Source organism: Pirellula sp. SH-Sr6A, assembly GCF_001610875.1.
Lineage (GTDB): Bacteria > Planctomycetota > Planctomycetia > Pirellulales > Pirellulaceae > JBKCUI01.
This window is the reverse complement of the sequence record NZ_CP011272.1, coordinates 57,672-115,342: the sequence shown is the minus strand read 5'-3', so window position 1 is coordinate 115,342 and position 57,671 is coordinate 57,672. Positions and strand designations below refer to the sequence as shown.

The 57,671-nt window shown below is 53.6% G+C and carries 34 protein-coding genes (2 of these 34 cut by a window edge); 16 read left to right on the top strand and 18 right to left on the bottom strand.

Annotated features, from left to right (window positions below):
- The 7 genes from VN12_RS00400 to VN12_RS00370 all read left to right on the top strand — a co-directional run.
- On the top strand, positions 1 to 6,740 hold the final stretch of the coding sequence (locus VN12_RS00400) for a VCBS domain-containing protein (RefSeq protein WP_146674970.1). It extends 12,634 nt beyond the left edge of the window; only the last 6,740 of its 19,374 coding nucleotides appear in the window; the start codon falls outside the window, past its left edge; its stop codon occupies positions 6,738 to 6,740.
- A 24-nt stretch (positions 6,741 to 6,764) separates the two neighbouring features.
- Positions 6,765 to 7,493 (top strand): PEP-CTERM sorting domain-containing protein, encoded by a 729-nt coding sequence (locus tag VN12_RS00395; protein ID WP_146674969.1) that lies wholly within the window; start codon positions 6,765 to 6,767, stop codon positions 7,491 to 7,493.
- A gap of 925 nt (positions 7,494 to 8,418) precedes the next feature.
- Positions 8,419 to 8,811 carry a hypothetical protein gene (locus tag VN12_RS00390; RefSeq protein WP_205855158.1) on the top strand — a complete coding sequence of 131 codons (393 nt, stop codon included), beginning with the start codon at positions 8,419 to 8,421 and terminating at the stop codon, positions 8,809 to 8,811.
- Positions 8,754 to 9,209 carry a hypothetical protein gene (locus tag VN12_RS00385; RefSeq protein WP_409994293.1) on the top strand — a complete coding sequence of 152 codons (456 nt, stop codon included), beginning with the start codon at positions 8,754 to 8,756 and terminating at the stop codon, positions 9,207 to 9,209. Before VN12_RS00390 ends, VN12_RS00385 begins: the two co-directional genes overlap by 58 nt.
- A complete protein-coding gene (locus VN12_RS00380) occupies positions 9,199 to 9,960 on the top strand; it encodes a transposase (RefSeq protein WP_168164112.1) in 762 nt (253 codons plus the stop codon). Before VN12_RS00385 ends, VN12_RS00380 begins: the two co-directional genes overlap by 11 nt.
- 167 nt (positions 9,961 to 10,127) lie before the next feature.
- Complete coding sequence (locus VN12_RS00375) at positions 10,128 to 13,301, top strand: PSD1 and planctomycete cytochrome C domain-containing protein (RefSeq protein WP_168164111.1); 3,174 nt, start codon at positions 10,128 to 10,130, stop codon at positions 13,299 to 13,301.
- Between the two features lie 10 nt (positions 13,302 to 13,311).
- Positions 13,312 to 14,760, top strand: coding sequence for a DUF1501 domain-containing protein (locus tag VN12_RS00370; protein WP_205855157.1), 1,449 nt, complete (start codon positions 13,312 to 13,314; stop codon positions 14,758 to 14,760).
- An 80-nt stretch (positions 14,761 to 14,840) separates the two neighbouring features.
- Here VN12_RS00370 and VN12_RS00365 read toward each other — a convergent pair whose 3' ends face one another.
- The 6 genes from VN12_RS00365 to VN12_RS00340 form a co-directional block, all read right to left on the bottom strand.
- Positions 14,841 to 16,439 (bottom strand): protein adenylyltransferase SelO, encoded by a 1,599-nt coding sequence (locus tag VN12_RS00365; RefSeq protein ID WP_146674964.1) that lies wholly within the window; start codon positions 16,437 to 16,439, stop codon positions 14,841 to 14,843.
- Positions 16,436 to 16,804, bottom strand: a complete 369-nt coding sequence (locus tag VN12_RS00360) for a DMT family protein (protein ID WP_146674963.1) — start codon at positions 16,802 to 16,804, stop codon at positions 16,436 to 16,438. The genes VN12_RS00365 and VN12_RS00360 overlap by 4 nt, the downstream gene beginning before the upstream one ends.
- A 65-nt stretch (positions 16,805 to 16,869) precedes the next feature.
- On the bottom strand, positions 16,870 to 18,249 hold the full coding sequence (locus VN12_RS00355; RefSeq protein ID WP_146674962.1) for a PQQ-binding-like beta-propeller repeat protein: 1,380 nt from the start codon (positions 18,247 to 18,249) through the stop codon (positions 16,870 to 16,872).
- An 83-nt stretch (positions 18,250 to 18,332) separates the two neighbouring features.
- Positions 18,333 to 19,628, bottom strand: a complete 1,296-nt coding sequence (locus VN12_RS00350) for a class I SAM-dependent rRNA methyltransferase (protein WP_146674961.1) — start codon at positions 19,626 to 19,628, stop codon at positions 18,333 to 18,335.
- A gap of 69 nt (positions 19,629 to 19,697) precedes the next feature.
- Positions 19,698 to 20,669, bottom strand: coding sequence for an alpha/beta hydrolase (locus VN12_RS00345; protein ID WP_240491274.1), 972 nt, complete (start codon positions 20,667 to 20,669; stop codon positions 19,698 to 19,700).
- A 285-nt stretch (positions 20,670 to 20,954) separates the two neighbouring features.
- Positions 20,955 to 22,379, bottom strand: a complete 1,425-nt coding sequence (locus VN12_RS00340; RefSeq protein WP_146674960.1) for a class II fumarate hydratase — start codon at positions 22,377 to 22,379, stop codon at positions 20,955 to 20,957.
- A gap of 250 nt (positions 22,380 to 22,629) precedes the next feature.
- On the opposite strand from VN12_RS00340, the gene tkt reads away from it, so the two are divergent.
- Complete coding sequence (gene tkt, locus VN12_RS00335) at positions 22,630 to 24,684, top strand: transketolase (RefSeq protein ID WP_146674959.1); 2,055 nt, start codon at positions 22,630 to 22,632, stop codon at positions 24,682 to 24,684.
- Positions 24,685 to 24,813: 129 nt separating this feature from the next.
- Here tkt and VN12_RS00330 read toward each other — a convergent pair whose 3' ends face one another.
- Positions 24,814 to 26,370: a UxaA family hydrolase gene (locus tag VN12_RS00330; protein WP_146674958.1), complete on the bottom strand. Its 1,557-nt coding sequence runs from the start codon at positions 26,368 to 26,370 to the stop codon at positions 24,814 to 24,816.
- A 169-nt stretch (positions 26,371 to 26,539) separates the two neighbouring features.
- On the opposite strand from VN12_RS00330, the gene VN12_RS00325 reads away from it, so the two are divergent.
- Both VN12_RS00325 and VN12_RS00320 read left to right on the top strand, forming a co-directional pair.
- Positions 26,540 to 27,127 carry a DJ-1/PfpI family protein gene (locus VN12_RS00325; RefSeq protein WP_146674957.1) on the top strand — a complete coding sequence of 196 codons (588 nt, stop codon included), beginning with the start codon at positions 26,540 to 26,542 and terminating at the stop codon, positions 27,125 to 27,127.
- A 2-nt stretch (positions 27,128 to 27,129) separates the two neighbouring features.
- Positions 27,130 to 28,587: a RecQ family ATP-dependent DNA helicase gene (locus VN12_RS00320; protein WP_146674956.1), complete on the top strand. Its 1,458-nt coding sequence runs from the start codon at positions 27,130 to 27,132 to the stop codon at positions 28,585 to 28,587.
- A gap of 6 nt (positions 28,588 to 28,593) precedes the next feature.
- Here the strand turns inward: VN12_RS00320 and VN12_RS00315 are convergent, their stop codons facing one another.
- Together VN12_RS00315 and VN12_RS00310 are read right to left on the bottom strand one after the other, a co-directional pair.
- Positions 28,594 to 29,994 carry a DUF1501 domain-containing protein gene (locus VN12_RS00315; protein WP_146674955.1) on the bottom strand — a complete coding sequence of 467 codons (1,401 nt, stop codon included), beginning with the start codon at positions 29,992 to 29,994 and terminating at the stop codon, positions 28,594 to 28,596.
- Complete coding sequence (locus tag VN12_RS00310) at positions 29,984 to 32,770, bottom strand: PSD1 and planctomycete cytochrome C domain-containing protein (RefSeq protein ID WP_168164109.1); 2,787 nt, start codon at positions 32,768 to 32,770, stop codon at positions 29,984 to 29,986. The genes VN12_RS00315 and VN12_RS00310 overlap by 11 nt, the downstream gene beginning before the upstream one ends.
- Before the next feature lie 524 nt (positions 32,771 to 33,294).
- On the opposite strand from VN12_RS00310, the gene VN12_RS00305 reads away from it, so the two are divergent.
- Both VN12_RS00305 and VN12_RS00300 read left to right on the top strand, forming a co-directional pair.
- A complete protein-coding gene (locus VN12_RS00305) occupies positions 33,295 to 36,849 on the top strand; it encodes a hypothetical protein (protein WP_146674953.1) in 3,555 nt (1,184 codons plus the stop codon).
- Positions 36,850 to 36,917: 68 nt separating this feature from the next.
- Positions 36,918 to 43,508, top strand: coding sequence for a hypothetical protein (locus VN12_RS00300; RefSeq protein ID WP_146674952.1), 6,591 nt, complete (start codon positions 36,918 to 36,920; stop codon positions 43,506 to 43,508).
- Here the strand turns inward: VN12_RS00300 and tilS are convergent.
- Entirely contained in the window at positions 43,495 to 44,592 is a 1,098-nt protein-coding gene (tilS, locus tag VN12_RS00295) for a tRNA lysidine(34) synthetase TilS (protein ID WP_168164107.1), read from the bottom strand. The genes VN12_RS00300 and tilS overlap by 14 nt on opposite strands.
- The gene (locus VN12_RS00290; protein ID WP_146674950.1) at positions 44,582 to 45,862 is read right to left on the bottom strand and encodes a Gfo/Idh/MocA family protein; all 1,281 of its coding nucleotides are present in this window, start codon (positions 45,860 to 45,862) and stop codon (positions 44,582 to 44,584) included. The genes tilS and VN12_RS00290 overlap by 11 nt, the downstream gene beginning before the upstream one ends.
- A 273-nt stretch (positions 45,863 to 46,135) precedes the next feature.
- Between VN12_RS00290 and VN12_RS00285 the strand changes: the two genes are divergently transcribed.
- Together VN12_RS00285 and VN12_RS00280 are read left to right on the top strand one after the other, a co-directional pair.
- Entirely contained in the window at positions 46,136 to 47,344 is a 1,209-nt protein-coding gene (locus VN12_RS00285) for a sialidase family protein (protein ID WP_146674949.1), read from the top strand.
- 80 nt (positions 47,345 to 47,424) lie between these two features.
- Positions 47,425 to 48,999 (top strand): UbiA family prenyltransferase, encoded by a 1,575-nt coding sequence (locus VN12_RS00280; RefSeq protein WP_146674948.1) that lies wholly within the window; start codon positions 47,425 to 47,427, stop codon positions 48,997 to 48,999.
- Between the two features lie 17 nt (positions 49,000 to 49,016).
- Here VN12_RS00280 and hemA read toward each other — a convergent pair whose 3' ends face one another.
- From hemA to scpB, 4 genes are all read right to left on the bottom strand, one after another.
- On the bottom strand, positions 49,017 to 50,294 hold the full coding sequence (gene hemA, locus VN12_RS00275; protein WP_146674947.1) for a glutamyl-tRNA reductase: 1,278 nt from the start codon (positions 50,292 to 50,294) through the stop codon (positions 49,017 to 49,019).
- Positions 50,291 to 51,184 carry a hypothetical protein gene (locus VN12_RS00270; protein WP_146674946.1) on the bottom strand — a complete coding sequence of 298 codons (894 nt, stop codon included), beginning with the start codon at positions 51,182 to 51,184 and terminating at the stop codon, positions 50,291 to 50,293. The genes hemA and VN12_RS00270 overlap by 4 nt, the downstream gene beginning before the upstream one ends.
- Positions 51,185 to 51,394: 210 nt before the next feature.
- Positions 51,395 to 51,796, bottom strand: coding sequence for a hypothetical protein (locus VN12_RS26145; protein ID WP_205855156.1), 402 nt, complete (start codon positions 51,794 to 51,796; stop codon positions 51,395 to 51,397).
- Between the two features lie 180 nt (positions 51,797 to 51,976).
- On the bottom strand, positions 51,977 to 52,831 hold the full coding sequence (gene scpB, locus VN12_RS00260) for an SMC-Scp complex subunit ScpB (RefSeq protein ID WP_240491273.1): 855 nt from the start codon (positions 52,829 to 52,831) through the stop codon (positions 51,977 to 51,979).
- Positions 52,832 to 52,971: 140 nt separating this feature from the next.
- On the opposite strand from scpB, the gene VN12_RS00255 reads away from it, so the two are divergent.
- Positions 52,972 to 53,592 (top strand): hypothetical protein, encoded by a 621-nt coding sequence (locus tag VN12_RS00255; RefSeq protein WP_146674945.1) that lies wholly within the window; start codon positions 52,972 to 52,974, stop codon positions 53,590 to 53,592.
- Positions 53,593 to 53,621: 29 nt separating this feature from the next.
- Here the strand turns inward: VN12_RS00255 and VN12_RS00250 are convergent, their stop codons facing one another.
- A complete protein-coding gene (locus tag VN12_RS00250) occupies positions 53,622 to 54,791 on the bottom strand; it encodes a lactonase family protein (protein ID WP_146674944.1) in 1,170 nt (389 codons plus the stop codon).
- A 110-nt stretch (positions 54,792 to 54,901) separates the two neighbouring features.
- Between VN12_RS00250 and VN12_RS00245 the strand changes: the two genes are divergently transcribed.
- On the top strand, positions 54,902 to 56,425 hold the full coding sequence (locus VN12_RS00245) for a sulfatase family protein (protein WP_146674943.1): 1,524 nt from the start codon (positions 54,902 to 54,904) through the stop codon (positions 56,423 to 56,425).
- Here the strand turns inward: VN12_RS00245 and VN12_RS00240 are convergent.
- Complete coding sequence (locus VN12_RS00240; protein ID WP_146674942.1) at positions 56,422 to 56,610, bottom strand: hypothetical protein; 189 nt, start codon at positions 56,608 to 56,610, stop codon at positions 56,422 to 56,424. The genes VN12_RS00245 and VN12_RS00240 overlap by 4 nt on opposite strands.
- Positions 56,611 to 56,693: 83 nt before the next feature.
- Positions 56,694 to 57,671, bottom strand: partial view of a formylmethanofuran dehydrogenase subunit A gene (locus VN12_RS00235; RefSeq protein ID WP_168164106.1) — the 3' portion only. Its footprint extends 702 nt past the window's final position; 978 of the gene's 1,680 nt are visible here — the last part of the coding sequence; its start codon lies off the right edge, out of view — the gene reads right to left on this strand; the stop codon is at positions 56,694 to 56,696.

Here is a 57,671-nt window from a genome sequence, read left to right as displayed (position 1 = left end):
TTACCGTTACCGACGTTCCAACGGGCGCGACATCCAGCCAAACTGTAACGATTACCATTACTGGTACCAACGATGCGCCGACAGTGACCGCCACGACGGACGTCAGTGAGACGCTGTCCGAAGGCGATGCGGCCTTGTCGACCAGTGGTTCGTTCAATATTGAAGATGTCGATGTCACCGACGTGGTGACCGTTTCGAACATCACGGTCGCGGCCACAGGCACGACCACAGGAGCGCCTACGAATCTGTTGGGGCTGTTCACTGCAGAGCTCAATGCGACCATCATCGATGGTACAGCAACCACCGGTACAGTGGACTGGACGTTTAATGCTGCGGCCGGAGCGTTTGACTATCTAGCAGCGGGGCAGCAGATTGTTCTGACCTATACTGTCACCGTCTCCGATGACAATGTGCCTGCTGGTTCCGCCACGCAAGACATCGTCATCACGATCACTGGTACCAACGATGCGCCGGTGATTAGCATCGAGACGGGAAATGGTGCATCTGCGTTCTTGACAGAGGGCAACGCTGGTTTGACAGCGACAGACACGTTGACGGTGACGGAGTTGGATCGCAACAACATGATTACCACATCGGTAGTGAGCGTTGTTGAGAGTGGAACAGGTCCGACCACTGGCCGTCCGGCAAACGCCGCATTGCTAGGCATGTTCTCAGTGTCGCCAACGACACTGTTGAGTGATACGTCCTCAACCAGTGAGCAATTCACATGGGCGTTTAATAGTGTCAGCGAAGCGTTCAACTACCTAGCAGCAGGCGAGACGCTGATTTTGACGTACACGGTCCGCGCCAGTGACGGTACGGCATCGGATGACCAGGAAGTGGTCATCACGATCACTGGTACCAATGATGCAGCGGTCATCAATGGAGATTCAACTGGCACAGTAGTCGAAGCAAGTGGTGGTGGCGATTCTGCGGTTGATCTGGGAACGCCGACAGCTACTGGCGATTTGAGCGCTGCGGATGTGGATAGCTCAGAAGACTTTATTGGTGCTAGTGGTTCAGCGCTCTATGGAACTTATTCAATCGATGCGAATGGTGGTTGGAGCTACACGCTGAACAACAATCTTCCAGCGGTCAATCAACTGAACGTGGGGCAAATACTTAACGATTCATTCACGGTCACTACGGCTGATGGAACAAGTCAGGTTGTCAGCATCACGATTAATGGTAGGAACGATGCGGTTGCGGCTGGCAACGATGCTTACTTCACCGCACTCAACGCACCACTCGTCGTCAACGCGGTCAATGGCCTGCTCGCTAATGACAATGACGTGGACAATGTTTCCCGCACCGTCGTGAAGGTCAATGGTGCTGCAAATGTGGGAACTCCCGTTATATTGACTCGTGGAACAGTTACCGTCCAGGCGGATGGATCGCTGCTTTACGTTCCGAATCTAAATGCGTTTGGGTTCGATACCTTTAGTTACACAGTTTCTGACGACGGTTTGGAAACAACCGCTACGGTCACTATGGCTATCCTCAGCTCGAACCAATCTCCGATTGCGATTGGGGATTTTGCGTCGACGACGCGTGGTAATGAGGTGAGTGTAAACGTTCTCACGAATGACTTCGATCCTGACTTCGATACGATGTCGGTGATCGCGGTCAATGGCGTGATGTTGCCTGGTACCATACCAGCAACGAGCGGTGGTGGAACACTGTCGATCTCCGGTGGAACGATCACTTACATGCCTGCTTCAGGATTTACAGGTCTTGATGCATTCAGCTATCTCGTTACCGATGGACGCGGCGGATTCTCGGGTGCTCAGGTCCTGATCAATGTAACTGCACCTGCCAATACAGCTCCTGTGTTGACAGTGCCAACCAGTCCGGTTGCTGCAAGCGAGGGAACGGCTGTCGGGTTTACAGCATCGGCAGTCGATACCGATTCACCTGCTCAAACGCTGACATTCAATTTGGCAGGTGCTCCGCTTGGGGCGTCGATCAATCCAACAACCGGAGCGTTTAGCTGGATACCAGGCGAGACGGATGGTGGTACCAGCGTGACATTTGACGTCCTGGTAAGCGATGGCTTGGTCACGGTCAGCAAGCCTGTCACGATCCATGTTGCGGAATCAAATGTCGATCCTGTTGTCAGCGGTCCAACGAACTTGGGAACGATCGTGGAGGACAGTGCACCGATCTCGATCACTGCGGCGCAACTGCTAGCGTTGGCAAGCGATAGTGACTTGCCTCCTCAAACGCTAAGCATCACTGGATTGACGTTGGAGACGACTTCAGCCGGTACGTTGTCGGGTACCGGTCCATCGTGGACATTCACACCGGCCGCTAATTTTAGCGGAACGGTCAGCTTCAGCTTCACCGTAAGTGACGGGGTACTCGCCACGCCCGGGATAGCATCTGGAACTGCGACGTTGAACATCTTTGCAACGAGCGATCCTGATACGATTCAGCCTAATGCGTCATTGCATGTCAGTTCCACGAACGGCAATGGGCAGCTCACTGAGGGAACGGGTAATTCGGCATCCAACTTTGTTGTTGCGACGGACCCAGTGGATGCTCCTGGTCTGGAAATTGGCTTGAGAGCCGATTTACGATTACAAGGAGTAGCTCAACGCGATCCCGCCAACCCAACGAAGTTTTTCGTTCCAGCGGGAACAGCTCAAGGGACACCCAACGGTAACGATATTGTTGGTGACTTCGATGATAACTGGGCACGTTGGAACTACTGGATTTCGATCAACGCGGATACCAATCCATCTGGTACCGAAACGGGCAAGATCGGCGATTTCCAATACACCTTCGTTCTGCGAAATCAAACGACCAACACCATCCTCGGAAGTGGAACCCTGGAACAAGGTCTCATCGCGGCTGGACAAGCAGCGTTGATTCCTGTGATCAACAACTTGTCGCTCTATCAAGACAGCCTTAACTTCGAAGGTCTATTCGGGTCCGCATTCGATCCGAATGAATCGGCAACCTATACGATCGAAGTCATCGCAAGGAACCGTGTCAACGGCTCTGAAGTCCTGGCGAATAAGATCGAAGTGGTTGTGAACAAGGCACCTGTGGCTGTTCCCGATTCGCTGACCGGTACGGAGGACACTGCGGTTACCTTCATCGCATCCCAACTGCTCGGTAACGATTCAGATCCCGATGGAAATTCACTGAAAATCCTGTCCGTGAGTGATGCGACCGACGGAAGCGTTGTGCTCAATCCTGACGGAACAGTGACCTTCACGCCAAACGCGGACTTCTTCGGGACAGCGACGTTCAAATACGTTGCGACCGATAGCAAGCCAATTGATGGCTCGAGCGCTCCCGCTCTGGTCTCGATCGTGATTCCAAACGCAAACGATGCACCGTCCACCGTCAGCTTGGACAACGTCGTCGCGAGCCTACCGGAGAACTCCGATACTTCGTCTCGCGTCAAGATTGCCGATATCGTCGTCACCGACGATGGCTTGGGGACAAACGAGTTGAGTCTTGAAGGTGCTGATGCAGCGTACTTTGAGATCGTGGGCAATGCCCTTTATCTCAGGGCGGGAACTTCGCTCGACTTCGAGGTCAAGCCGACTTATTCAGGTAAGGTGAACGTACAAGATATTTCATTCACCAAGAAACGTTCGGCCGATTTCACGTTCTCGGTAACCAACTTAAACGAGCAACCGGTCGTGAGCGACCAATCGTTCAGTGTTGCCGAGAATAGTGCCAACGGCACGATTGTTGGGTCGATCGCATCGAGCGATGTGGATGCTGGTGATACGCGTACTACGGTTGTGACGGGTGGAACGGGAGCTGCGATCTTCGCAGTGAACCCTGTTACGGGCCAGATCACTGTGGTCAACAGCAGTGCCTTGGATTTTGAATCGGCAGCGAGCTACTCACTCAACGTTACCGTGACCGATGCGGGCGGATTGACCGATACGGCCGAGATTACAATTGACGTGACGAACGTCAATGAAGCCCCTGTGGTTTCGTCTACCACACCTGTGGTTCCGTTAGGAACGACGTTGGAAGACAACCCGTTCGTTATCACGAAGGCAGCGTTGCTGAGCAATGTGGTCGACGTGGATGGACCAGTTCTGAACGTATTGAACTTGGCTTCACCCAATGGAGTGGTCGTTAACAATGGAAACGATACTTGGACCTTTACCCCGGCCGCAGATTTCAACGGAACTGCAACCTTTACCTATCAAGTATCGGATACGATTGCTTCGGCCGTGGCCAACAGTGCGACCCTCACCGTTGATCCGGTGAACGATGCTCCGGTTGCGTTCGATCTGGATCTGACAGGACCGCTTGAGAATCCATTCCCAGCCAACTCGTCGATCACGTTGACGTTGGTAAGTGGCGCACCGGCCAATGCGTTGGAGTTTCCAATCTCCTTGTTGGCAACCGACGTGGATAGCACGTTGTCACCAGCATCGTTCCAGTTTGGAGCCACTGCGACGGTCACCGTCAACGGCGTACCACAAACAGTGCCAGTTGCTGATATCGGCTTTAGCTACACGCCTGCGACGGGAGCGATGGTATTCAATCCCACCGGCTCGGCGCTTCTTAAGACGCTCGGAGCAGGTCAGATCGCCTTTGTGAACATCAAGTTTGGGGTGACCGATAACTTCAACAACGATGGCACACCATTTGACGTAGGAAACTTTAGCTTCAAGGTACTCGGGGTTAACGACGCACCGACCATTACTAGCAATGGTGGTGGTGATTCGGCGTCGGTTAGCGTGAGCGAGAATTCGACTGCGGTTACAACGGTAGTGGCGACCGATAGTGATGTTCCTGCACAAAATCTGGTGTACAGCATTGCCGGAGGTGCGGACGCGATCAAGTTCACCATCCACCCAACGACAGGTGCATTGAGCATTGTCGCAGCTCCAAACTTCGAAATGCCAACCGATGTTGGTGCAGATAACGTTTACGACGTGATCGTGCAAGTTTCGGATGGGGCGTTGACCGACAGCCAATCGATTGCCGTCACAGTAACAAACTCGAACGACGCGCCGGTCGCGGTTAATGATTTCTTTGCCGCGAGCAATAACGCGACGATTGCGTTGAACGTGTTAGCAAACGATTTCGATGTCGATTCGCCAGCTCAGATCATCACCATCATCAATGTCAATGGTACTGCGGTCAACGATGGTTCCATCGTGCTCCTGGGATCGTTTGGGACATTGAACGTGGCTTCGGTCACAAGTCCACCCGCAACGAACTTCAACTTCAATCCTGCTGGTCCTAGCGGAACAACTATGTTCACGTACACCATTCAGGATAGTTCAGGTGCTACATCGACCGCGACGGTAACCTTGTCCATCGCCGGGGTTAACAACGCACCGACAGCGGGAGCGGACACGTTCAATGGATTCGAGGATTTGGCTGTCACCGGAAACGTGCTTGATAACGATTCGGATATCGATGGAAATACGCCGCTTACAGCGGTTCTACTAAGCCAGCCAGTCGCCGTGGTTGGTGGCAATCCAACGACAACGAGTGCAGGAACGGTTTCGATGCTGGCGGACGGAAGCTTTGTTTACACACCGGTGCCAGATTTCTTTGGTGTTGCTCGGTTCATGTATCGAGTCATCGACAGTCGCGGTGGAATAAACACTGCCACGGTCACCCTCAACATGGCCTCGACCAACGACGCTCCTGTTGGCGTGAACAAAACAATAGCTTTGAACAGGGCCCCTGGGGTAACTCCTGGTGCTTACACCCTGATTTTGTCTGACTTTGAGTTAACGGATCCAAAGGATTCGCCAGTCAATGTGCTCGATGCGGTTCGAATCGCTTCGCTTCCCACCACAGGACAGCTTCGATTGAACAATGTGGCTGTGACGGCAGGTCAGGTAGTGAGTGAGGCCGACATTGCTGCTGGAAAGTTGGAGTTCTTCCCAGCCATGAATGTCTTCGGAGCTGCGGCAAGCACGTTTAGTTTCCGCGTCATCGACAACGGCGGTACTTTGAATGGCGGTGTGAACGAGGATCTGACAGCAAAGACAATTACGTTCAGCGTAGCTTCCACGGACACGACAGCACCGCAAATTAGTGGTGTCTATGTGAATTCGGCCGCCTGGAATCCTGTATTTAGGGATTTTGCGGACGGAGGTTTTGATTCCAATGCTCGCGGATATGCTATTCCATTGGGATCATCCAACCAGCTCTTGACCCTACCTTGGGTCAACATCAATCAGATTCTTGTTCAGTTCACAGAAGACGTCGGAGCTAGTTTGTCCGTTAGCGACTTCAGTCTTCTCAGTTCGGTAGCTGGAATTCGAGCTGATGGAGCGACATCTTCGATACCGCAAGTTGTATCGGTTGCTTTCAATCCAACTACGTTCATTGCAACGTTGACGTTGAATCAATCACTTGATGCGTCGGTGATTAACCTTCAGGTTCTCGCAGCGGGCGTCACAGATTCAAGCGGAAATAGGCTTGATGGTGAGTGGAGTAACACGCTTAGTGCGATTTCAGGAAACGGTTTTGCAGGAGGTGATTTCAACTTCCAGTTCAATGTACTTCCTGGGAAGGCAGCACAGGTTATTCCAAATGAAACCTACAGCAATGCGGCGGTCAGTTTTGGTACTGACGGCTTGCTCGTAATCGGCGCGCAAGCAGGTTTCATTGAGGATGGATACGTCGAGTCTCCTTACTCAATTTTCGCCGATATAAATGGTTCTGGGGATTCGGTCGATTCTATTGATGTTGAATCGGTGGTCCGAAGAATCGCAAGTAGACTACTTCGCCCATAGGGTGGAGCTGACTGCGAATTAATTTTGCTCAAAAGTTTTTTAAGGAAGGTATTTATGAGAAGTCTACTTTTTAGCTTGGTCTTGGTAGGATGGCTCCAAAGCCAAGCTTTCGCCGAATTTACATTTCGCGTAGGGAATGGGACCGGTACTTCTAATCCTATTGAAGTGTTGCAGGGTGGTAGTGTGATAGTGCCTATTTACGGCTACTTTGACACTGCTGCTGAGGCGACGAACCTAACTGTTGGAGGATTTAGTGTCGCATTTGATTTGGGTGGAGACGGGAGATTCGTCAACACCAACGCGTTTGTGTTTCCTGATCCGCCGCCATCAACAACTTCGTTTTCCACTACAGGGGTAACGCTTGGAGGCGGATACTCTTCATTTATCGAAGGTAATCCGCCTTCAACGAATGCAAACTGGGACAGGCGATTGAGTGCGACTTTTGTGAGTCCGGCCAGTTTCACGACAACGCCTCAGCGTTTGTTTGATCTCAAGTTCAACGCAGGTAATTCCGTAGGAGTATTTGGAATTAACATTGTGCCAAATGCCCTTTCTCCGACGAACGCGACGCAGGTTTCCGTGAACACTGCGCCCTATGTTTTCCGTGTCGAGCAAGGTTCTTTCCAAATCACAGCAGTTCCAGAACCGTCTTCGATGGCGCTTTTGGGAATTGCCGGTCTTGGTGGATTTGCTTTGCGGCGAATGCGACGAAAAGGTTGCTGCAGTGTAGGGGAAAGCGGATCAGGAGTTTGATTGTTCTCTGACAACGCAATCCCCCCCTGTAGGTCGAATAAATTCGAATATGTTCACGAAAGGCCATCTCCTTTGGAGTGGGCCTTTCTTTTTTGGTAGAGTTGAATTGGCAACGATCGGGGCATTATGCCGAGGCCGTGAGCGGCACCGGCAGCTTGAACGCTGGGATTTCTGAAGTTATTGCTTCCATTGCCTTGCAGGCATTCGGCAACTGTCTTTCGCGTTAGCGAAACTCGCGATTGCGCCGTCGAACAATTGGGCCAATTGTTTTACGGTCCATCAATTGCTTCACTGTCGAACAATTGGCCTCAATTGTTCAGCAGAGCGAAGGTCCCGGCTACAGTACGACGCGTTCTTGGACTTGTATACGGAGGTTAAGGGCAGCAGACGGGTTCTTGATTTTCCCGACGGGTTCGGTTTCTTTCGCTTCGCGCGATTGCCGTTCAAGTAATTGGGACGTTCTCTCTTGCGCGAGCGAAACGCGACTTTGCACGGCCAAACAATTGGGCCAATTGTTTTACAGCTGAACAATTAGCGTACGACTATGTAGTCTTGTGTCGGGCAAGGGGGGGTGGAATATTTTTTCGATCGGTTGTCTTTTTGGGCGCAGCAGCCATCGGTTTCGCGTTGCGAAATGAGTTTCTAAGTGTGGGCCTTCGTCGGAGCCGATTTTCGGTCGCTCACCCCGGCGAAGTGAGTCTTCGAACGGAGCGAATGGCGACTGACAAGCGAGCGTAGGCGATGGGCCACACAGGGCCTTTGTTGGTGAGATTTGAGGTAGTAGCAGTTCTCTTCTTAGGTTCTTGCTAAGCCTTCGATCATGCTGAAACCACGATAGGATTTAAACGACTATTCGAGTCACCCCTGGTGAGTGTCCCCAGGGTCTTGAGTTATCAAAAAATGGTGAGTGTCCCCAGGGTTACCAGTGTTGGTGAGTGTCCCTCAAAAAGTGGTGAGTGTCCCCAGTGGATTGGGGGAGTGTCACGGGTATCTCGGGGGAGTGTCGATGGACTTTGGACGACGCAAATCGGTTCAGCAACCAGCCTTCTTTATCGCTACCCATGATCTTCCCCGCTCGGACGGGCATGTGTTCTATGCGAACCTCAATCGACTTCTCAATAAAGCTGGCTTCGATCCCTGGATCGAGAAGCTCTGTGCTCCGCATTACAACCAACCCTACGGACGCCCCGGTATTCCACCTGCGGTTTACTTCCGCTCGCTCTTGTTAGGCTATTTCGAAGGAACGAAACGCAATGCGGTATTGCTTGGCGATGCGCCGCTATCTCGTCGATTCGTCAGTTCCTTGGCCTCAAGTTAACCGACCACTCCCTGGATCATTCCTCCTTGACCGTTATTCGGAAACGCTTGCGCGACACAGCTCACGAATCGGTCTTCGAATGGGTATTGAGGCTTGCCAAGGAGAAGAGGCTTCTCGGAGGCAAGACCGTAGCTGTCGGCTCGACGACGCTCGAAGCCGATGCTGCTATGAATAGCATCATTCGTCGTGATGCCGGCGAAGACTGGCGATCGTATGTCATTTGCCTGATGCGAGCTGAATGCGTTATGAAGGACAACGAATTGCCTTCGGATGAAGTGATCCGGCGATTCGATAGGAAACGCCGAAGAAAAAAGTATCCACCAAGATTGAGTACGCGGACTCGATCCAGAAGCCAAAATCGCAAGGATGAAAGATGGAACAACCCTCTTGGCATATAGAGCTGAGCATGCAGTCGTATTCGATTCGGGAATGATCGTCGGCGCGGAGATCACTCCGGCCGATACGCCAGACACGCAATCGCTGGAGGAGAGCCTTCACAAGGCCCAAAGTCACCTGGAAGCTGCTGTCAGCGCAACCGAGATTCGCGATGTTGCCGCGGACAAAGGCTACCATGCGCCCAACACATTGAATGAGTTGGACGAACACACGAACTACCGAACGTACATCCCTGAGCCCAAGTTGCTTGGCGGACGCAATTGGAGCAAGGTCACTCGCAAGGAACGCAAAACGGTTCAGGCGAACCGACGAATAAAGAAAGGGAATAAGGGACGCAATCTTCAGAGGCTGGAAAGCGAGAAAGTGGAAAGAACTTTCGCGCTTGTGCTGAAGACCGGAGGAGGACGTCGATGTCGATTGCGTGGCACCGAGAATATCCAGAAACGGTACTGCCTGATGACAGTGGGTTACAACCTTGGGGGCGCCAAGCGCATGCTATTCGGAATCGGCACTTCGATGGGATTACAGGGAATGATGCGAGCGATTCTCGCCTTTATTGAGGACTTTAGAGCGCTTTCGGAACAGCTTCCACTCCGTTGGGGGCAATTCCAACCGAAGGCCCCAGCATCTCCGAACCCATTTTGGCTACCGGCTACTAGAAATCCAAAATCACCAGTGTCTCACCCAGCACCCGATATTTTCAACCGCCTGCTAGGCTGGAACGCCCGGTTGGATGGTCACATTCTGTATTAGGGGGCGTCGATATTAGGGGGCGTCGATTGATTGGGACGTATTAGTTCGGACCGGGACAGTAAATCACCTCGCTTCCACACGTGTCGCTTGCTAGAATGATCGGCGGCTGGACTTCCAGCTCCCACCCCTATCCCGCCGTCGATTTCACGACACCCACCGGTATGATTATGTCTACATGGATGGTTTCTCCATCACCTTCATCAATTTTCATCCGATGGCCTTCCATCTTAGGATTGCTGATCGCGATCGCTTTTTCTTTCCCAAGGAACGCCATTGCAGAAGAAGGGGGATCGAAACAGTACTTTGAATCGGATATTCGCCCGATCCTGCGAGAGTACTGCTTGGATTGCCACGGTGCGTCAGAAAACCCCGACGGGTCGCTGGATCTTCGATTGGTTCGATTCATGATCCAAGGCGGTGATTCTGGACCCGCCTTGAATTTGGATTCTCCCGAATCCAGTCTGCTATGGGAGCGAATCGCCAGCGACGAGATGCCACCCGGGGAAGGAAAAGTAAGCGCCGAAAAGAAAGAGCGAATTCGCCAGTGGCTCCAAGCGAAAGCACCGACACGAAGGCCCGAACCCGAGACGATCGGATACGGCATCCCTTTGACGGACGAAGAGCGATCTTACTGGGCGTATCAGCCCATTTCTTGGCCCCCCATGTCTCAATCTCGCGAATGGGTTAGCGCTCGCAACTCTCTCGACGCAATCATCCTTCAAAGCATGACCGATGGATTAGCATTGCAAGAGGATGCACCGAAGCCCGTCCAGATTCGTCGCGTCTACATGGACCTGTTAGGAGTGCCCCCGTCGGCGGACGATTGGGAGCGGTGGAACCATTGCCAAGATGTGGATTGGTACGAGCAACTAGTCGATGCACTCCTCGCAGACCCTCGCTATGGGGAGCGTTGGGGAAGGCATTGGCTGGATGCCGTTGGCTACGCTGATAGCGACGGCGCAACGATCGCCGATGCCGAACGGGCATGGGCGTGGCGGTACCGAGACTACGTTATCCACTCGTTGAACCAAGACAAACCATTTGATCTCTTCATGCGAGAGCAATTGGCCGGGGATGAAATAGCAGGTCCGCGTGCTGGCGACTGGACCGAATCCCAAAAAGAATGTCTGGTCGCAACAGGATTCTTGCGCATGGCAGCCGATGGCACAGGAAGTGGCGATAACACTACGGAAGGTCGAAACAAAACGATTTCCGATACCATCCAGATTTTGGGGAGCACACTTCTCAGCTCCAGTCTCCACTGCGCTCAGTGCCATGACCATCGTTACGATCCTATCTCGCAGCAAGATTATTTTGCATTGCGGGCCGTCCTGGAACCATCGTTGGATTGGAAGAATTGGAAGACGCCTTCGGAACGCCTGATTTCGTTGCAATCCGAGGCCGATAAGGCGCGTTCGCAAGAGATTGAAGCCGAAGCGGTGAAGTTGCTGGAGGACAAAGCAAAAAAGCAAGCGGAATTTATTAAGGATGCGCTTGATAAGGAGTTGGCGAAGTTTCCAGATGGAGAACGCGATGTTCTGCGCACTGCCTACGAAACGCCCGCCGATAAACGATCCGATGAGCAGAAGGAGCTTCTACGGAAGAACCCTAGCATCAATATCACCCCGGGCGTTCTCTACCAGTACTCCCCGATGGCCGCGGAGGAACTCAAAAAATTGGATGCCAAAGTCGCTGAGATCCGGGCGAAGAAACCAACGGAAGAGTTTGTTCACGCACTGGCCGAACCCCCAAACCATATGCCCAAAACGCAATTGTTTCATCGCGGAGATCCCAATCAACCAACGCGAGAGGTGAAGCCTGGAAAACTCTCTGTGCTCGTGTCTGAGGACCGCCCGTCATCTTTGCCAGATGATGATGACGTTTTGCCTACGACGGGGCGTCGATTAGCATTTGCTCATTGGCTAACCGATCGAGACAATCCCAACCCTCTGTTCCTTCGTTCGATGGTGAACCGGATTTGGATGCATCACTTTGGCCGTGGAATCGTTGAGACCCCAGGCGATTTTGGGCGGCTTGGTTCAGCCCCTACCCATCCCCAACTCTTGGATGCTATGGCTGTGATTTGGTTGGACCGGGACTGGAGCCTCAAAGGGCTTCATCGAGAGCTGCTCACGGCGAGCGTTTACAGGCAGAGTTCCGCAAGACATGAAACGGGAGATTCGCTCGATCCGGACAATCGAACCTACTGGCGCAAGCCGACGATACGTCTTGAGGCGGAAGCCATTCGAGACTCCATGCTAAGCATGTCGGGCACTCTTCATACCAACTTTTTTGGACGTCCGATTCCCTTGCAAGAAGACGAGACGGGACAAGTTCGCATCGATCCGAGTCAGAACCGCCGAAGCATCTACGCGAAATGGAGACGCACCCAACCGGTTGCCATGCTCCAAAGCTTCGATGCGCCCGTGATGGGAATCCATTGCGATGTGCGAACCTCTTCCACGGTGCCGACCCAATCGCTCATGCTGATCAATGGAGAGTTTGCCATCGAACAGGCTAGCAAGATTGCCTCGCGGGCTATCGAGCTCGCCCATCAAACTCGCCCCGAACACTTTGAGTCCTGGGATCTGCCAGCCCCCCCTAAACCCAATTGGTCCTACGGTACTGGTTCATGGAACGAGAAAACTCAGCTGCTCGAGGGGTTCGAAGCATTGGAGCATTTCAACGGTACACAGTGGCAAGGCTCGGCAAAGGTCCCTGATGAACGCACCGGTTGGTCCCTCTTGCATGCGTCGGGTGGCCATCCAGGAAACAAGCAATTCCCCGCCATTCGACGCTTTAATGTACCTGTCGACGGCACCCTTCACATCGATGGGAAAGTCGATCACCCAAGTGAAAATGGTGACGGAATCTCCGCAGTTATCCTGAAGAATGGGAGCCCGATTGGAAGCTGGAGTGCCAAGAAAGGATCGGCGCCCACCGCACTTACAGATGTTTCGGTGCGCCAAGGAGAGACTGTCGACTTCCTCGTTCGATGTGGGGAAAATGAAACCTCGGACTCCTTCCAATGGCCTGTCGTTCTCAACCTCAAGACGGAAGCCGGCCAGTCGCTCGTTTTCGACTCCGTGAAGCAGTTTGCTGGCCCCATGGAATCGCACGCCGAACTCCCCATCCAAATCCAATCCGCTTGGCGAATCGTCCTTCACCGAGACCCAGATCCACGCGAGTTGGCTTCGGTGAAGCGGTTTGCAATTAATCAACTATCACTGCTTCAGTCAGAACCCGAGCGGATCTCCAAAGGAAGTAGTGTTTCCAAGCAGTTGTTGACGAATGTTTGCCAGATGCTGCTTTGTTCGAACGAGTTCCTCTACATCGATTGAGATCATAAACATGGATGCATTACCGATAGGTTCGAGAAGGCTCTGGCTTAAGCACTCGGGGATGGGCATTGGTGCTATCGCGTTGCAGTGGATGTTGGCGTCGCAGGGAAGCCAAGGCGCTCCGCCTATCGTCAAAGCGAAGCCTCACAATGATTTGAAGCCCCGAACACCGCACTTCGAACCCAAAGCGAAAGCCATGATTTCGCTTTTTCAGCACGGCGGGCCATCGCACATGGATTTGACCGATCCTAAGCCCGAGTTGTCCAAATACAATGGGACCGATTACACAGGAGATATCCACTTCTCGTTTGTCAATCAAGCGAGCAAGAAGTTGTTGGGAAGTCCATTTTCCTTTCAACCTCGCGGCGAATGTGGAATGGAGTTATCGGAATTGCTCCCCCACACCTCGGAAATTGTCGATGACATCTGTCTGATTCGGAGTATGCACACCGGAGCGAATGGGCATGAGGTTTCGATCCGTTACTTCCACGGAGGCATTCCCGGTATTCTAGGACGACCGACACTGGGGTCATGGCTGACTTATGCACTCGGTAGCGAGTCGCAGGATCTGCCCGCTTACATGGTATTGTCCGATCCCGGAGGTCATCCGGTCGACGGGGTAACCAACTGGTCCAATGGCTTCATGCCCGCGATGTTCCAGGGATCGGTTCTTCGTCCAAAAGAACCCCGGATATTCAATTTGCAGCCGCCGCCCCATCTTGCAGGTGAAGTGCAACGACAGAATCTGGATCTGCTTCAGGAATTGAATCGTTTGCATTTGGAAAGTCACGCTGGGGAATCCGATTTGGAGTCGCGCATCGCCAGCTACGAATTGGCTGCCAAGATGCAGATCGCTGCCTCCGATGCGCTCGATATTTCCAAAGAGACAGAAGCGACATTGAAGCTATACGGCATCGATGAGCCAGCCACACGAGAATATGGCACGCGTTGTTTGTTGGCTCGACGATTGGTAGAACGGGGGGTGCGGTTCGTGCAACTGTTTCACGCCAATCAACCTTGGGATAATCATGACAATTTGAAAGCGGGGCTTACCTCGATTTGTAAGAAGACCGACAAACCAGTCGCGGGCTTGATCCAAGACCTCAAGCAGCGAGGCTTGCTCGATTCTACCCTCGTACATTGGGGAGGAGAGATCGGACGACTGCCCGTTACACAAGAACATGGTTCGCCGGAGAAGGCGGGGCGCGATCACAACGGGCAAGGTTTCAGCATCTGGATGGCAGGTGGCGGGATCCAAGGTGGAAAGGTTTACGGGGCAACAGACGAATTTGGCCACAAAGCAGTGGAGAACATTGTGACTCCTAACGACTTCCAAGCGACGGTCATGCACTTGTTCGGATTGAAATGGGAAGATGTTACCTATCCGTATAACAATCAAATGCAGATCATCACTGCGAAACGCCCCGCTAAAGTCGTAAGCGATATCCTCCGCACTTAAGATCGGTTGGCCTTTTCGACGACGAGGCCACCGGACAGCTTTGCGGAATAACGGAGCGGTGGTCGCGTCGTTGAGTTTGCTTACGAGCTGCAGGAAAGAGTGGAACAACCCGGTTTGTGACGCGCCCACTCCGGACGCTTCGCATAGAATTTCGCTTCTTGGTCCGGTTGCTCCTCGTATGGATTTTGGAGCAGGCTCGTCAATTCGTGTAGCGGCTTCAAATCCCCTTGCTCGGCTCGATCGATCGCCTGTTGCGCAAGATAATTCCGGAGTACATACTTCGGATTCACACGATTCATGGATTCTGCCCTGCTGCGATAATCAGTAGTGCTCTCGCGAACGCCTAGCCGATATTGGAGTACCCAATCCCACAACGGTCGTAAGCCCGGCGCATCGGGCTCGATCGAGTCATAGAACGCGGGTCCGACATGATCCCAGAACTCGTGGACCAACGATGTTTCCGAAGAAGCCGTGCTGGTGTACCAAGTTTCAGGGATTCTCGCTAATTGTCGGTAGAAGATCGTCATGTCGATCTCCGTCAACCGCCAACAGTTTTCCAGGGCCTCCACAACGTTTCTCCCCGACGACTTTCGGTCATCAGGCAAACCAAGCTTCGCCAATTGCATCGAGAGATACGAGTTCGCAATTTCGGAGACAAAGGTATCCAATCCTCTCTGCAATGGCTCGGTTTGCTCAAACAGCGGAAACAAGGCATTTGCCAGTTGGACAAGATTCCACTGGGCGATCTGCGGTTGATTCCCAAATGCATAGCGATGCATCTCGAAATCGGTTGTGTTAGGGGTCCAATCCGTATCGAAGCCATCGATCCAACCATAGGGACCATAGTCAATGGTAAGGCCTAAGATGGACATGTTGTCAGTATTCATCACTCCGTGCACGAACCCAACACGCATCCAATCGCAAACCATCGCAGCCGTCCGGATGCATACTTCGCGAAACCAAGCTTCGTACGTTTCCGGCGATGGAGTCCCTAGGTGCGGGAAGTGGTTAGCCATGGTGTAGTCCGCCAGTGCACGCAGGTTTTCAGTGTCCTGTCTCGCCGCAAAGATTTCAAAGTTGCCGAAACGAATAAAACTTGGAGCAACTCTACACACAATGGCACCCGGTTCGTGCTTTGCGTTTCCATCGTAGAACATATCGCGCACAACGGATTCACCCGAAGCGACTAAGCTTAGAGCTCGCGTGGTGGGTACACCGAGGGCATGCATGGACTCACTGCACAAATACTCTCGAAGAGAAGAACGAAGGACCGCGCGTCCATCGGCAAATCTCGAATAAGGCGTTGGTCCAGATCCTTTTAATTGCCACGTCCAGGACTGACCGGCGTTGTCGATCCATTCTCCTAGATTGATGGCCCGCCCATCTCCAAGCTGCCCGGCCCAATTGCCGAATTGATGACCGCCGTAGCACATCGCGTAAGGCTTCATCCCTTCGACCAATCGATTTCCAGCGAGAACCTCTACTCCCTCCGAACTCTCGATCCATCGGGGATCTATGCCGATCTCGTTTGCGAGGGGAATGGAGTAGGCTAGCAGGGAAGGGGCTCGCACCGGGGTCGGAGCCACGAGCGAATACATGGCTTTCCATACCAGATGAGGACGGGAGTCGGTGGATGGATCGCCCGGCAATGCATCTACGAAACGAGATTCAAATTTCATTGTGGAGTTTCAGAGATGGGATTGAAGCCGCTTCGGAATACAAAGTACACCGCACCACACATGCATAACGCAGCCCAAAGATAGTCCCACTTCAGCCCTTGTTTCATGTACAAATAGACAAACGGGACAAAGACGCAGAGGGTGATGACTTCCTGCAGGATCTTTAACTGCCCGAGAGACAGATGCCCATAACCAATTCGGTTGGCTGGAACCTGAATAAGGTATTCAAAAAACGCGATCCCCCAACTGACGAGGACCGCGATGAACCACGGCTTCTCGGCAAGATCCTTCAAATGGCCGTACCAAGCCAAGAGCATAAAGACATTCGACACCACCAATAATAGAATCGTCCAAACGATCGCCATCACACACTCCCTCGCTGCAATGAAAAAATGTGAATCCTTCCGAGTGGCAGACCTTCGCTAAGGATTCATTCGCGGAATGCGTAGATAGCATTTCGTGTTCGAATAAGCAAGGTGCCGCCAACCGCGGCGGGAGAGGCTAGACAACCAGCAGAGAGGATATTCTCAGCCAATACCTCTCCCTCCGGTGAAACAACATGCCCTTTGCCTTGCTCGTCCATGCAGTAGATTTTGCCACCGGCGAAGATGGGAGAGCTGCTAAAGTCACCACCGAGCCTTTTCTGCCAAACCGTCTCTCCTGTCTCTTTGTTGATTGCAGAGAGCACTCCGCGATCTTCCAGGGCAATCACTTGGTTTCCTATCAAGAGTGGGGACGGCTTGGCGCCAATCGATTTGGAAGCTTGCCAGAGCACCCCTTTCTCGGTCAGGTCACCCGTACCGATCGGACGAATCGCGAGCAACTTCCCTTTGCTAAAACCAGTACTCGTGTAGATGACACTCCCATCGTACAGAGGACGCAGGGATGCCGAATGTTCTTCGTATCTGACCTTCCATAACTCTTTCCCCGAATGAGGGTCGTATGCGATCACGGCTTTGGCGGCGGGACTGATCAGCTGAAGGTCGGTTCTGTCGCCGTTTTTCACTGGAATAACATGAGGTGTTCCATAGGCCTTTTTGTAATCCCCATTGTCAGTCCCGTAGTCGATGTCGCGATCGGTCTTCCATAGCGTCGTGCCGTTGGATCGATCCAGGGCGACAATGTACTGCACGTCGAACCCATCCATATGGAAGATAAGAGAGTTTTCGAAAAGGATCGGTGAAGAACCTGCTCCTCGGTAATGATTGCAGGGGAGGTCGCGTCGCTCCCAGATGGTGCCCCCTGTTTCTTTATCCAAGCAAGCCGTTCCGTAAGCACCAAAACTGACAAAGAGGTGCTTTCCATCCACTACGGGAGTCGGTGATGCGTAGGAATTGAAGACGTGAAAATCCTTTTGCACTTCTTGGTTCTTAAACAAGACACGTTCCCAGAGCGCTTTTCCGGTTGCCAATTCAAAGCAATGGACCGACATGGATAGCCCATTGTCCGTTGCATTGGTGAGCCATAGCCTATCCCCCCAAACCACCGGTGAAGACCACGCCTTCCCCGTTAGTTCCTGTTTCCAAGTAAGATTCTTCTCCTCGCTCCAATGGATTGGAGGTGTCGCGTCTGCTAGGGCATGACCATCGCCTCGTGGGCCTCGGTATTGCGGCCAGAAGGAACTACCTGCACTAGCAACATCCTGTTGCGACCAAGCCCACTCAACGGAATAGGCAGGATCGGAGGCTTGCCCATAACCGAGCGTTGCCCCGAAGTTCGCGACGGCGATCGATAAAGCTAGGCCCGACAGCATTCGCTTCGAAGCAGAATGGAGACGTCCGATGGCTAAATTCATGACGAGGAAACGCATTGCAACGTGCCAAGGTGGGAAGGGAGGGGAGGGGAATGCACCGTCTCCAGTATAGTTCAATCGATGGGAGTCGGGAAACGCGGCTAAAGCACCCTAGCCCAAATGCTTTTGAGATAGCCTGTCTCGGGACAGTGCGCCACGACGGGATGATCGGGGGCTGCACCAGTGGAATGAAGAATTTGAAGCGTACGCGGCGGGTGAGGCTTTCCTTCGGTATCAAAGCCTGTCGCTTTGGCGGCCGAGCGGACAATACCTTGGAAGGATTCGGAATCCAACAAACCGGCACAGGAGCAAGTCAACAGGATCCCACCTGGCTTCACCAATTGCATCGCCAATTTGTTCAAATCGAAATGCTTCTTGCTCCCTTCTTCCAATTCGGCTCGCGAACGAATGAGTTTGGGAGGATCAAGCACAATTACATCGTATTGTCGGCCGATTCGCAGCATATCACGCATGAAGGCAAACGCATCGGATTGAACGAAGCGAACTCGGGTTTGATTGATATCGGCATTCTTCTTGGCCATGGACAAAGGCTCATCATCGAGATCGACCCCGGTCACATCGGACGCTTCCCCCGCTTTCGCCGCTTGCACAGAAAATCCTCCCGTATAGCAGCAAAGATCGAGAACCGATTTTCCTTTAGAAAAGTGCGCCAACTGCTTTCGATTATCCCGTTGATCGCAGAAGAACCCTGTTTTATGTCCCGTGCCGAAATGGATGCGATACTTCACGCCGTTTTCTTGGACGGTGACAGTCGGAGACAATCCTTCCGATTTTCGCGAGGGAACGGACAATCCCTCTTGGCTGAGAAATTGGGGGCACTCTTGGATCAGCCAGTGCTTGGTCCCCAGTCGCGATTGCAATCGCTCCAGAATTGCCTCGCATCGATACGACATGCCCAAACTGAAGAGCTCAGCGCTCAGGCAATCCCCGTAGCGATCGACGACTAAGCCTGGCACGCCGTCCGCTTCGCCGTGCATGACTCGATAGGCGTCGGTGGTCTCATCGAGTCGGAGAACATCCCGTCGCAGCGAAACGGCTTGATCGACAATCCGATCCCAAAAGGCGTCGTCCGGCCACTCTCCCCACCAAGACATCAGTCGAACGGCCACTTCGGATCGAGGATTGTAGATCCCATAGGCGAAGAGACTTGGCTCAGACTCGGATCGAGTTCCACCCGTTCTTCTTCCCTCCGAATCGCGATCTGGGTAATCCGAATTCACCGAATAAACAGCAACCCATTGGCCAGCGACTGGATTCCCTTCCGTTTGAAGGATCCGTTTGCGGTAGATATTGGGGTGAAGCATCGGTCGGTTGACGAAGACCGCAGGCATCGAAGCGTTTCGGTTAGGGATCAACGCTTTGAGGGAATCATCCATAAAATCGGTCGGTTTCGTCTCGGACTGGAGTACAGAACAAAAGTACAAAGGGGCGTCAAGAATGGATTGCTATTCTTTCGCTTCCAAAGTCGCTGGTTTGCGGCCCGAACTTACCGGTGCAGTGAGTTCAACAATGCCACGAGAAGCCAGCCAGCGTTGGAGTGCGTTGGACCAATCACCAGTAGCAGGAATTGCTTTCCCGAGACCGACACCATGCCGACCCTTTTCGTAGATATGTAGCTCTCCCGGCACGCCCGCTTTCACCATCGCCGCGTAAAACTCCAACGAGTTTTCAGGAGGTACGGCCGTGTCTTCCATCGTGTGGAAAAGGAACGTCGGAGGGGTTTCCTTCGTAACGCGATCCGCGTTCTGCAGCGATGCTAGCAACTCTGGATCCGGAGATTTTCCAAGCAAATTGTTCTCGCTTCCTTTATGCGATTTCGGTTTCCCAAACAGTATCACCGGATAGCAAAGGACTCCGAAATCAGGTCGGCTGGATTGCTTCAAGATGGGATCGGTTGAATTCGCGTCCCCAAGATCGAACTGAGTTAGTACCGTCGAAACAAGGTGGCCGCCTGCCGAGAACCCCATAATCCCGACCCGATTCGGATCGATATTCCACTCCTTTGCCATAGCTCGCGTCAATCGGACGGCTCGCATCGCATCTTGCATCGGAGCTGGGTGGCCATAGCCTTTGTTGCGATGTCGGTAGTCGCAAATGATGGCCGCCATCCCGAGTTCATTCGCCCAAGCAGCGATCTCATGACCCTCATGCCCCATTGCGAGATTCCCGTAACCACCTCCAGGACAAACCACCAAGGCAGCGGTCGGAGCACCGCTTTCCGGAAGACGTACCATCGCCAAGGGAATGTCCTTCGGCTCGCTCCCCAATGCACCTGGGGCTCCATCCTTCCAAAGAGGCAACTCAAAGGAACGAGGTTCTGCTGCACTCAATCCTGTGGAACCGAACAAAGCAATGCATCCAATGAGCAAGGGCTTGCACCAAAGAGAGATCAGGGAACGCATGGTTTGGTTTCGCATGATAGGAACTCCGGGGACTTGCACCCACTGACCACGAGCCAGGAGGTGTTGGAAAGGAATGGGATGATCGCGACTTTTGGTATTCCACGCTCTGTGGCTTCGCCCCACTATGCTCTACGCAAAGTGCTGCTGTTTGCTCTGCTCGGAGTGAACCATCATTCACCCAGGCTTGCAAAATGTAGCGAGAGCCTCGGCAAAACGATCGTTGCGCCAGTTCATCGATGGGCCAGTTCATCGATCGGCTAGTTTCTGTCAACCAAATCGACCGAGCACGCAGCGGGCGAGCTACGCCTGGGGTTCGGTCATTGTGAACGGGTCAAGGGCTTCGTCGAGCGTCTCTTTCGGAAGCACATTTTGTTCCAAGCAAAGTTCGCGGATCGTTTTGCCGGATGCGAACGCCTCCTTGGTTAGCTTTGCCGCTTTCTCGTATCCGATGTGTGGGTTCAAACTCGTTACCATGGACAAGCTTTGCTCGACGCTCGCCTCGCACGCTTCCGGGTTGGCCTCCAGTCCGTCCATGCAGAACTCGATAAACGCTCCGACACCGTTGGTGAGTAACATGATACTCTCCAACATGGCGTGTCCCATCACGGGCATCATGATATTCAGCTGGAAATTGCCTCCCGATGCGCCGCATAGAGTCATCGTCGTATCATTTCCCATGACGCGGGCGGTGAGTTGCATCATGCTTTCGCACATTACAGGGTTCACTTTTCCGGGCATGATCGAAGAGCCAGGTTGGCGATCCGGCAAAATGACTTCGTAGAACCCGCAACGAGGTCCTGATCCAAGCCAACGGATATTGTTCGATAGATTGAAAAGAGTCATGGCAATCGCTTTGATCTGGCCGTGCGATTCGACCAATCCATCCCGTTGGGCGTTGGCTTCGAAGTGATTGACCGCCTCGATGAATGGGATTCCCGTTTGGTCGGCGAGCGCTTTGGCTACGCGCGCACCGAATTCGGGGTGGGTGTTGATCCCACTTCCTACGGCGGTTCCACCCACGGGCAGTTCCAAAACACCCTTCAAGGCTTGTTTGGCACGCTCGATCGACAGCTCGATTTGGCGTGCAAACCCTCCGAATTCTTGCCCCAGCCGAAGAGGCGTTGCGTCCATCAAGTGGGTTCGTCCGATCTTGATAACCCGATCCCATTTGCTGGCCTTCTCCTGAAGTGATTCGTGAAATCGCTTCAGCATCGGGATCAACTTGGTCTCAATTTCAACTGCGGTTGCAACGTGAATAGCAGTGGGGAAAGTATCGTTGGTGCTTTGCCCCATATTGACGTGGTCGTTGGGGTGGATTGGTTTCGATTTGGAGAATCGATCCCCCCCCAATATCTCGATCGCTCGGTTCGAGATGACCTCATTCACATTCATGTTGCTCGAGGTACCGGAGCCGGTTTGGAACACATCGATCGGGAATTCGCCGTCCATTTTCCCGTCGATCACCTCATGGCAAGCGGATTTCATCGCAGCGACTTGCTCTTCGCTCAATCGTGTTTTTCCGGAACCCGTCAGCTTTCCCAAATCGTGATTGGCGATCGCGCATGCCAATTTCACTCTTCCCATCGCTCGGATGAGGGGGATCGGGAGCTCCCAGCCTGAAATGGGGAAATTCTCGACGGCACGCTGAGTTTGAGCGCTGTAGTAAGCATTGGCGGGGACTTGTACCTCGCCCATGGAGTCCACTTCGATTCGATATTCAGACATGTTCGGTTGATGAAGGGTTTGCGTTACGAGTCCTGAGTGTCGTTGAGATTCTATCAGAGATGTCCCGCCCCGCGAGTCGAGAATCCCCCCCATCCACCGGCTGTTTCCGTCCCGTCAGGACTCATTGCCTAACCTCTTCGAAAGCGTTATTCTTCCGGTCTTAGAAAGTGGTCTCCGGAGAGGGATTTTCCCGGAGTTCTAATGATGCACGCCACTTCTTTGATTAACTCAACTAATCCGCAGGCCATCTATGAACGCACCCGTTACCAGCCCAACCCAAGTCGCTATCGACACCATTCGAACCCTTAGCATGGATGGCGTGCAAGCTGCGAATAGCGGGCACCCAGGTACACCGATGGCTCTGGCTCCTGTCGCGTTTCAGATTTGGACCGACGCGATGAACTACGATCCAGCTCAGCCACTTTGGCCGAATCGCGATCGCTTTGTTCTTTCGTGCGGCCATGCGTCCATGCTCCTCTATTCGTTGATCCATCTCGCGGGCATTCGCAATGTCGATGCGCATGGAAACGTGACTGCCGAACCTGCTCTCACGCTTGATAACCTGAAGAATTTCCGTCAGCTGCATAGCCCCTGCGCAGGTCACCCAGAATTCGGATACGCGACGGGTATCGAAACGACTACCGGACCACTAGGTCAAGGAGTCGGGAATTCGGTTGGGATGGCGATCGCGTCCAAGTTTCTCGGAGCGACCTACAACAAGCCTGGATACGATCTCTTCGACTACAACGTTTACGCACTCTGCGGTGATGGCGATTTGATGGAAGGTGTCGCTTGCGAGGCAGCCTCGCTCGCCGGTCACTTGCGGCTGTCGAACCTATGCTGGATCTACGACGACAACGGGATCACTATCGAAGGGCACACGGATCTAGCTTACAGTGAAAACGTAGCCCTTAAGTTCCAAGGTCTTGGTTGGAACGTTGTTCAAGTCGCCGACGCCAACGACCTGTCTGCACTTCAGGCAGCGTTCGCGAGCTTCAAATCGACCCAGGATCGTCCAACCTTGATCATCGTAAAGTCGGTGATCGGATTCGGATCTCCCAACAAAGCCAACACCCACGGAGCACACGGGGCACCGCTCGGTGATGAAGAAATCAAATTGACGAAGAAGGCATATGGATGGCCTGAGAATGAGAAGTTCCATGTGCCCGACGTCACCCGCAAAGTCTTCGCCGATACTATCGGTAAAAAGGGTGCCGCCTCTTCGGCCGCTTGGATGGCAAAGTTTGCCGAATACAAAGCGAAGTTTCCGAAGGAGGCTGCGGACGTTCAATCCATCATCGATCGCAAGCTTCCGGCAGGCTGGGATGCCGGACTCAAAGAGTTCGCGACCGATGCGAAGGGTTTGGCGACGCGCGTGAGCAGTGGCAAGGTGTTGAACATGCTCGCTCCCAACCTTCCGAGCCTCTTTGGCGGCTCCGCGGACTTGGCTCCTTCCACCATGACCAACTTGGATGGCTTCGGAAGCTTTGGGTCCGCTAACTATACGGGCCGCAATATGCACTTCGGTATTCGCGAACATGCCATGGCGGCTTCTCTGAACGGAATGAGTCTTTCGGGACTACGAGCCTACGGCGCGACCTTCTTCGTCTTCACCGACTATATGCGACCGTCGATGCGATTGAGCAGCATCATGCATCAGCCGGTCCTCTACGTGTTGACGCACGATTCGATCGGTCTGGGCGAGGATGGCCCGACCCACCAACCGGTCGAACATTTGGCAGCATGCCGCGCAATTCCTGGGCTGTACGTATTCCGCCCTGGGGATGCGAACGAAGTGCTGTTCGCCTACAAAGCGGCCTTGAGCATCGACAATCATCCCACTGCCATGGTCCTTTCGAGACAGAATGTACCGACTTTGGATCGCACCCAATACGGGGCTGCCGAAGGAGTACTCAAGGGCGCTTATGTCTTGAGCGAATGCGATGGCGAAGCACAGGCACTGATTCTTGGAACGGGATCGGAGATCCCCATCTGCCTCAAAGCCCAAGAACTACTTGCAGCCAAGGGTATCAAGGCTCGCGTCGTCAGCGTCCCGTGCATGGAGTTGTTCGACGAGCAAGACGATTCCTACAAGGCGACGGTATTGCCAAGTTCGATCACGGCTCGCGTCGCATGTGAGGCTGGCATTCGACTCGGTTGGGATAAATACATCGGTATCGATGGTAAATTCGTTGGCATGAGCACCTTCGGGGCATCCGCACCAGCGAACCAACTTTACGAGCACTTCAAGATCACCCCAGAGAACATCGTCAACCAAGTCGAGACGATGTTGGCGAAGAAGTAAAACGCTGCACGAGTCGCGTTGGGACTGCAACCAACTTTTGTCCGGCAAGTTAAGAAACCTTTCTCGCGGATCCTTTTGCGTTGGTTTAACTCAAAGGATCCCGAGATCAGGTTGCATTGCGTTAATAGATCAAAGAGTCGGGCCGATTGGCCAGGGGCAGAATTCGTCGTCCCCGTATCCGAGCAATTCGCTCTTCGTCTTCTTTCCACTGGCAGTAGCTAGGATTTCGTTAAACAAGCGCTCGCCGGCGTCCTGCAGGCTTTCGTCTTCCAGAACGGTTCCCATGTTAAGGTCCATATCATCGGGCATACGTCGGTAGAGGGCGCTGTTGGTTGCGACTTTGATACTGGGAACAGGTTTGCACCCAAAGCAACTTCCTCGGCCAGTCGTGAACACAACGACATTGGCGCCACTTGCGACCATTCCGGTCACGCAAACAGGATCGAACCCCGGTGAGTCGACAATCACAAGCCCCTTGCGGTCGACGATTTCACCGTATTCGTACACGTCTTGCAGCGCCGTGCTCCCCCCTTTGGCAGCAGCTCCGAGGGACTTCTCGATAATGGTGGTGAGTCCCCCCGCCTTGTTCCCAAGGGATGGGTTGTTGTCGAATTCTTCATGGTAGTGTTTTGTGTAATCAATCCACCATTCCATCTTGGTGAGCAGTTTGCGAGAAACCGCTTCGTTTGCAGCTCGCTTTGTAAAGAGCTGCTCCGCTCCGTACAGCTCGGTAGTCTCTCCCAAGATCGAGGTACCTCCAGCTGCAATCAGTAGATCGGATGCGATTCCAAGAGCTGGATTGGCTGTGATGCCTGAATAACCATCCGAACCACCGCATTTAGTCGCAAGAATAAGTTCGCTGGCAGGAACGGTCGTGCGTCGATAGCTGTTGACGATCGGAAGGAGCTCCTGAACCAGTTCGACACCCTTTGCGACGGTCTTTGCCGTTCCGCCGATGTCCTGCATCGAAAGAATTGGAATGTCCATCGTCGCAGCGGTGGACTGCCCTGGCATGCGAAGTGAAACCAATCTCTGTGCCTTCATCAGATGCCCGAGCGTATTCTGTTCGCACCCAAGACCGATCAGCAGATAAGCCGCGATGTTCGGATGCTTCGCAATGCCACCTAAGACACGGCTCAATGTTCGGTGTTTGATCCCCTCATAAGCCAATCCGCAGCCGCTGTCATGCTTGAAAGCGACGACACCGTCGACGTTAGGGTATTGGCTCAGCAGTTCAGGGGTGAAATGATTTGCGATATAACGTGATACGGAAGCCGAGCAATTGACTGTCGAGATAATACCGATGTAGTTCCGCGTCCCAACTTTTCCGTTCGGTCGTACATAACCTTCAAATGTTTTGCCAACAAGCGGTTGGGGTGGTTCGGGGGTCATGGATGCGAGCCCCTCATAGTCCATTCGATGCTCGCACTTGAGATTGTGATCGTGGATATGAGTTCCTGCAGCGATGGGCTCTGTCGCGACGCCGATCGGCCAGCCGTACTTCAGAATGCTCTCGCCCCGCTGGATCGATTGGATCGCCATTTTATGGCCAGCGTCAATCGGCTGCCGGACCAAGGTGGAATTAACGCTGTTCTCGACCGTTTCGCCGGTTTGAAGCGACCGCAATGCGACGATGCAGTTGTCGTTGGGATGAAGCTGAATCCAAGCCTTGGCGAGATTGCCCATGGTGTTTTGGTTGCGGGGAGGGAGCAATGTGGAGTGATGTGAAAAGCGTAACCGATCGCGACCCGCGACAAAAGGTCGGAGGTCGAGTGCCAAACACTCCTTTAGGCAATGGGTGGGATTTGTTATCGTATTCGGATTCCGTGCACCAAGATCGAAGGGAAACAGGGATATGGCCTCCAAAAAGATACTTTTTATCGTCGGTGACTTCGTCGAAGACTACGAAGTGATGGTTCCCTATCAAATGCTAGGGATGATTGGTCACCAGTGCGATGCAATTTGCCCGGATAAGAAGTCTGGTGATTTCGTCTCAACAGCGATTCATGATTTCGAAGGTCATCAAACCTATTCGGAGAAACCGGGGCACCGATTTCGATTGAACCGAGACTTCGATTCCGTGAAACCGGAGACTTACGACGCTTTGGTGCTCCCCGGAGGCCGTGCACCGGAGTACTTGAGACTTCATGCTCGAGTACTGGAGATCGTTTGTCACTTTGCAGAGACCAATAAACCGATCGCCGCTATTTGCCATGGACCCCAAATCCTAGCAGCGGCTGGTGTACTGAAAGGCAAATCCTGCAGTTGCTATCCCGCTTGCCAGTACGAAGTCGTCGCGTCGGGTGGGAAGTACATGGCTCCGAGCGAAGGATTCGATTCGGCACACACCGATGGCAACTTGGTCACCGCCCCTGCTTGGCCAGCCCACCCCGCTTGGATTTCTCAATTTGCAAAGCTACTCGGTTCCAAGATCGAAGCGTAGGGATGAAAGAGGCCTATCATGTCCTTCGCGATTCCTTTGGCTATGAGGCGTTTCGAGGCTGCCAAGGCGAGGTAATCGCGAGGACTCTCGCTGGCGAGCATTCGCTCGTCCTGATGCCTACCGGTGGTGGGAAGTCTCTTTGTTTTCAGGTCCCCGCCTTGGTACTCGCGGGAGAATCGAGACAAGAGAGTGGTTCTCTTCCTCCGTTGACTCTCGTAATTTCGCCCTTGGTCGCTTTGATGAAGGATCAAGTCGATACGTTGAACCGCAAGGGAATCGAAGCAGCGATGGTCAATTCATTGCTAAGTCGCGAGCAGCGTGAAGACCGATACCGAAGGATTCAGAGTGGTGAATTCAAACTTCTCTATGTCACTCCCGAGCGATTTCGAAAGCCCGACTTCCTCGATGTCTTGCGTTCCAGGCACATCGTTCTAATGGCTGTGGATGAGGCCCACTGCATCAGCGAATGGGGGCACGATTTCCGTCCCGATTACTCGCGTATGCGAGAGATTCGCCGAGTGCTCGGCGATCCCACGACCATTGCATTAACGGCGACGGCAACTCGCGATGTCCAAATCGATATCATCGAGCAGCTAGGATTGTCTGGTAGCGATGAGACTCGATTGCACTGCAAAATTTTTCACGAGGGAATTGATCGTCCTAATCTCGAGCTGACAGTTGAAACCGTGTGGGGAGTTGATGAGAAGCTCGATGCGATCGCGAAAACGGTCGATCGCTGGCCGCGGGGACCTGGAATCGTGTACTTCACGCTCATTCGCAAGCTCGAAGAGATGAGTGAACGGTTGAGGAAGAGAGGAATCCCACACATCCAGTATCACGGCGATTTACCAAGGCACCGCCGAAACGAAATTCAAAATCGATTCATGCGTGGGGATGCACCACTTGTTCTAGCCACGAATGCATTTGGGATGGGAATCGATAAAGAGGATATACGTTTCGTCCTCCATGCCGAGGTCCCGAGTTCGCTGGAATCCTACTACCAAGAGATTGGTCGTGCTGGACGCGATGGCGAACCGTCCCTCTGCACCCTGCTATATTCGCAAGATGATTTGCTCACACAGATGGAATTCAATCAGTGGAGCAATCCCGACGCTGATTTCTACCATCGGGTTTATGACTTTTTGAAATTCGACACGGTGGAGGTCCGCGCGTTTGGACTGGAATGGTTGCGCGAGCGGTTGTCCGATCGTCGCAAACAAGATCGACGCTTGGAAACCGCGCTCTCCATGTTGCAACGGTACGGTGTCATCGAAGATGAAAACGATCTTTCCAATGTCACCGTTCAGGCTCCGCTTCCGGCGACGCTAGCGAGCGATGCGGACCGCTCTGCCAAGCTCCAACGCGATCAGAAGAAGCTCTACGCGTTGGTCGAATATGTGCAAGCGGAGGATCGCAAAGAATATTTGCACCGCTACTTCGGAGTCGACGTTCCGGCGTAAAACCCCTTATGCCAAGATCTTTGTCGCGACTTGACCTGCGACATCGGTCAATCGGAAGTCACGTCCTGCATAGCGATAGGTCAGCCGTTCGTGATCCAATCCGAGCAGATGCAAGATCGTGGCGTGAAGATCATGTATGTGCATCTTGTCCTCGACGGCGTAATACCCGTATTCGTCGGTCGCACCGTAGGCGAATCCTCCTTTGACACCCCCTCCGGCCATCCACATGGTGAAGCCGTGAGGATTGTGATCCCGGCCGTTTCCTTGGGAGGTAGGAGTTCGACCGAATTCGCCTCCCCACAGGACGAGAGTATCCTGGAGCAATCCTCGTTGTTCCAGATCGGTCAGCAGCCCGGCGATGGGGCGATCGACTTCGGCGGCATTTTTGGTGTGTCCCAAATAGAGGTCGCTGTGCTGGTCCCACTGCACCTCGCTGTCGCTATGGGTGACTTGAACGAATCGAACTCCTTCTTCGAGGAATCGTCGGGCGAGCAGGCATTGCCGCCCGAAATTCTCCGTCATCGGATCGTCCATGCCGTAGAGACGCATGGTAGCTTCGGACTCGGACGCCAGATCCTGAATGCGCGGAATGGAATTCTGCATCCGGTAGGCGAGTTCGAAGTGATCCAATCGGATATCCAGTTCTCGATTTCGATCGCTTGGCAAAGTCTCCGCAAACTCCATCTCGCGTAGTAAATCCAATTGTTTTCGTTGGACTGCTGAATCGATCATCGGATTTCGGATGTTACCCACCGTGGCCGCGGTGGCTGGCAGGCTCGCGTTTCCAATGGGCGTCCCCTGATAGCTAGATGGCAAGAACGCTGATCCCCAATTGTTCACGCCGCCATGAGCTAAGGTGGGGCAAATCGTAACGAATGCGGGAAGGTCTTGATTCTCCGTCCCCAATCCGTAACTGACCCAGGCACCCATGCTGGGGCGTACAAACTGGTCACTCCCCGTATGGATTTTCAGTAACGCGCCGCCGTGTGCTGGATTGCTACCATGCAACGATCGAAGAACACATAGCTTATCCACGTGCTTGGCAACATTCGGAAACAACTCGCTGACCGGAAGCCCCGACTGTCCATGCTGCTTGAATTTCCAAGGAGACTTGAGCAAGTTGCCTTGCGCTGCAAATACAACGCGTGGCAGTGCGAACGGAGGTGGCTTTCCATCGTCGCGATCGAGCGCGGGTTTTGGATCAAACGTATCGACGTGCGACGGCCCCCCTTTCATAAAGAGAAAAACAATCCGCTTGGCCCTCGCCGGGAAGTGAGGATCTTTTGGACGAAGTGGATTGTTGGATGGCTGGTTGCAATACCCCGTCGACGCCAGCAACGATTGGAGAGCTAAATATCCAAATCCCGCTGCGGAGGATTGAAGCAACTGTCGTCGATTATCGAACATAAAAAAACTCGTTGCTGATGGCGAGGTTCTGAAGGACGAGTGACCAAATCATGGCTTCCCGATCGCGGGGCTCCGTTTCCCCCGTTGCGGTATGCCAATCGGCATGCAGGAAGTTCGAAAAAATTCCCGTTTCTCGTTCGGTCGGCGAGCGCCCCAAACTCGATTGGAAAGCTGCATGAAGCCGGGCGGAATCGGAAGGCTCTCGGTCCAGAAGTCTTACCGCGGCGCGGCGACTAGCTTCGAGAATCCAAGGCGCATTCATAAGCAATAGAGATTGAGGCGCAACAGAAGTCGTATTGCGAGCCCCGGTTGGCATCGTCGGATCCGGGAAATCGAATTGCTGGAGAATGGGGGCCAAGTTATTGCGAATGATCGGAAAGTAGGCAGTCCTTCGGTGCATGTCGTACTTGGTATGATCGATCGACGTGTGATCGAACACGAACTGTCGATTGCGCAGAGGCACCGTCTTTCCATCCAGCTGCAGATCCAACTCTCCGAGTTGAAAAAGAATTCCATCGCGGATCTCCTCGGCCGTGAGCCGCCTCATCGGAAATTTCCACAGCAACCGATTCTCGGGATCTTTTTCCGCCATTTCTTTTTCTTGCGGATGGGAGGAATCCATTCGGTACGTTCTGGAGAGGACAACCATGCGGTGAAACTCTTTCATCGACCATCCCGATTCCAGAAAATCGCGGGCGAGGAAATCGAGCAGCTCAGGATGTGTCGGCTTCTCACCGAGCAAACCAAAGTTCTCTGTGGTCGAAACGATACCTCGTCCGAAGTGCCATCCCCACAACCGATTCACGACCACTCGCGACGTAAGAGGGTGGCGTGGATCGACCAGCCATTCGGCCAATTCGAGTCGCCCACTCTGTTGGCGATGGAAGATTGGCTTTTCGCGCTCGCCCAGTAGTACCTTTGGGAAAGACCTGGAAACGAGTCGTCCGCGCGAAAGATAGTTTCCACGAATGTGGATCGGCATTTCGTCCGTGACACGGGCATCGCGAACGCCCATCACGGCCGCCTCGTCCTTTGCGGCACTCTCGAACAGTCGAGCCTCTTCGGCTAGACGATTGATCTCTTGAATTTGCGCCTCGGTGAGCGCATGTTCAAATTTGGCTGGTACCGCGAGAAATCCGGTGGGATTGGCCAAGGCGGCCGCAGCGGCTTTTTTGGACTCCTCCGGTTGGTCCGATTTCGGGTCGAACAGAACTCGGTAGTGATTCAGCATTTCATCGCGAGCTTGCCGCTGGTAACAGTCATCCCAAACGCGAAAGAGTTCGCCGTCCGCGAATCGAGCAAGATACAGTCGGCAATTCAACAAAACGCGTGGGTGGAGCGAGTACTTCTCCGCGAGGGGGACGCATTGCGAAAGCGTGCAATCCGGTTTCAATTCCATCGATGCGGAAAGATAGTCCAGGACTTTGGCTCGGGTGTTTTGTCGCAATTCCTCCATGGCAGAGCTTTTGGCTTTGTTATACGCCGCTTGCTTTGCTGCAACCTCTTTATTCAGTTCTGCGATCTCCTTGCGTTCCTCGTCCGATGCAATGGAGATCTCATTCCAATGGCGAATCGCTCCGGTGTTGGAATCAGCAAACGTACGCGTGCTTTGAAAAATCGCAGCCAGCGAGTAATAGTCCTCCTGCTTGACCGGATCAAACTTGTGGTCATGGCAACGAGCGCAGCCGAACGTCAACCCTAAGAACACCTTCCCAACTGTGTCGATCTGTTCATCGATCGTGTCAACACTTAGCTTCTCGCGATCGGGCTCCGCCAGCACCTTTGCACCGAGAACCAGAAATCCAGTACCGGTTTGCGATTCGACCGAGGCATCGTCAAGCAAGTCTCCTGCGAGATGCTCCTTGATGAATCGGTGAAACGGTTTGTTCGCATTGAAGGAATGGATGACATAATCTCGGAATCTCCAAGCGTTACCAAACGCTAAATTTTCATCCAGACCGTTGGAGTCTGCATATCGAACCGTATCGAGCCAATGACGTCCCCAATGGACCCCATATTGCGGTGAATTCAGCAGTCGGTCGACTACTTTTTCGTAGGCATCAGGTGCATCGTCTTGTTCGAATTCGATGATCTCACTCGCAGAGGGGGGGAGGCCGGTTAGATCCTGGGTCACCCGTCGAAGCCAAACGTGTCTGGAGGCTTCGGGTGCTGGGGTGAGGCCTGCCTCTGCCCATTTGCGCTCGATGAAAAGATCGATTGGGGTAGTCGGGGCATTTGCCACATCGAGATGCTCGGAAGAAAGCGAACTGATATGGGGAGGATTTATCGGTCGAAAGGACCAAAACTCACGTCCTTCTTCGATACTCATCCCTTCGAGGGGAGTAGCGGGCGCATCGTTTGGTTCAGGACGGGGATCGGGCGCTTTTTGTCCTACCCATTCCTCCAGCCAAGCGATTTCTTGATCGGATAGCTTCCCGTTAGGTGGCATCTTCAACGATTCGTCCTGATAACGGACCGCTTTGAGAAGCAGGCTTTGGGACGGTTCCTGCAATTCGATGGCGGGACCGGTATCCCCACCTTGCAACAGAGAGCCCCGATGGGTTAGCGAGAGCCCCCCGCTTTTCTCAGCCTCGGTGTGGCACTCCATGCAGTGCGACTCCAGGATCGGTCGAATTCTCTTCTCAAAAAACTCCGTTTGCGCGGCGGTGGCGACGAGTTCCTCGTTTGATTCGCTCGACGCTAGCGAATCATCGGAGAACACTGCGAGAGGGGCAACGAAGAGCAACGCCATGCCCGCAGCCCAATAAAAGGGCATTCGACGCAGCGAGCGGAAACATTTCGATTCACGGAGCGTCGATCCACTTGGGAATGTGAAAATTGCACGCGGTGGGAACATTGCACGCAGTCAAAGGGGAGGGAGGGGAACGGTGGGAACCATATTGTAACGCATGGAGCGTCCTGTTTCAGCGACAACCTTCGCCTCCATCCGAAAATGCTGGACTTGGAAAATCCGCACGCAAGGTCTCTGGTCGGGCGGATCGGAGTCCGATTAGGGCGGTCGATCGGGCTGTAACGGGAGGAGTAGCCCCCATTTTGCACTTGGAAGCGATGCCACGTTCAACTGACCTTGCTGATTGCGTAGAATAGGACGTCTATGTCCCAGTGGAATTCGAGCTCCTCACCAAGGCAGATATTGTGCTTCAACAATCGTCAACGGATCGCAGAGCTAGGCCGCGACCCTTGACGGCCTTCTTCCGCTGTGTGTTGATGCTACTGTGTGGCCTCCTGGGGGTCTGGCTCCTGCACGCGACAAATCTCTCGGCGCAGGAACCGGAGCTCATGCCGATGCCACCGGCCGACGATCTGCTCCAAAGCGTACCCGAAGGATTGCGTCCCGACCTTGTTCTACTCAAGAACGAAAAAGGAGAATCGATCCTCGTTCCGAAGGTCCGATTCGAGGAGTTCGAGCGGTTCCTCAAGGCATCCAACGATGCCTCCGCCGATAGTCAGGCCATTCTGGAAATGCTCAATCTCGATCTGCAGATCGAAGAGAATGTTGCGAGGATCCGCGGAACAGCGAAGGCGAGGTTGAACTCCCCAAATCGAAAATGGGGAAGTGTGCCACTCGCCCTAGGCGCCATTCAACTGCTCCCACCCGAAGACAATTCTCCATTCGCGATCGGTCTGGCTTCGGTGGCGACCGGCTACCAGTGGAGGCTAGAGCCTTCGGAGATTCTGGAACGTTCGCTCTCCTTTCAAGCCGTCGCGAAGGTGCAGACAACCGTTCAGTCAAGCCAAGTCCGATTGGATCTTCCTACCGCGACGACGGTGGTCGATCTGCATCTTCCTGAAGGGGAATGGGATCTCAACGTCACCGGTGCTGGATCGGAAGTTGTCGAACCGATTCCCGGGGCAGCTCCCTTTACCCATTACCGAATCCGAGCCTCGGGCGGCTCCATCGACTTGATATGGACTCGGCGCGCCGCTTCCGACAACGTCCAAGCGACCGAGGCAATCAGCGTGACCAAATTCACGCAATCTTCAGGGAATCCAAAATTTGATGCCAGCTCGCGCATCACCATTCGCGGCCCAAAGAGGCTTGGTGGAAGACAATTCTTGATCCAACTTCCCAAGGGAGGAGTCGCCAGGGAGTCATCGGGTGAGGTGCCACCCGTCGCTGGATACCGCTTGAACTCCCTCGGCACCGGCGAAGATGGCGCACCATCATTCAATTTGATGATCGACGAGTCGGTCTCTCGCTTCGAGCTGGAGTTTCCTCTCGATTGGACTTGGGAATCCCCCAAGGTGGAATCGGACAATCTGTTCTCCATACCATTGGTAGCTGGAGTGGAGCGGCACGGAGGAAATGTCGAGTTGGTCTTACCCCGATCGAGAACGTTATTGTGGGATTCCCAGTCGGGGGTGGAATTCAACAAGCGCACAGTTGCACCGGAGTCCAACGACCTCATTCAGCACTCATTCCGCGTGTTGGATCAAGCCACTTCGCTTCGATGTCGATTGCTCGAGCCACAAATCACCCCTTCGATTCGTATGGACTATCGGGTTTGGCTCTTTCCCGATCGATGGCAATTGACGGGAACGCTCGAATTCCGAGATGACCCGCGTGGTTTTCCATTTCTTCAGTTAGAGAGCAAAGGCTGGGACGTCGAACGTGTTACCGTCGCGTCGACCGGGCGGGAGTTAGCCTTTACCGACGCCGACGCTGCAGCGGGGAACAATACAATTATCCCGTTGAGCCTAAGCGATTGGGCGGAATCCAGTGAAGGAGCGACGGGAACCGTGACGGCGACGACGTCCACCGAAGGTTCTCCCACTCGGCGCATTCAACTGAGGATGTCCTACAAAATCAGTTCACCGACGACCGCGGAAGGGGCATCGAATGAATCCTCTCCACTGGGATTCGACTTGCCGGTACTCACTTGGCTAAACGAATCGAGTCAGCAGCGTTCGACGTGGAGTCCCTCGGGGAGTCTCTCGCTTTTTTCATCGCTCGCAAGCCTTGCGCCAACGAATGTTCAGGCGGAGGGAAGTCGTTGGTCACTGACCACTGTCACGGCGCCGACATTGGAACAGGCACTGCGAGATGCCAGGATGATCAATCCGAGGGAAGGCATTCCTCGATTTTCCCTCGGATTGCAGCTGCGCGGCGATAAAGCCTCGACCCGTTGCGACTTCTTATCGATCCCGCTCGAGCCATTCATCGAGGGTACCAGTACGCTGCGCGCGACCGCATTGGAGAGCTCATGGAAAGTGGAGCAAGATTGGTTGTTACAGATCCGTGGTACCTTTCCAGACCATTTGCTTCTCGCGGTTCCAAAAGCTTGGATCGCAGATTCCGAGTCGTCTAACTTTGCTTCTGCAATCGACCTCAATGTCAATGGCGTCGCTATAACGAAAATCGAGCGTCTTTCCGTGGACGAAGCTCGCATGTGGGGGGATAGATACCCGAGTTTGAAGGATCATGTGGAATGGACCCGCATTGAAATTCCCCAGCAAGTTTACTTAACAGCGACGGGGGACTTTACTTGGCTGATAACCTTAGGAGCGCTCCGTCCACCTCCTCGGAATGCCGATGAGGCCGATTCGTTGAAGCAACTCTTTGCTCACCTAGACACTTCGAATCTAAAAGCCCCTATTCGTTATGGGAATCCCGTCGGATTGCTTCAGAGCCGCCCGAGCACCCGCGTGTTGCTCAACACCACCGTGTTAAATCGTTCCCAAACAGAGATTCGCATCGGTGAAGATCTGTGGACGCAAACCAAGATAACATTTCCGCTCGACGCCCCTTGCCTCGACGTGACGTTGGTGCCCGAGCAAAATCAGATCGCGCATTCGGTGAACGTCGATCGCGTGTGGATACAAACCATTACGAAACCTGGAACCAATCGCCACCGCTATGTTGTTAAGTTCAGAAGCTCACAACCGACGGTCGAAATCCAACTCGATGCATCCCTCTCCGAAGATATCGAGGCGGTACTGAATCATGCCCCCTGCGAGCTCTCTCTCCTATCGTCCGGACAAAACTCGTATCGAATCGATTTAAGCAACGCCCCGAGGCTACCCAGTGATGCTGGAGAACCATCGGGGGCCGATAGTGAGAACGCCTATGTCTTAGAACTCTTCTCGTGGCCCGCGAATCCGTCGTCCTGGTGGAAGAGGATTGAGATGCCACAGGTTCGGATCTTGAATAGCAATCTCGAACGGGCTCCGTGTGTTTGGCAACTCGTCACGCCCTCTTCCGAGCATCTGATTTCGACCTCAGATTCACTCCTGCCCGATTATCAATGGAGTTGGAATCAAGTCTGGATGGCGAGACAGGACACTCGATCACAAAGCGATCTAGAGAAGGAAATAGGGGCTTCGGTGCAACCCGATGTTGGGCAACAGGTCAATCAATACTCTCTTATTTCCTTGGACACGAAGGAAGCTGTCCATGCGACGTTCATACCTCGATTCCTCTTGTGGACCCCGCTCGCGCTGCTCACCTTGACATTAAGTTCGTTGCTCCTGAGGAATGGGTGGAATAGAAAAGCGATTGTTTTGATCGTCGCGATCCCTCTCTTGGCAGGTTTGATTTCATGGTCGCTAGACATAACGATCTTGGTGACTCAATCGATGGTGGTGTCATGTGCAATACTGTTGATTTACGCCTTCGTCGAATGGCTTCTCGATCGCAACGCCAGAAAGAAAAGTGTTTTTGCAGGTCGAGGAACATTCGCGGGTTCGGTGTCGGGATCACGCATGGACTCGCGCAGTGAGTCGCCTTCCGGTAGTGCTTCCAAGTCAGTTCTCACCACCATCGCTCCTGGTGCTGAGGTGATTGCAGGAGGTCCGGTGGCGGGGGAGATGGGCTCGCACGGGAGCCGGCAATGAGCTCTGTGCGAATTCAAAATCACATCTTCGCTAGGCCACTCGCCCGGCGGACGCCATGGTACTGTCTTGTGTTGCTTTTCGTATTGTGCGGATTGCAGCGCACAGGCTTTTCCCAAGAGAAGGAGTCTAACAAGAAGAGCGAGCTTCCTTACCGTCGCGTTTTTCTCCCTCTGGAGGATCTAAATCAACTGGATGGTTTGGACCTTCAATACACAACCCGGTCGTTGGACGAGCTCTCCGAGTTGTTAAAACCTTTTCAGTCCTCGGACCCCCAAGCGGCCAATCCACAGCGTCCGCCCGAACTACTCGATGCCATCTATTCCGCTCGACTGGTAGGTCCGGATTTGGTGTCCACTCGATCGATGATTCGAGTCTCGCGCGGGTCCATGCTTTCCGAACGTTTGCGACTTGCCCCGTGGGGGTTTGCCCTCACACCTGGGTCCGATCGTGCAGTATCTCCAGCTTCCTCTGACCCGAGAGTGGCTCCAAGTAACAGGCGATTAGAACCGCAGTGGGGATTCGACGAAGCAGGTACGCCCCTTTTAAAACTCCACAGCGATTCGCTCGCGGCAGCCAGCAAGCCGATTGATTTTCCATTTAGTTGGACGCTGCGGGGAGAAACACTGCCCACGTCGTCTCTTCGTTACGAGACGGCTATCCCGCGTTGTACCAATAGCTGTCTTCTCTTGACCTTGCCTCCGAACACTCAAGTCGTTCGGGCGAATGTTCCAGCACGACTCATCCTGAACGCCAATGAAATTGATGCGCGTTTGAGTCGGGTGCCCGCTGAAGTTCGCCCTGGTTTTGAACGGACCAGTTTGGATACAGCTTCCAATTCGCTTTGGCTTATCGAGTTGGGAGGAGTAGAGAATGTTTCGTTTGAAGTGGTGACTCCGGGTTTCGGAAACGAGATCGGGAAAAACGGGGGAGCGAAAGGGTCGTCCTTCGAGCATCTTGTGCTTGAGCAATTGAATGAGTATCGATTCAGCGATCAGTTTCTCGACTGCCGAGCAACAATGGAGCTTCAATGGGATGTACCCACCCTCGATAAAATGCTTCGGTTCAAGCTGGAATCTCCGGGCAAGGTCCGACGCGTTTCTGCAGCAGGAAAGGAATTGGACTGGAGTCAAGATGGAGAATGGATCCAAGTAACTGGGAGTGCGTTGAGCAATTTGACACCTCCGAGGGCTGGACGACTACAAGTGATCGTGGAATGGTCCTACCGCGCAGAGCCGTGGCTCTATGTCCCGCATCCTACTAATGATTCAGTTCGTTCCAGCGATACGATTCGAAACGCCTTGCCATTGCCTGCGCTAGCCCTCGACAAAGCGTTCGTTTTCCGCGGGGAAAGCCAAGTGGTTTTGGGCAACCATCATAAATTGGCATCGATCAGTGCGCCCGGCAGCCAATTCCTTGAATCGACAGCACCCAACATGCTCCGTTTTCAATGGTGGGACCAACCGTGCACGATTCAAATGGTGATGACATCGAATCCACGGGCGCCAACGCTGCGCGTTTTGAACAAGATCATGGGGTCGGAAGGGAGTGTCGCATTCTGGGGACGAGTTGTCCCAACCAATGAGCCTGCCAAGCGGTTGTTCGCCCAGGATTTGGTTCTGGAGCTTGAAACGGGGTGGGGCATTCTAGATGTTCTCGAGTCCGAAACCAAACGAACGATCCCTTGGGAAGTCGTATCGAAACCGGATTCACCGAGGGTATCTATCCGATTAACCCAAGAAAACTTGGCCGGAGTATCGGGCGCCGTGGATATTCAACTCGATCCACAGGAATCGCTCGCGGGAGAAACAAGATCCTTTCGCGCTCTCTCGGAGTCGACGCGTGGGTGGATACGTGTCGCGGGGAGTTCGGTGGAACATTGGCTAGTGGCGGAAAACATACCGAACTATCTGACTCTATCCAACCTCCAGCATCTCTCATCGGTACCTCTCGATTCCCTTTCTTCGGTGGAACGGTCCTTCATCACTTCGTCGGAGAAATCTGCCATTTGGCGTTGGAATGACAACAGGCTGGTGATCCAAGAGAGGCGATCCGAACGTCCGACGAAAGTAAGGATACGCACGAAGGTTGATCAAATCGACAACCATAGACTCCAGGTAAAGCATCGATTGGACTGGGAACCTGTGAGTCGAAAGCAAAAGGTTCCTATTCGTATCCCAAAGCAACAGCAACCCTGGATCGTGGGACGAGTAACCACTCCTTCGCTCGGAAACAAGATCTCCGAAGAATGGCTCGATGTTCTGCCAGTGGATGCCACAAACGAGTCGTTCTCGATTCGGCTTGGGCCCGAACTTCCCTCGCTGGTGGTCTTGATCGAGAATCAAATTCCGATGGCGGAAGTCAATACCGCGATTCCTTTGCCACAGTTCGATTCCGCCGTCCAAGTCCAACATACGGTCGAACTTTCTGACGGACTAGTAACCGTCGAAGGTATGGGGGACAGGGACGCTTGGCAACTGGACGCGCAGGGACAACTGCAAGGCGAGAGGCTCGATTACCGAATCCCCTTGACCGTCCGACGCTCGACGAACTCAGGCTCGTACGCGACCCCTGCGGCGAAGTTAGTGACGCACTATCTCACGGACTCCGATGGCATGAGACGGTTGGTCGCCCATCTTTCCTTGCCTCCGGTTGGTTTCACCGATTACGAAGTTGCAATCGGACCGGAGTGGAAAATCGATTTTGCATCGATTCGGTGGCTTACGGATGCTAACGATCTCTGGGTCCAACCCGATCAAACCAAGGGCACCATTCGGATTCGATCCGGACAGATTCAAACGGATGTCACAACACCCCCCCACGCAACGCGGTTGTACACCGAAGTGCTTGAATTCACCGCGGATTCCATCGACCGTTCCCCCTTTCCCTTGACTTGGTTCCAAAGATGGGATGGTACGTCCCTCGCTGCACCGGAAATTTTGCTCAATGGATCGAGTCTCCCCAGCCTGGCCCATTTCTGGATGCCCCTCCATAGTTCGCTCGCGATTCGAAGCGACGATGCGGACGAAGATGCCTTGTTCTGGGAACCGGATTCCGGTTTTCGATGGTGGAAAGAATCGATCGCATTTCTCTCTGGAAAAGACTCAAAAGCAGCCTCCTCCAAGAATTTGAGTCCGGCGTTGCCATCACTTGATTCCGATGTGGCACTGCGGTTTTCCGACTGGACGCACGTCGATTCGGTCCGCAGCATGGACAGTCCAGCGACGATCGTCGTGGTAGATGGGCGATTGCATCGCGCCGTGCGAGGCTTTGCAATGCTCCTTTTTATCCTTCTGCCTGTTGTCCTACGCGGAAAAGCTGCTTGGGTGCAAGCACTTGTGTTGTGTATTGCCGCTGGTGCAGCGATCGGTTTCGCAGCCATGCAATGGCAAGGAGTGAAATTGATCGAGACGATAGTCAGCGGACTTTTTATAGGATTAGTTACCTCTGCGATCCTCGCTTCTTTGCAGAAAAAACGAACCAAGCCCATTCATGCCAGTCGGACCCCCAACTCCAATTGGGAGGGCTCCAACGCCAGCCGCGAAATCGAAGCCGTGTCAGCGATGCGAGTTCTGTTGGCCTGCTGTTTGTCAGTTCCCTTGTCTAGTAGTGGGCTAGGGCAATCGATTGACGTTTCCGCACCTGGAGCAAATGCCGATATTCTCTTTCCACTTGATAGCAACGGCGAAGTGTTGCGAGATTCGATTTATGTACCGAATCAACTTTTGTCGGCTCTGAAGGGCACCCCTGCTACGGATTACCTCATTTACTCGTCGCGGTTCCAATGGAAAGTCAATTTTCGCAATCGACCTACTGCGATTCCTGATCAAATCACGATGGTATACGATCTGTGGATCGGCAAAGCTGGTGTGCCGATCCAGTTTCCCGTAGCGACGTCCCAGGCGTCGTTGATTCGCATCACGGTCGATGATCAAGACGTGCTGCGTTATCAACATAAACCCGAAGGGATTGAGTGGGTTCCCGAGAGGGCAGGGAGGCGTATTGTGCAATTGACACTAAGTCCTAAATGGGTGACACAAGACCCCCCCGCAAGTCTTTCAGGCCGAGGCGATGAGGCGACGACCCAAGCCTTTGAATTGGGATTACTTCCTTGCCCGAATGCATTTGTAGAAGTCGAATCGCTTGACCCAGCGATTCAAATCGATGTCGAGTCGGTGGGAGGAATTACCAACCCTTCTCCGGGACGCTATCTGGTCGCCTTGGGGAATAAGACCTCGCTACGCGGATCGACTCGCTTTCAGATCGCGAACAACCTGACGGTTCCTTCGCCATCGAATGCCTTGACTCCTCCGTCACTCAACATCGAGTTGTTCCTTCAGAATTCGAACATTCGCGCCAAAACCGTTTTGCGCATCCCCGAGGGATCGAATTGGGAGCGGACTTTTGAGATGGAGGCAGATGATCCTTGGCAACCCATCGGCAACCGATGGGGAGGAGTCACGTTAGTGGATACAAAGCCGGCCAGCACCTTTTCTCGGCGTCGATACGTGTTCGAAGTGGACCGCGAATTGTTATCACAATCGCAATTTGATATTCCCATACTGTGGGGGCTGCGAGACAAATCCCTTTTAGCTTTAAACGTATTGTTTGCGGAGTGTGTTGATCGACGCGTACGACCGAGCACGCTGCGCTACGCTCGATTTCCCGGCTCGGAGTGGAATTTGGAACAGGTTAGTACGTGGATCCCTGCCATCAACGAACGAGAACGTTTGGATTGGCCCGAACTTCAAAACAGTTCCAACCCGCGCGCCTCGTCTCTTCGATTCCCCGCGAGCGGCGGTTTCGGCGCATTGAAGAGAGTTTCGGCGGTTCCCACAATGCAGGCCCGCGTCTCAACGCGGTGGACACTCCTCCCTGAATCTCAATCGATCAATGTCCGCATCGATACGTTGGGAACGACCAATTCAGATAGCTTGGAACTCGTTTTGCCACGCGGTTTCATCGTGACGGATGCATCCCACCGAAACCGACTTGGAAACCTGCACGTCGTACAAAACTTGGAGAACTCTCAGGGGCCCCAGAGTCCTAACCGAGTGCAATTGTTCGCGGAGCGTCAATTAACAGAAAACTACGAGATTGAACTTCGCGCGGAAAAGCGAAACTCGGAGTCGGAAGTGGAGGTGCCGTGGGTGACAAGCCCCGTCTTAACCATTGCGGAACAATCTCAATCGATCGACATCGCAGCAAGTGAACTCTGTTCCATTCAAATCACTTCGCAGGATGGTTCTGTTCGTAGTTATATCGGCAAAGGAGCGAGCAATCCGATCGCCATGCTCGCCCAGTCCGATCGCATTCAATGGAAAATTCGGCGACCTCTTCAAGTATCGGATGTTCGATGGGAAATCGAGCCCAGTGGTGCGGGCGATCGCATCGATGTCATCGTCAGGGGTCGAAACAATGTCTCGCAAGAAACCCGGTCGAAACTGACCATCGAGCTGCCGACGGGTGCCTACGAGAGCGTTCGATGCGATCGTCCGATTGCACAGATCCCCAGTCCTATCAGCGACTTTAGTTGGTGGCAAATCGATATGAACACAGCGGAGGCGACAGAACAATCCGTCGATTGGTCGCTTCAGCTCACTCTCTCCGAGAAACAACTCGAAGCTCTGGTCGCGAGTTCCGATCGATTTCGAGTCATCGATCAGCCATCGATCGCATTCCCGACGGCGATGGTCAAGGATTGGCTGGCACAACACCAGTTGAGCAAGGCGGATCTCCAACGTTCGACATCAGGAACCAACGAGGAAAGGAATCGACCCATCGAATTCGTCTCTGTTTGGCAGAGCCCGTCCCAAACCGGTGGTCCTTCCCTCACGCGAGTAGATTATTGGATTTCAGGAACCGAAAATTCCCGGACCTATGTGCTCCTTCCAGGTGTTAAAGTCTTCGATGTCCGAGTGAATGGCGAATTGGCTTCCTGGGAACAACAAGACGACACGATCACTCTTCAAATTCCACGGCTCCCTTTGGGTATCCCTGCATATATTGCATTTCGTGTGGCAACCGACGGATCAGATCGGGAATCCATCCCGGTTGCTCCAAAACACCGCGAAGCACCCGAGTTGATTTCGGGTGACGATCGCTTACCTCGGACGCTTGAGTTGTTGCAAGGGTCTTTGGAATGGATTCCCTCGACAATCGAAGAGGGGAGCTTCGCACATCGTTGGTTGCTAGATGTGATTCGAGCGGCGATCGAGCCATACGGAGTCTTCGAGACGGATCGCTCCCCTAGCATCTATGATGCTTCGTCTCTCGATGCTCTAGAAGAGTTTTTGGTAGTCTTAAACAACCGTTGGCCGCAGCTCCGATGGACTTTACTCGAGATTATCCCAGCAATTCCAAACGACGGCAGGAGCGAAACGGACCGTAGCTCCTTGGGGAACGAATCCATTGCGATGGCTTATTGGATTGGCTCGGCACTATTGATTGTTTCGATCTTTCTCCTCGGCTGGATATGGCGAAGTGCTCCCGATAAATTGTTGGGTTGGCTCGCAGGCATAACGTGGATTGCGACAGGTCTCTGGCTCTTGGCGGGTGCTCTCCTCCTGGCTAGTTTGGTGACTCTCTTAGATAACATTCTGATTCGCAGATCGTCGCCGATTCCTAAGCGGGCTTCGAAGGGGCGTATTACGCATCTGTAGTTTGTTCGAAGGTGATAACGCCCTTTCGAACTTTCGCGACGATCTTGCCTGGCAACTCGATCCGTTTTGGGTGGGGCGTCTGAGATGCAACCGCAAAGAATTGTTGCAAACGTTGCCAGTGTTTGCGTGTCCAGGGGCGGAGCGACCAATGCTGGGTATGCCAGATGGCCAGGACAATTTCGCGAGTGACGTTCCAATCCGCCTGCTGAAAAATCGAAAGAGGGAGGGATATATCCTTTGTTGGCAAAGCGCGATTCCAGTGCTCCGCCAAAATGCGATTCGCCTCAAGTTCGCTTGATTGGGTCTGGTTTGTCATCGAATCGATGACCTGGAGTACGTGCTTTCTCCATCCCTGCCCATAAAGCGAATCCAGGATCGGGAGCAGTTCGTTCCGCAATCGATTACGTTGGTAGATTCCGAGCCGATTGCTGGAGTCCTCTCGAAATGGAATTCCCTGATCTGCAAGCCATGCTTCCAACTCGGATTTCGAAATAGAAAGCATGGGTCGAATGATCTCCAGCGGCCGACCATCGGTCGTGGGAACCGATCGCCGCAAGGGGATTCCAGAAAGCCCTCGAGGGCCTGAACCGCGAAAAAGGCGAAGAAAAAACGTTTCGAGATTATCGTCTCGATGGTGGCCCAGCGCAATCCAGCGAGCGTCAAAAGCCATAGCAGCCTCTACATAGTGCTTGAATCGAATCCTTCGCAATGTTTCCTCGCTCGACGAGGAGAGTTCGGAGGGGTCGATTCGGACCGATAGGCATTCGATTCCTCGTTCCAAACAAGTATCGATCACGAAGGCTTCGTCTTGGTCGCTCTCGTCCCCTCGCAATCCATGATTGCAATGAAGAACTTTGACCCGATCGAAATCCTCGGCATGTCGGAGTATCAATTCGAGCAAAGCCATGCTGTCCGAGCCACCGCTGACCCCGACGAGGACGGTCTTCCTCGTCCACTCTGTCAGGGGCCAACGGCATTCGAACTCCCTCATCAACAGCGCGGTACGGGCATCGAGTTGCGACGATTCGGAAGGGATGGAACCCAAGTCGGACGGATTATCGCTACCGGTGTCCTCACGAGACAATCCACTTCTCCCATTGCGGATCGTACTCTCGGCGCCAGTATTCATTAGGCAATGCACCGTCGGACCATTTCCCGTTTTTCGCGTTTGTTTTTACCACTTCCCCTGCGCGCTGTGCGATATTGCCAAGGTGGCAAAGGAGGGTACTTTGGTGGCCGCTCAGAATTGGCTGTGCGAGCATCTTAGGATCGTTGGCACGGATCGCATCGATGAAGTTTTTCAGATGCTCTTCTTGTCCCCACGCTTTCTTTCCTCCCGACTCTACCAACTTATTCTTCGCATCGTAGATCGAGTAGACGCCATCGCCGTCGATCTCCATATAGCCTTCCGTTCCATAAAAGGAAACGAGCGAGCCAGGAGGATGCTGAGTGCATGAAAGCCCCTGGTAGGTGATTTGCTTTCCTCCTTCGAATTCCCAAGCTACCTGTTGGGTATCGGGCGTCTCTTGGTCATCTTGGTAGCAGTAACGGCCGCCGCTGGAAACGGTTCGAATTGGGTAATCGACTTGCAATCCCCATCGACAGACATCGAGACCGTGAACGCCATTATTGCCGAGTTCTCCATTCCCCCAATGCCAGAACCAGTGCCAATTGTAATGCACCACATTCGAGCGATAGGGCCGCTTCGGTGCAGGTCCTTGCCAAAGATCGTACGCCAGTGTGTCAGGGGGTGTTTCGTCTTTACCCGATCCGATCGACCCTCGCAATCGATTGAAGAAGCAGCGGGACAAATAGACTTTTCCGATAACCCCTGCATGAAGCTTCGCAATTGCTTCTTGGTATCCAGGACCGCTACGTCGCTGCGTCCCGACTTGTACACATCGATTCGCTTTCGCTGCTGCAGCGACCATCCATTCCCCCTCCTGGGGGTTATGGCAGGCAGGTTTTTCGACGTAAACATGCTTACCTGCATTGCAACCCATAATGGTCGCCGGGCCGTGCCAGTGGTTGGGAGCAGCACAGATAAGTGCGTCCACTTCTTTATCGTCGAGAATCTTGCGGAAGTCGGCGATGGCCTCGGTTTTCTGTCCCGCATCGGTGGCCACCTTTGCCGCCCCTGCGAGCCGACCGGAATCCGGATCGCAAACATACTTCACCCGAACATTAGACATCTTTAGGAAATCTCGGAGCAAGTCGCGGCCACGAGAACAACCCATGATACCGATGACGGTCGGCTTGTCGTCCAATGCTGCTGCTCCTGTTCCGGCAGCCTGGGCGATTCCAACTGCGGCCAGCCCGGCTGAGCTATTGGCGAGAAAAGATCTGCGTTGCATGGTGGTGTAAAACCTCAATTCAGGTGGGGGGAAGCAGGGTGGTTCAGCGTCGAAACGATGACCGACCCATCTTGGATACTCGGATCGCGGGTCCTCATTATAAACAAAAACCGATCCACTTCGGAAAAGACCTAAAAGATCGTCCCGCCACCTATGGATTCCTACCTTGAGCCAAAAGGAATTGCTAGATTGGTGCAGCTATTTTCAGCCGCTCTGCGATGACAGGGACTGAAAATATTCCGACCTCCCCAAATCCACTCCCACACATGGATCATGAAGCATTCCCATCTCTTTTTCGCGTTGTGCCTCGTCGCAACCGTTGCAATCTCAACACCCGAATGCTGCTGCGCAGAAGAACAAAGAGCGGAGCTCGTCTTTCCTCTCAATGCGCAACACAACCATGCACCTGGGATCGTCGAATTGCCCAACGGGGAGTTGCTTGTATCCTGGTATCGGGGTTCCGGGGAGAGGAAGGCCGATGACGTTAGGGTGCTTGGGAGTCGAAAGAAGCCAGACGAAGACAAATGGTCGGAGCCCTTCTTGATGGTCGACACTCCCGACCTACCCGATTGCAATACTTGCATGATGGTGGATCCGAATGGCCAACTGTTTTTGTTTTGGCCGGTGATCCTCGCCAACACATGGGAATCCTGCTTGACGCAAGTCGCCGTATCCTCGGATTATTCCGGTTCCGGTTCTCCTCGTTGGAAACGGCGAGAGACCATGTTTTTAAAACCCATGGACTTTGGCCCCGAAGTTCTTGGGAAACTGGATGCATTTCTCCAGAACAACCGAATTCAACTGGATGCCAAGCAACAGGCTGGAGTCGATTTGGTGAAGGCGAGATTAAGCGACAAGCTTTATCAACGCTTGGGTTGGCAACCGCGCTGCAAACCGACCGTGCTCCGCTCCGGACGCATACTTCTGCCCCTTTATACCGATACCTTTTCGATATCCCTGATGGCGATCAGCGATGATGGCGGACAAACTTGGCGAGCTAGCGGACCACTGATTGGATATGGCAACATACAACCGGCCGTCCTGGAACGAAGGGATGGATCTTTGGTCGCCTACATGCGGGAGAATGGATTCACTGGCAAAATCCGCATCTGCGAATCGCGTGACCAAGGGGAAACGTGGACCGATGCATTCTCCTCGGACCTCCCAAATCCCGGATCCGGTCTCGATGTGGTTCGATTGCAAAATGGGCATTGGGTCCTCATTTACAACGATACACTCGAGGGCCGACATCGTTTGGCTGTTTCCATTTCCGAGGATGAGGGAAAGAGCTGGCGATGGACCAAGCATCTCGAAGATTTGCCTGGCAACTCGTTCCACTACCCCGCGATCATCCAAGGGAAAGACGGAACGATTCACGCGGTCTACAGCTACTTTGTTCCAGAAGGAAAGAGCATGAAGTACGTGGCCTTTGACGAGAATTGGGTTACAAGCCAACCTTCGACTGTCCAACCCATACCATAATCGAATCCCGTTCCTTCCTTTTGTTTTTCACGGATCTACCAGGGTTCGACAATGGATTCTTGAAGCCCTTTTCAACGACTATGGAATCTGATTACCAACGTTATCCTCACGCCTGGCCATCTATATTGATCGGCAGGTGCATCCAGTTCTTATCCGTCCCATTTTTGTACTGGGCCTATACACAATGGCCACCCCTTCAAAACCATTTCGTCGGTGGTCTTCACGGGCAGGCAATTGACTGGCCTGCATTTGCCAACACTTTCTATATGGTTGCGTGGCCAGTCTTCTTGGCTATCGTTCTCCTCTTGTTTCCTCAGTGGTGGCTAAGTACGGAAAGCGTTCGCGAGGGACTTCGGAGGAATCCCGACAAACCGTGGCTCGCTCGCAGCGACTGGGCTCGCAAACACATCGTTCTAAGCAATCGAGTAGGGTGGAGAGTCGGAGGAGTACTTTTCCTCGCCTTGCTACTGATTGCTTGGCCGTTCGCGATTGGCAGAGCGACCAATGTCAGTTACGGAATCGCTATTGCCGCGACTGTCCTATGGTTGTTGGTCGTTCGTATGTTCTGGATGGGTAGGAAGTGGAATACCGCGGAACTGAAGTTGGCGGATGTGCCGGGAATCATCGGAGGCCCATTGAGTGGTGCAGTAATCCTGCACGACGTCTTCCCCGAAGGCACCGTCTACGCGATTACGCTGCGATGCACGAAATCGAAGCAAAGTCGAACGCGAAAGAATGGTCAGACGAAGACGCAGAGCTACACGGAGACCATTTGGAGTGAGACTTTGCATCTTTCACAAACCCTTCAAGCCCCCCGATTGGGGACGACAGCCGTCCCTTTTTCCTTCACAATCCCTTATTCCTGCGTGCAGACCGATTTCGTATCCCAGCAGCCCGTATATTGGGAGCTATCGGCGAGTACAAAAGATAGCCTGCCAGGGATGCAATCCTCGTTTATCGTCCCTGTTTTCCGAACCTCGGAAAGCCAGCTGCACTACCAACCTGACGACTCTCTCGTCGAACCGTTCATCGACCGCGTCGATCCCGAACAAGTCGTTGCACGGTATCACATGCGAGAAAAGGTCTCGACCGATGGCGAAATCCAATGGACCTTTTCGCATTGGAGGCAATCTTACTTTCTGGGTTTGCTTTTGTTCTCCGCCATCTGCTTGGGGCCGGTTGTTTGGATCCTGCTCGCCATTCGCCCCTGGAACACCGCATTGTTCGTCGCAGTCTTCCCCGGTGTCTTCCTGGCGATGGGGCTTTATGGTCTTTACGATTTGTGCACGTGGCGCTGCCACCTCCGATTTATCCCCCACCCGAGACCGCAAAACCAAGATAAGCGAAAACTCGCTGCACTGCAGGGGCGTCCGCATTTCCAAATTCAATTCGAGTCAGGGGTCTTTGGTTTTCGGTCTCGTGGTACCTGCCCTTCCTCTGATGAGTGCCAGATCGGGAGCCATCAAGTGGTTCACAACACGGCAGGAGAACGCTGGGACGTTGTTCTGACCATTCGTGGTCAATCCAAGAGAGTGATCATGCTTTCGGTTTTGTCCTCGCGACGCGAGTCCGATGTAGTCGCGGACTTCTTGGCTGCAAAACTGAAATTATCGAAACGAAAAGGACACACGACGGAGATCGTGTCGTCACGATAGCGGGATGCGCCGGTTCCTCACCGAATTTGAAAGAGCTTTCGGAGCGCGGAGACAAGGGAGTCTCGTTGCTCGACGTGGGAGACTTCTCGGATCGACTGCAAGGGTTGATGCAGCAGCTTGTTAACGAGTCGATCGAAAGCGTGGTTGATTTCTTGCTGCATGTCCGGGGTGATCGATTGCATCGGTTGTTTGGCGAGCAAGCGGGCTAGTTCCGACTCCCGAATTTGGGCGGCTCGCTCCCGAAGAGCCCGAATCGTATCCCCTGACGCGCGGTGTTGCCAATCGGACATGATGCGATCGACTTCTTCGACAATAATTCGCTTCGCGCGGGGAACCTGCTGCTCGCGCAAATTGCGATTCCTGTCACAAACCGCTTGAAGATCATCGACGGAGTAGAGATAGACATCCGGAAGCCTCCCGATGGAGGGTTCGAAATCCCGAGGGACAGCCAGATCGAGAATGAGCAATGTCCCTTTGCTTCGCGCGTCGAGCATCTTTCGGAAGCTGCTTTCTGTGACGATCGGCTCGGTTGCCCCGGTCGTGCTGACGATTAAATCCGCACTCGCGATCTGCTTCTCGAGATCGCTCCATGGGAACGCGCGAACGCCGAATTCCGACGCGAGTTTTTCGGCGTTCTCCAGCGATCGATTGACGATGGAAACATGCGACGCGCCCGCGTTGCGAAGGTAGATCAGCGTCTCTCGCCCCATCTCACCGCTTCCGATGAGAACGACATGTTTGTCGTCGAATCGCTCAAAGAATTCCGATGCCACTTCGCTTACTGCGACGCTCGGTACACTGATCCTCCGTCGATGAATCTCCGTTTCATTGGTGACTCGCTTGGCAACCTGGTTCGCATGTTGAAAGGCGGTGTGGAGGGCTGGCCCTGCAAAACCTTTCAACACCGCTCTCTCGTAAGCCTCATGGACTTGGGAGGCGATTTGCGATTCGCCCACGATGAGCGAATCGAGACTGCTCGCGACAGAAAACAAGTGTTCCATCGCTTGCTCTCCATCGAGTTGTAAAAAGTAATCGCGATGGGACTCTAAAGGGAGTCCGTGAAATTGCACGACGAATTCCACGAGTTGCTCGGTGGTTGGCAACGCCGCGTCGCTCGATGCACCCACGTAAAGTTCGACGCGGTTGCAGGTACTCAAAAGAACCGTCTCGCAGTCGGCGTACTGGTCCTTGAGAAGGTTCAGGGCGGCGTCACTTTGCTGCTCGGTGAAAGAGAATCGCTCGCGAATTTCCACCGGCGTCGAGTGATGGCTGCAGCCGATCATTCGAATCTTCATGGAACCTCACCAGGTTGCAAGGTGGGATTCGGTCGACTTTCCTCTGGGCGAACTCCAGGCTGATTGCCACCGTGGGGTGTACTCAACACGAGCAACACCGCGATGGCGACGATGAGAAAAGACAGCACATTCATCCAGGCGATCGCGTGCCCCGATCCGCGCCGAGCCAATAGCCACTGCGCAAGGGAAGCGATAACGAGCCAAACAAACAAACCTGCCGAGAAGAGGATTCCGCGATCGAGCCATTCCACCCTCCCGTCTTGGGTCAGATTCATAATCACGCCAGACACCATCCCAAATCCGATCGAGGCGGCGCTACCGACCAAACAGACTCGTCCAGAAGACCGCAAATATTCCAGAGAAGGGAGAGGAAATCGGGATTGGAGCGGTCGTTTGCTTTTGAGGCGAGAGGAGTGGAGGAAGTACATCACACCCATCGAAAAACCGAGCGAAACCAGAACCGTTCCGGCAGCCATACCGAGCCCGTGGGCGAATCGCCAAGCCGACGCGGCAGAATCGGGTGGAACCCCAACTTCAGGAGGAAGAGCGATCGCTCCCCCCACAAGCAACAAGACGATCGGTAGGACGAAGATCCCGATGCGGCTATTTCCACGTCTTAACAGCAAAAATGAATACGTCGCGCCCAAAGCCCAGCTGGCAAGTACCGCCCAATCGTGCCACGAAATAGCAGTCCAGCTGGTTTCGGCTCGATAGCCGATCAATGCCCGTTCAAGGAGATAAAGCGTGTGCGTGAATAATGCCACGCCCACTGCTACCACTAGCGAGATGCGCAACCGCTGGTCCCACACGCTCGAAAGCGGTCGCCAACGTGCAAACTCAAGCAACAGAACCAACGCGTACGCAAGGAGAAAACATGTTGCGTTTGGCATGGTTTGACTAGCAGATCGATGGCTTGTCGCGGAGGGGGATCAAGAGTTCAGCAGAACCCTTTTCCAGAAGTATAGCAAGGACTCCAGGGAGGAAAGGGCCCCTGATCGAACGACTGTAACCATTCCCTCGACAAGCAGAATGCGAAAACATAAGGGCGGCTCCCCAAACAATCGGGTGCACCGCCCTAGAACTTTTAAAGAGCGACGAGATCAATCCCACTCTTCTTCTTCGTCTTCTTCTTCTTCTTCTTCGTCGTCGTCATCGTCATCGTCATCCCAATCGTCGTCCTCGTCGTCCCAATCATCCTCTTCGTCTTCTTCCTCGTCAGACTCCTCGTCTTCTTCGTCGTCCTCGTCTTCTTCGACCTCTTCCCACTCTTCGTCTTCTAGGTCGTCTTCGTCTTCCTCTTCTTCATCATCGAGATCATCTTCGTCGTCGAGATCATCCTCGTCGTCGAACTCCTCATCTTCCTCGTCTTCGAAGTCGTCGTCTTCTTCGTCTTCAAGCTCGTCTTCGTCCTCGAAATCTTCATCTTCGTCAGACATGACGAATGTTTGGCCACTGGGGGACCAAGATGCGAATTCCCAGGTTAACTGCTCGGATGTTGACATCGTTGACAACTCTCGTGCGGTTAGCGTCATCTTCACAGGTGAACTCCTTAATCTATCCGTCGTACGTGAGGTTCTCTTCGCAAACAAGTAGGACTATCTTAGCGGGCATTCGGGGGTTGAACACTGACCCAGAGGACGGAAAAGTTGATACTTTTTCCGACCTGTTTTGGGAGGGAGTCGCTACTCCTCGGCTCGCTGAGGGGCCATATCTTGAGCAGTTGGCGTCTGGTCCGCAAGTCTTGATGCAATTTCGGCTTCCGCTTCGCGAATCTTTTGCGCCCTCGGAAGATATTCCAAGGATTGAAGCCCAAACACCTGTAAAAATTTGCGTGTTGTCCCGTATAGGTAGGGCCTACCGAGATCCTCTAACCTGCCTGCAATGCGAACCAGATCCCGTTGCATCAATTGTCGCAGGACCTCATCGGAGCTAACCCCCCGAATTGCCTCGATCTCCGCACGCTCCACCGGTTGCCGATACGCGATGATCGAAAGGGTTTCCAGCATCCCCTGACTGAGCAAAACTTCGCCAGGCGCAAGCTCCAATCGACGGATCCAACGTGCGAACTGGGGACGGGTCAGCAATTGCAATCCCCCAGCAACCTCCTCAATGCGAAAGGAGTAGTCCTGCTGGTCGTACTGCTCGTTCAAGGACTTGGCTAATGTTCTCGCTTCCGTCGGATCGGTCAACTCCGCCAACATCGCGAGTTTGCGAGCCGAAAGCGGCTCTTTAGAAATAAACAGTATCGCCTCCAAAACGGCTTGTTTGCTCAACGAAATGGGCTGAGACCCCGCCGCATGCACCCCAGTATCCGAAGAATTCTCCCTGGCCGATTGAGCCTGTACCAAGCTCGGCACACCCGCATCGAACCGGCCTTCTCTCTTGAAGGCGAGGGATCGGTATCGAATGGAACTGCGACGATGGCTAACTTCCGCTTCGATGTCGCGGTGTCTCCCCAGGAGGTCGCGCTGGGCCGTCAAGAATGGCAGGGAATAGCTGGGGACGATCGTTCCCTTTCTATCCATTCGCGCTCTCATATCCACTCTCCTGGGACCGATCTACTGGCTGCCTTTCCACGACCGTGGACTGGAGGCCTCCCGTCCACTCCCGTAAGATACCGCTCAAACCGGTTTGGGATCCAGACCCGATGCGATCGCACGGAAAGATCGGAGTGGCCATGAATTTGCAATCGAAAACGTCGCCAAAAGCCCCTGCCGGTACCAAGCGGCTCCTTTCAGTCTCCGCCATTTTGATCTTTATAGTGGGTTTGCTCTTCCTTTCCCTCTATTTATTGGTGGGGACCCAAATCACCGGCACGGAATTCTCCCCCCAAACCTTCCAAACGAGAACCTTTTCCTACCGCCGTATTCCGGGGACCAAAATCCGACTTTCGGCAACAGCGCTGGGAACCGCGAGCTCCCGGGTCACCAAACCGGTGCTCCAGCACCTGACAGCCCCCACATCCAATCCGCGATGGGATATTCTTCAAGTCACCGCAGGGGCAGAATCGGAACAGCGTCCTCCGTCCATCCTCCAAACACTCCTGGAAGCCCCCGGTGTGGACTCCAATTGCCACTGGGACGAATGGTCCACCGCCCATGCAGAGTTGGCAAAGGTTTTTTGGCCCATTGTTCAACAACAAGCCATCGATAGCCATTACGCCATTTTGCCGGAACTCTGCGAAATCGCTATGAATTCGGACTCCCCGGAATCCTTGAAGTCGCAATGCGATGACGCGATCGCGAACTACCTAAGGAACATCGGAGAAACGCCGAACTCCCCATCTACTCGCCCCTAGCGGATTCTGACGATCCACCGAAGTGTGACCTACTTGGTGGGATTCGCGGACAGAAATCGAATGCAAGCAGGGGCTTTCACCTCCACTTTCTTCTGCGTCGGAGTCAAGTGCCCGGACTCTGAGTCCACGGCAAATGTGTAGATCGTGTCACTGGTCTGGTTCTCAGCCAACAACCATTTGCCTGTTGGATCGAATCGGAAGTTTCTTGGCGTCTTACCAAGAGTTGGGACGGTGGCTATCCGTTCGATCCGTCCCGAATCACGATCCAATTTCATCACGGCAATCGTGTCATGGCCCCGATTGCTACCGTATACATACCTCCCCGATGGATGCACAAGAACCTCGGCCGTCGAAAAACCTTTGCGATCCACCCCCTCAGGTACCGTTGGCTCGTGATGAATCGCCTTCAGGCGTCCATTAGCCGCATCCCAATCGGCAGATGTCATCGTCAGGTTGGTTTCGTTGATGATGAAAACGCGATTGCCATCCGGATGAAAACTCAAGTGCCTGGGACCTGCTCCCGCTGGCAACTCAAGAAACGGAAAAGCACCGGGTTTGAGTTTGCCTGTTTCGTAGTCCATCTCGTATACAAATACTCGATCAAGGCCCAAATCACAAACCAGTACGAAACGATCGTCAGGCGAAAAGGCACTGCAATGGCCGTTCGATCGCTTCTTTCCCTCAACGACCGTGTGCACGACGTTGCAACTCTCTTTGCCTATCGATCCATCATTTTGAATCGGAAAGACGACGACAGATCCATTCGTGTAGTTGGCAATGACCAAGTAGCGTCCTTGACTATCGGTGGTGACATGGCAAGGGATGTCGCCATCGATCCTTTGACGATTCACTTCCTCGAAGACCGGTAGCCGCTTTTCGTGCATAGCATTCGCATCAAATCGATAAGCGACAACCGCCGCGGGGTGGTTGGGATCGTCCCGCATGGTCTCCGTCACGGCATACATCATTGGCAATCGTGGATGCAAGCAGAAGAACGAAGCGTTGGTCTGCTTCGCCAATAGCTTGGGGGCATCCATCGAACCATCCTGATGAAGGTGGCTACTGTAAATCCCGTCGCCGTACCCGCCTAAGAAGAAGGGTTGAGCATTGCACGGACTCATGGCGATCGCCCATGCGATAAAAGGCAGCGAAAGAAGAGTTCCAAATCCGCTTGCACGAGATCGAGAGGTTGTTTTCATAGCGATTCTAGGAGGGGGGAATGGGGATGGGGTCTTCGCAGAGGGATTAGAGTATACTCGAACCCCTTCCGATCACAGCCGATTCGACGACATAAATGAGGTAACCGAACATGTTGAAGTGGTCGCCCTTGGTATCCCTATTCGCGCTCACCAGCTTCTTCTCTTTAGCTGCCCCGGAGAGTAGCCCGACGTACGCAACAGAGAGCAAGCTTCCCAATATCGTCATCCTTTACGCGGACGACATGGGCTTTGGCGATCTTCATTGCCAAAATCCAGACTCGAAAATTCCAACACCCAACCTGGATCGACTCGCATCGGAAGGGACGCGCTTTACCGATTGCCACAGTTCGTCCGGGATTTGTACCCCCAGTCGCTATGCGTTGCTGCAAGGTCGTTATCACTGGCGCAAATTTCATGGGATCGTCAATTCGTTCGATGCAAGCGTGGTCGATGCGGATGCCACGACGCTTCCCGAGTTACTGAAAACCAAAGGCTACAAGACAGCATGTATCGGGAAATGGCACCTTGGGTGGGATTGGAATGCGATCCAGAAGCCAAGTGTGAAACCTCGCTCAAACCCCGATTCCGGAAAAGTGGAATATTGGTCCGAGGATTTCGATTGGTCGCAACCGATCCCCGGTGGCCCGTTGTCGCACGGCTTTGACTACTACTTTGGAGACGACGTTCCGAACTTCCCGCCCTATGCGTGGTTTGAGAACGATCGAGTCATTACCCCTCCGACTGTTTCACTCGACATCACCGCTTCCACGCTCGAAGGCAACTGGGAGGCCCGTCCCGGTCCCTCGGTCAAAGATTGGGATTTCTTTGCTGTCATGCCCACGATTACGAAGAAAGCGGAGGAGTGGATCGATCGGCAATCGCGAGACGAACCGTTCTTTCTTTACTTCGCCTTCACCTCTCCTCACGCCCCGATTATTCCGACGGAATCCTTTCAAGGAACGTCGAATGCCGGTGGGTACGGTGATTACGTTTCCCAGACAGATGCCTCCGTGGGACGGGTGATCGAAGCGTTAGAAAAGAAGGGACTACTCGACAACACGTTGATCCTCTTTAGCGCGGACAATGGCCCCGAACATTACGCGTACGAACGAGTCCGCAAATTTGGTCACCGAAGTGCAGGTCCACTTCGCGGCCTCAAGCGAGACCTTTGGGAAGGAGGGCATCGCGTGCCGACCATCGCGCGATGGAAAGGCAAAATTCCAGCTGGGATGGTCCAAGACGGATTGATGAGCCAAGTCGATTTTTATGCGAGCATCGCCAGGATCGTCGACGCATCCATACCTGAGGGATCTGCTTCAGATAGCATCGACCAGTGGAAGTTCCTGTCCGGCAAGTCTCCCTCGAAACGTTCCACCATAGTCCATAACACCAATCCGAATGGCTACGCGGTCCGGCATGAGCACTGGGTGCTGATCGACGCAAAGTCAGGTGGTATCAGCAAAGTCCCTGATTGGTACACCAAGCAAATGGGATTTGAGCCGAACCCACATGCGGGAGAACTCTACAACCTTCGAGACGATCTGGGGCAACGGAAAAACCTCTTCGCGGAACATCCCGAACAAGTGGCTGCACTCCAGGAAATCCTTAAGCAACAAAAGGATCTTAAACCCTAGCGGATCGTGCGAATGGCTCGATCTGGCAATGGTATCACTTTTGCCAAGGTGTACTCCCAGGTCGTGCTCATCACTTCGTCAAACGAATCGCGCACATATTCCCATTCCGAGACCTGGTTGGAGCCGTCCTGCCGACTCCAACACCATGCGACGCCTGCGATTGTATTTCGGCTGCGTGGATGCATAAAGCGGACCGTTAAACGCCGATCGACCAACTCGGGAATGCACACCATCCCGAGCTAGACCGACTTACGTGACCAGTCCCTATTCAAGGAGATCGACGTTCAACACCCACGACATCGTTGTACTCTCCTCGCAGTTCGTCGGTCGAGATTCCAACAAACGAGGGAGAGTAGCCGTAACTGGATAAGTACGCGCGATCGATCAAGTCTCGGTAGTGGGTGTCTACCTCCAGTGGCGCTACGACTGTTTGCTTTAAAACTGTTCCCGTTTGCACTACCACCTGCCGATCACGTGCAAGCACTTGTAATCCCCTTCGAAAGACGTAAGTTGGGGAACTGAACATGGCCGCCCGGTCGGATTGCATTTCGTAGACCGCGATATCCGCTAGCATGCCGTCTTCCAATGTACCTCGGTCTGCAAGCCCGAGAATGCGAGCGGGGCCTGCACGTGTCATCATTGCGATCTCTTCCAGCGAATACTCCCGTTTGAGCGAAGGCAGAGAGCTCGTCGCCCGGACATCGGGATGCAATTGCTCGAAGATCGACATCCGGTAATCGTAATTGGACAAGAGTTTTATCAAGTGCGGGTAGGCGGTGAATGGACCGCCATTCGGATGGTCGGTCGTGAGAAAGACTCGCGAAGGGTCCAGGATCCGCAAACAGAGCTCCAGGCCGATGGTCCACTGCAGTCCGTGAACATACTGATCATGTCGGTATCGAAAGGGAACAACACCACAGCCAGCTTGGCATTCGGCATCTTGGAAGATCACCTTACGCGGTCGAGCCAATGTCCGGTTGAGATGCTGGTGCATCGTGTCTCCGGAAAGAGTAACGGTTTGGCCGAACAAGACTTGGCCGATATCGATCGTGACGTGGGGATGCCAATTGACATATTCGGCTAGAAGCGAGGCTTCGGAACTGTACCCGTGCGGTCCATTCTTTCCATAGCAATGGTATTGAGCGTGGGTGAGGTGTATGCGATGCCCTTCGACAGCTTCGAGTGTCTGCATCGTGGATTCGATATTGCCTGCCATACCCAGATTACTGCAGTGCACATGGAGCGG

Coding starts and splice junctions, on each gene's coding strand:
- VN12_RS00345 (WP_240491274.1), bottom strand. CDS start 20,669: ATGCGAAACCAAACCATGCGTTCCCTGATCTCTCTTTGGTGCAAGCCC.
- tkt (WP_146674959.1), top strand. CDS start 22,630: ATGAACGCACCCGTTACCAGCCCAACCCAAGTCGCTATCGACACCATT.
- VN12_RS00310 (WP_168164109.1), bottom strand. CDS start 32,770: ATGCCCTTTTATTGGGCTGCGGGCATGGCGTTGCTCTTCGTTGCCCCT.
- VN12_RS00285 (WP_146674949.1), top strand. CDS start 46,136: ATGAAGCATTCCCATCTCTTTTTCGCGTTGTGCCTCGTCGCAACCGTT.
- VN12_RS00320 (WP_146674956.1), top strand. CDS start 27,130: ATGAAAGAGGCCTATCATGTCCTTCGCGATTCCTTTGGCTATGAGGCG.
- VN12_RS00250 (WP_146674944.1), bottom strand. CDS start 54,791: ATGAAAACAACCTCTCGATCTCGTGCAAGCGGATTTGGAACTCTTCTT.
- VN12_RS00365 (WP_146674964.1), bottom strand. CDS start 16,439: ATGAAATTTGAATCTCGTTTCGTAGATGCATTGCCGGGCGATCCATCC.
- VN12_RS00325 (WP_146674957.1), top strand. CDS start 26,540: ATGGCCTCCAAAAAGATACTTTTTATCGTCGGTGACTTCGTCGAAGAC.
- VN12_RS00255 (WP_146674945.1), top strand. CDS start 52,972: ATGAATTTGCAATCGAAAACGTCGCCAAAAGCCCCTGCCGGTACCAAG.
- VN12_RS00350 (WP_146674961.1), bottom strand. CDS start 19,628: ATGGATGATTCCCTCAAAGCGTTGATCCCTAACCGAAACGCTTCGATG.
- VN12_RS00245 (WP_146674943.1), top strand. CDS start 54,902: ATGTTGAAGTGGTCGCCCTTGGTATCCCTATTCGCGCTCACCAGCTTC.
- VN12_RS26145 (WP_205855156.1), bottom strand. CDS start 51,796: ATGTCAACATCCGAGCAGTTAACCTGGGAATTCGCATCTTGGTCCCCC.
- VN12_RS00330 (WP_146674958.1), bottom strand. CDS start 26,370: ATGGGCAATCTCGCCAAGGCTTGGATTCAGCTTCATCCCAACGACAAC.
- VN12_RS00305 (WP_146674953.1), top strand. CDS start 33,295: ATGCCGATGCCACCGGCCGACGATCTGCTCCAAAGCGTACCCGAAGGA.
- VN12_RS00355 (WP_146674962.1), bottom strand. CDS start 18,249: ATGCGTTTCCTCGTCATGAATTTAGCCATCGGACGTCTCCATTCTGCT.
- hemA (WP_146674947.1), bottom strand. CDS start 50,294: ATGAAGATTCGAATGATCGGCTGCAGCCATCACTCGACGCCGGTGGAA.
- scpB (WP_240491273.1), bottom strand. CDS start 52,831: ATGAGAGCGCGAATGGATAGAAAGGGAACGATCGTCCCCAGCTATTCC.
- VN12_RS00240 (WP_146674942.1), bottom strand. CDS start 56,610: ATGCATCCACGCAGCCGAAATACAATCGCAGGCGTCGCATGGTGTTGG.
- VN12_RS00290 (WP_146674950.1), bottom strand. CDS start 45,862: ATGCAACGCAGATCTTTTCTCGCCAATAGCTCAGCCGGGCTGGCCGCA.
- VN12_RS00360 (WP_146674963.1), bottom strand. CDS start 16,804: ATGGCGATCGTTTGGACGATTCTATTATTGGTGGTGTCGAATGTCTTT.
- VN12_RS00375 (WP_168164111.1), top strand. CDS start 10,128: ATGTCTACATGGATGGTTTCTCCATCACCTTCATCAATTTTCATCCGA.
- VN12_RS00315 (WP_146674955.1), bottom strand. CDS start 29,994: ATGTTCGATAATCGACGACAGTTGCTTCAATCCTCCGCAGCGGGATTT.
- VN12_RS00280 (WP_146674948.1), top strand. CDS start 47,425: ATGGAATCTGATTACCAACGTTATCCTCACGCCTGGCCATCTATATTG.
- VN12_RS00270 (WP_146674946.1), bottom strand. CDS start 51,184: ATGCCAAACGCAACATGTTTTCTCCTTGCGTACGCGTTGGTTCTGTTG.
- VN12_RS00370 (WP_205855157.1), top strand. CDS start 13,312: ATGGATGCATTACCGATAGGTTCGAGAAGGCTCTGGCTTAAGCACTCG.
- VN12_RS00340 (WP_146674960.1), bottom strand. CDS start 22,379: ATGTCTGAATATCGAATCGAAGTGGACTCCATGGGCGAGGTACAAGTC.